Annotated in this window: 69 protein-coding genes and 1 tRNA gene (1 of these 70 cut by a window edge); 42 read left to right on the plus strand and 28 right to left on the minus strand. The window is 39.8% G+C overall.

Going from position 1 to position 56929, the window contains the following annotated elements; genetic code table 11:
* From IEV74_RS12125 to IEV74_RS12135, 3 genes are all read left to right on the plus strand, one after another.
* Positions 1 to 378 (plus strand): zinc ribbon domain-containing protein (locus IEV74_RS12125; RefSeq protein WP_188455644.1); only part of this gene is annotated, 378 nt, incomplete at its 5' end.
* A gap of 454 nt (positions 379 to 832) precedes the next feature.
* Positions 833 to 1309 (plus strand): GNAT family N-acetyltransferase, encoded by a 477-nt coding sequence (locus IEV74_RS12130; protein WP_188455645.1) that lies wholly within the window; start codon positions 833 to 835, stop codon positions 1307 to 1309.
* A gap of 27 nt (positions 1310 to 1336) precedes the next feature.
* The gene (locus IEV74_RS12135; protein WP_188455646.1) at positions 1337 to 1891 is read left to right on the plus strand and encodes a dihydrofolate reductase family protein; all 555 of its coding nucleotides are present in this window, start codon (positions 1337 to 1339) and stop codon (positions 1889 to 1891) included.
* Positions 1892 to 2045: 154 nt separating this feature from the next.
* On the opposite strand, the gene IEV74_RS12140 is transcribed toward IEV74_RS12135, so the two are convergent.
* On the minus strand, positions 2046 to 2273 hold the full coding sequence (locus IEV74_RS12140; RefSeq protein WP_188455647.1) for a C4-dicarboxylate ABC transporter: 228 nt from the start codon (positions 2271 to 2273) through the stop codon (positions 2046 to 2048).
* Positions 2274 to 2491: 218 nt separating this feature from the next.
* Between IEV74_RS12140 and IEV74_RS12145 the strand changes: the two genes are divergently transcribed.
* Positions 2492 to 3181 carry a hypothetical protein gene (locus IEV74_RS12145; protein WP_188455648.1) on the plus strand — a complete coding sequence of 230 codons (690 nt, stop codon included), beginning with the start codon at positions 2492 to 2494 and terminating at the stop codon, positions 3179 to 3181.
* 99 nt (positions 3182 to 3280) lie between these two features.
* Here IEV74_RS12145 and IEV74_RS20085 read toward each other — a convergent pair whose 3' ends face one another.
* The 4 genes from IEV74_RS20085 to IEV74_RS12160 all read right to left on the minus strand — a co-directional run bounded on the left by IEV74_RS20085 (position 3281) and on the right by IEV74_RS12160 (position 6255).
* Positions 3281 to 3460 (minus strand): hypothetical protein, encoded by a 180-nt coding sequence (locus IEV74_RS20085; RefSeq protein ID WP_506016886.1) that lies wholly within the window; start codon positions 3458 to 3460, stop codon positions 3281 to 3283.
* 853 nt (positions 3461 to 4313) lie between these two features.
* Positions 4314 to 5210, minus strand: coding sequence for a ClpXP adapter SpxH family protein (locus tag IEV74_RS12150; RefSeq protein ID WP_188455649.1), 897 nt, complete (start codon positions 5208 to 5210; stop codon positions 4314 to 4316).
* A 17-nt stretch (positions 5211 to 5227) separates the two neighbouring features.
* Positions 5228 to 5608 carry a globin domain-containing protein gene (locus tag IEV74_RS12155; protein WP_188455650.1) on the minus strand — a complete coding sequence of 127 codons (381 nt, stop codon included), beginning with the start codon at positions 5606 to 5608 and terminating at the stop codon, positions 5228 to 5230.
* A 71-nt stretch (positions 5609 to 5679) separates the two neighbouring features.
* Positions 5680 to 6255 (minus strand): CYTH domain-containing protein, encoded by a 576-nt coding sequence (locus IEV74_RS12160; protein ID WP_188455651.1) that lies wholly within the window; start codon positions 6253 to 6255, stop codon positions 5680 to 5682.
* Between the two features lie 144 nt (positions 6256 to 6399).
* Between IEV74_RS12160 and yjbM the strand changes: the two genes are divergently transcribed.
* From yjbM to IEV74_RS12175, 3 genes are read left to right on the plus strand one after another with little or no spacing between them, the layout of a single operon-like run.
* Positions 6400 to 7008 (plus strand): GTP diphosphokinase, encoded by a 609-nt coding sequence (yjbM, locus tag IEV74_RS12165; RefSeq protein ID WP_188455652.1) that lies wholly within the window; start codon positions 6400 to 6402, stop codon positions 7006 to 7008.
* A gap of 41 nt (positions 7009 to 7049) precedes the next feature.
* Positions 7050 to 7874, plus strand: a complete 825-nt coding sequence (locus tag IEV74_RS12170; protein WP_188455653.1) for an NAD kinase — start codon at positions 7050 to 7052, stop codon at positions 7872 to 7874.
* A 13-nt stretch (positions 7875 to 7887) separates the two neighbouring features.
* On the plus strand, positions 7888 to 8772 hold the full coding sequence (locus IEV74_RS12175) for an RluA family pseudouridine synthase (protein ID WP_229683162.1): 885 nt from the start codon (positions 7888 to 7890) through the stop codon (positions 8770 to 8772).
* A 6-nt stretch (positions 8773 to 8778) separates the two neighbouring features.
* Here the strand turns inward: IEV74_RS12175 and prpE are convergent, their stop codons facing one another.
* Both prpE and IEV74_RS12185 read right to left on the minus strand, forming a co-directional pair.
* Positions 8779 to 9519, minus strand: a complete 741-nt coding sequence (gene prpE, locus IEV74_RS12180) for a bis(5'-nucleosyl)-tetraphosphatase PrpE (protein ID WP_188455779.1) — start codon at positions 9517 to 9519, stop codon at positions 8779 to 8781.
* Between the two features lie 181 nt (positions 9520 to 9700).
* Positions 9701 to 10876, minus strand: coding sequence for an FtsW/RodA/SpoVE family cell cycle protein (locus tag IEV74_RS12185; RefSeq protein ID WP_188455654.1), 1176 nt, complete (start codon positions 10874 to 10876; stop codon positions 9701 to 9703).
* Positions 10877 to 11090: 214 nt separating this feature from the next.
* On the opposite strand from IEV74_RS12185, the gene mgtE reads away from it, so the two are divergent.
* From mgtE to IEV74_RS12200, 3 genes are all read left to right on the plus strand, one after another.
* A complete protein-coding gene (gene mgtE / locus IEV74_RS12190) occupies positions 11091 to 12449 on the plus strand; it encodes a magnesium transporter (RefSeq protein WP_188455655.1) in 1359 nt (452 codons plus the stop codon).
* 364 nt (positions 12450 to 12813) lie between these two features.
* On the plus strand, positions 12814 to 13698 hold the full coding sequence (locus tag IEV74_RS12195; RefSeq protein WP_229683163.1) for a hypothetical protein: 885 nt from the start codon (positions 12814 to 12816) through the stop codon (positions 13696 to 13698).
* A 3-nt stretch (positions 13699 to 13701) separates the two neighbouring features.
* Positions 13702 to 14133: a CotO family spore coat protein gene (locus IEV74_RS12200; RefSeq protein ID WP_188455657.1), complete on the plus strand. Its 432-nt coding sequence runs from the start codon at positions 13702 to 13704 to the stop codon at positions 14131 to 14133.
* Positions 14134 to 14196: 63 nt separating this feature from the next.
* Here IEV74_RS12200 and IEV74_RS12205 read toward each other — a convergent pair whose 3' ends face one another.
* On the minus strand, positions 14197 to 14736 hold the full coding sequence (locus IEV74_RS12205; protein WP_188455658.1) for a CotY/CotZ family spore coat protein: 540 nt from the start codon (positions 14734 to 14736) through the stop codon (positions 14197 to 14199).
* Between the two features lie 198 nt (positions 14737 to 14934).
* On the opposite strand from IEV74_RS12205, the gene IEV74_RS12210 reads away from it, so the two are divergent.
* The 4 genes from IEV74_RS12210 (at position 14935) to IEV74_RS12225 (ending at position 16752) form a co-directional block, all read left to right on the plus strand.
* Positions 14935 to 15198, plus strand: a complete 264-nt coding sequence (locus IEV74_RS12210; protein WP_188455659.1) for a hypothetical protein — start codon at positions 14935 to 14937, stop codon at positions 15196 to 15198.
* Positions 15199 to 15262: 64 nt separating this feature from the next.
* Entirely contained in the window at positions 15263 to 15469 is a 207-nt protein-coding gene (locus IEV74_RS12215; protein WP_188455660.1) for a hypothetical protein, read from the plus strand.
* Between the two features lie 97 nt (positions 15470 to 15566).
* Entirely contained in the window at positions 15567 to 15836 is a 270-nt protein-coding gene (locus IEV74_RS12220; protein ID WP_188455661.1) for a hypothetical protein, read from the plus strand.
* Between the two features lie 25 nt (positions 15837 to 15861).
* The gene (locus IEV74_RS12225; protein ID WP_188455662.1) at positions 15862 to 16752 is read left to right on the plus strand and encodes an MBL fold metallo-hydrolase; all 891 of its coding nucleotides are present in this window, start codon (positions 15862 to 15864) and stop codon (positions 16750 to 16752) included.
* A gap of 58 nt (positions 16753 to 16810) precedes the next feature.
* Here IEV74_RS12225 and IEV74_RS12230 read toward each other — a convergent pair whose 3' ends face one another.
* From IEV74_RS12230 to IEV74_RS12255, 6 genes are all read right to left on the minus strand, one after another.
* On the minus strand, positions 16811 to 17497 hold the full coding sequence (locus IEV74_RS12230; RefSeq protein WP_188455663.1) for a DUF421 domain-containing protein: 687 nt from the start codon (positions 17495 to 17497) through the stop codon (positions 16811 to 16813).
* A gap of 229 nt (positions 17498 to 17726) precedes the next feature.
* Positions 17727 to 18152: a GNAT family N-acetyltransferase gene (locus IEV74_RS12235; RefSeq protein ID WP_188455664.1), complete on the minus strand. Its 426-nt coding sequence runs from the start codon at positions 18150 to 18152 to the stop codon at positions 17727 to 17729.
* A complete protein-coding gene (locus tag IEV74_RS12240; RefSeq protein WP_188455665.1) occupies positions 18149 to 18667 on the minus strand; it encodes a YjcG family protein in 519 nt (172 codons plus the stop codon). Before IEV74_RS12240 ends, IEV74_RS12235 begins: the two co-directional genes overlap by 4 nt.
* Positions 18668 to 18867: 200 nt before the next feature.
* Positions 18868 to 19590: an alpha/beta hydrolase gene (locus tag IEV74_RS12245; protein ID WP_188455666.1), complete on the minus strand. Its 723-nt coding sequence runs from the start codon at positions 19588 to 19590 to the stop codon at positions 18868 to 18870.
* A 90-nt stretch (positions 19591 to 19680) separates the two neighbouring features.
* Positions 19681 to 21501 (minus strand): ABC transporter ATP-binding protein, encoded by a 1821-nt coding sequence (locus tag IEV74_RS12250; protein WP_188455667.1) that lies wholly within the window; start codon positions 21499 to 21501, stop codon positions 19681 to 19683.
* Complete coding sequence (locus IEV74_RS12255) at positions 21491 to 23221, minus strand: ABC transporter ATP-binding protein (protein ID WP_188455668.1); 1731 nt, start codon at positions 23219 to 23221, stop codon at positions 21491 to 21493. The genes IEV74_RS12250 and IEV74_RS12255 overlap by 11 nt, the downstream gene beginning before the upstream one ends.
* Before the next feature lie 224 nt (positions 23222 to 23445).
* On the opposite strand from IEV74_RS12255, the gene IEV74_RS12260 reads away from it, so the two are divergent.
* A tRNA-Val gene (locus IEV74_RS12260) sits at positions 23446 to 23518 on the plus strand.
* 203 nt (positions 23519 to 23721) lie between these two features.
* On the opposite strand, the gene IEV74_RS19745 is transcribed toward IEV74_RS12260, so the two are convergent.
* From IEV74_RS19745 to IEV74_RS12270, 3 genes are read right to left on the minus strand one after another with little or no spacing between them, the layout of a single operon-like run.
* Entirely contained in the window at positions 23722 to 23928 is a 207-nt protein-coding gene (locus IEV74_RS19745; RefSeq protein ID WP_229683164.1) for a hypothetical protein, read from the minus strand.
* A 12-nt stretch (positions 23929 to 23940) separates the two neighbouring features.
* Positions 23941 to 24297 carry a zeta toxin family protein gene (locus IEV74_RS19750; RefSeq protein WP_229683165.1) on the minus strand — a complete coding sequence of 119 codons (357 nt, stop codon included), beginning with the start codon at positions 24295 to 24297 and terminating at the stop codon, positions 23941 to 23943.
* On the minus strand, positions 24297 to 24491 hold the full coding sequence (locus tag IEV74_RS12270; protein ID WP_188455669.1) for a hypothetical protein: 195 nt from the start codon (positions 24489 to 24491) through the stop codon (positions 24297 to 24299). The genes IEV74_RS19750 and IEV74_RS12270 overlap by 1 nt, the downstream gene beginning before the upstream one ends.
* A 300-nt stretch (positions 24492 to 24791) precedes the next feature.
* On the opposite strand from IEV74_RS12270, the gene IEV74_RS12275 reads away from it, so the two are divergent.
* Positions 24792 to 25721 carry a coiled-coil domain-containing protein gene (locus tag IEV74_RS12275; RefSeq protein WP_188455670.1) on the plus strand — a complete coding sequence of 310 codons (930 nt, stop codon included), beginning with the start codon at positions 24792 to 24794 and terminating at the stop codon, positions 25719 to 25721.
* A 103-nt stretch (positions 25722 to 25824) separates the two neighbouring features.
* Here the strand turns inward: IEV74_RS12275 and IEV74_RS12280 are convergent, their stop codons facing one another.
* On the minus strand, positions 25825 to 27234 hold the full coding sequence (locus IEV74_RS12280) for a peptide MFS transporter (RefSeq protein WP_188455671.1): 1410 nt from the start codon (positions 27232 to 27234) through the stop codon (positions 25825 to 25827).
* Positions 27235 to 27364: 130 nt separating this feature from the next.
* Between IEV74_RS12280 and IEV74_RS12285 the strand changes: the two genes are divergently transcribed.
* From IEV74_RS12285 to arsC, 7 genes are all read left to right on the plus strand, one after another.
* Positions 27365 to 28801, plus strand: a complete 1437-nt coding sequence (locus IEV74_RS12285; protein WP_188455672.1) for an RNA-guided endonuclease InsQ/TnpB family protein — start codon at positions 27365 to 27367, stop codon at positions 28799 to 28801.
* Positions 28802 to 29183: 382 nt separating this feature from the next.
* Positions 29184 to 29876 (plus strand): MBL fold metallo-hydrolase, encoded by a 693-nt coding sequence (locus tag IEV74_RS12290; protein WP_188455673.1) that lies wholly within the window; start codon positions 29184 to 29186, stop codon positions 29874 to 29876.
* Between the two features lie 75 nt (positions 29877 to 29951).
* Positions 29952 to 30134, plus strand: coding sequence for a hypothetical protein (locus IEV74_RS12295; RefSeq protein ID WP_188455674.1), 183 nt, complete (start codon positions 29952 to 29954; stop codon positions 30132 to 30134).
* Positions 30135 to 30154: 20 nt separating this feature from the next.
* On the plus strand, positions 30155 to 30280 hold the full coding sequence (locus tag IEV74_RS19755; RefSeq protein ID WP_229683166.1) for a DUF6254 family protein: 126 nt from the start codon (positions 30155 to 30157) through the stop codon (positions 30278 to 30280).
* Between the two features lie 288 nt (positions 30281 to 30568).
* Positions 30569 to 30901: an ArsR/SmtB family transcription factor gene (locus IEV74_RS12300; RefSeq protein WP_268233837.1), complete on the plus strand. Its 333-nt coding sequence runs from the start codon at positions 30569 to 30571 to the stop codon at positions 30899 to 30901.
* Positions 30902 to 30913: 12 nt separating this feature from the next.
* Positions 30914 to 32215, plus strand: coding sequence for an arsenic transporter (locus IEV74_RS12305; RefSeq protein ID WP_188455675.1), 1302 nt, complete (start codon positions 30914 to 30916; stop codon positions 32213 to 32215).
* A 27-nt stretch (positions 32216 to 32242) separates the two neighbouring features.
* Positions 32243 to 32662 (plus strand): arsenate reductase (thioredoxin), encoded by a 420-nt coding sequence (gene arsC / locus IEV74_RS12310; protein WP_188455676.1) that lies wholly within the window; start codon positions 32243 to 32245, stop codon positions 32660 to 32662.
* Between the two features lie 102 nt (positions 32663 to 32764).
* Here the strand turns inward: arsC and IEV74_RS12315 are convergent, their stop codons facing one another.
* Positions 32765 to 33979: an SEC-C metal-binding domain-containing protein gene (locus IEV74_RS12315; protein WP_229683167.1), complete on the minus strand. Its 1215-nt coding sequence runs from the start codon at positions 33977 to 33979 to the stop codon at positions 32765 to 32767.
* A 347-nt stretch (positions 33980 to 34326) separates the two neighbouring features.
* Here IEV74_RS12315 and IEV74_RS12320 point away from each other — a divergent pair, with 347 nt between their 5' ends.
* Positions 34327 to 34800: a hypothetical protein gene (locus tag IEV74_RS12320; protein ID WP_188455677.1), complete on the plus strand. Its 474-nt coding sequence runs from the start codon at positions 34327 to 34329 to the stop codon at positions 34798 to 34800.
* Positions 34801 to 35031: 231 nt separating this feature from the next.
* Here the strand turns inward: IEV74_RS12320 and IEV74_RS12325 are convergent, their stop codons facing one another.
* Positions 35032 to 35805 carry a DUF2935 domain-containing protein gene (locus IEV74_RS12325; RefSeq protein WP_188455678.1) on the minus strand — a complete coding sequence of 258 codons (774 nt, stop codon included), beginning with the start codon at positions 35803 to 35805 and terminating at the stop codon, positions 35032 to 35034.
* A gap of 522 nt (positions 35806 to 36327) precedes the next feature.
* Here IEV74_RS12325 and IEV74_RS12330 point away from each other — a divergent pair.
* From IEV74_RS12330 to IEV74_RS12340, 3 genes are all read left to right on the plus strand, one after another.
* A complete protein-coding gene (locus IEV74_RS12330) occupies positions 36328 to 36972 on the plus strand; it encodes a hypothetical protein (RefSeq protein ID WP_188455679.1) in 645 nt (214 codons plus the stop codon).
* Positions 36973 to 37148: 176 nt separating this feature from the next.
* A complete protein-coding gene (locus IEV74_RS12335; RefSeq protein ID WP_188455680.1) occupies positions 37149 to 37544 on the plus strand; it encodes a (deoxy)nucleoside triphosphate pyrophosphohydrolase in 396 nt (131 codons plus the stop codon).
* A 19-nt stretch (positions 37545 to 37563) separates the two neighbouring features.
* The gene (locus IEV74_RS12340; protein WP_188455681.1) at positions 37564 to 40461 is read left to right on the plus strand and encodes a DEAD/DEAH box helicase; all 2898 of its coding nucleotides are present in this window, start codon (positions 37564 to 37566) and stop codon (positions 40459 to 40461) included.
* 14 nt (positions 40462 to 40475) lie between these two features.
* On the opposite strand, the gene IEV74_RS12345 is transcribed toward IEV74_RS12340, so the two are convergent.
* Together IEV74_RS12345 and IEV74_RS12350 are read right to left on the minus strand one after the other, a co-directional pair.
* Positions 40476 to 41447, minus strand: coding sequence for a hypothetical protein (locus IEV74_RS12345; protein ID WP_188455682.1), 972 nt, complete (start codon positions 41445 to 41447; stop codon positions 40476 to 40478).
* On the minus strand, positions 41441 to 41638 hold the full coding sequence (locus IEV74_RS12350) for a P-loop NTPase family protein (protein WP_188455683.1): 198 nt from the start codon (positions 41636 to 41638) through the stop codon (positions 41441 to 41443). Before IEV74_RS12350 ends, IEV74_RS12345 begins: the two co-directional genes overlap by 7 nt.
* A gap of 303 nt (positions 41639 to 41941) precedes the next feature.
* Here IEV74_RS12350 and IEV74_RS19760 point away from each other — a divergent pair, with 303 nt between their 5' ends.
* Positions 41942 to 42133, plus strand: a complete 192-nt coding sequence (locus IEV74_RS19760; RefSeq protein WP_229683177.1) for a helix-turn-helix domain-containing protein — start codon at positions 41942 to 41944, stop codon at positions 42131 to 42133.
* Here IEV74_RS19760 and IEV74_RS12360 read toward each other — a convergent pair.
* From IEV74_RS12360 to IEV74_RS12370, 3 genes are read right to left on the minus strand one after another with little or no spacing between them, the layout of a single operon-like run.
* Entirely contained in the window at positions 42045 to 42509 is a 465-nt protein-coding gene (locus IEV74_RS12360) for a DEAD/DEAH box helicase family protein (RefSeq protein WP_188455684.1), read from the minus strand. The two genes, IEV74_RS19760 and IEV74_RS12360, sit on opposite strands and share 89 nt — an antisense overlap.
* A complete protein-coding gene (locus IEV74_RS12365; protein WP_188455782.1) occupies positions 42448 to 42768 on the minus strand; it encodes a phospholipase D-like domain-containing protein in 321 nt (106 codons plus the stop codon). Before IEV74_RS12365 ends, IEV74_RS12360 begins: the two co-directional genes overlap by 62 nt.
* 45 nt (positions 42769 to 42813) lie before the next feature.
* On the minus strand, positions 42814 to 42945 hold the full coding sequence (locus IEV74_RS12370; RefSeq protein ID WP_188455685.1) for a helix-turn-helix domain-containing protein: 132 nt from the start codon (positions 42943 to 42945) through the stop codon (positions 42814 to 42816).
* 364 nt (positions 42946 to 43309) lie between these two features.
* Here IEV74_RS12370 and IEV74_RS12375 point away from each other — a divergent pair, with 364 nt between their 5' ends.
* From IEV74_RS12375 to IEV74_RS12415, 9 genes are all read left to right on the plus strand, one after another.
* Positions 43310 to 43879, plus strand: a complete 570-nt coding sequence (locus IEV74_RS12375; RefSeq protein WP_188455686.1) for a sigma-70 family RNA polymerase sigma factor — start codon at positions 43310 to 43312, stop codon at positions 43877 to 43879.
* A gap of 66 nt (positions 43880 to 43945) precedes the next feature.
* Positions 43946 to 44968 carry a DnaD domain-containing protein gene (locus tag IEV74_RS12380; protein ID WP_188455687.1) on the plus strand — a complete coding sequence of 341 codons (1023 nt, stop codon included), beginning with the start codon at positions 43946 to 43948 and terminating at the stop codon, positions 44966 to 44968.
* A gap of 77 nt (positions 44969 to 45045) precedes the next feature.
* A complete protein-coding gene (locus IEV74_RS12385; RefSeq protein ID WP_188455688.1) occupies positions 45046 to 45510 on the plus strand; it encodes a DinB family protein in 465 nt (154 codons plus the stop codon).
* 81 nt (positions 45511 to 45591) lie between these two features.
* A complete protein-coding gene (locus tag IEV74_RS12390) occupies positions 45592 to 46389 on the plus strand; it encodes a DUF899 domain-containing protein (RefSeq protein ID WP_188455689.1) in 798 nt (265 codons plus the stop codon).
* A gap of 269 nt (positions 46390 to 46658) precedes the next feature.
* Positions 46659 to 47198, plus strand: a complete 540-nt coding sequence (locus IEV74_RS12395) for a DinB family protein (protein ID WP_229683168.1) — start codon at positions 46659 to 46661, stop codon at positions 47196 to 47198.
* A gap of 128 nt (positions 47199 to 47326) precedes the next feature.
* Positions 47327 to 47848 carry a GNAT family N-acetyltransferase gene (locus IEV74_RS12400; protein WP_229683169.1) on the plus strand — a complete coding sequence of 174 codons (522 nt, stop codon included), beginning with the start codon at positions 47327 to 47329 and terminating at the stop codon, positions 47846 to 47848.
* Positions 47849 to 48197: 349 nt separating this feature from the next.
* A complete protein-coding gene (locus IEV74_RS12405; RefSeq protein WP_188455690.1) occupies positions 48198 to 48665 on the plus strand; it encodes a DinB family protein in 468 nt (155 codons plus the stop codon).
* 199 nt (positions 48666 to 48864) lie between these two features.
* Positions 48865 to 49653, plus strand: coding sequence for a hypothetical protein (locus tag IEV74_RS12410; RefSeq protein WP_188455691.1), 789 nt, complete (start codon positions 48865 to 48867; stop codon positions 49651 to 49653).
* Position 49654: 1 nt separating this feature from the next.
* The gene (locus IEV74_RS12415) at positions 49655 to 50113 is read left to right on the plus strand and encodes a hypothetical protein (protein ID WP_188455692.1); all 459 of its coding nucleotides are present in this window, start codon (positions 49655 to 49657) and stop codon (positions 50111 to 50113) included.
* Positions 50114 to 50250: 137 nt separating this feature from the next.
* Here the strand turns inward: IEV74_RS12415 and IEV74_RS12420 are convergent, their stop codons facing one another.
* The gene (locus tag IEV74_RS12420) at positions 50251 to 50832 is read right to left on the minus strand and encodes a CBO0543 family protein (protein ID WP_188455693.1); all 582 of its coding nucleotides are present in this window, start codon (positions 50830 to 50832) and stop codon (positions 50251 to 50253) included.
* 291 nt (positions 50833 to 51123) lie between these two features.
* Here IEV74_RS12420 and IEV74_RS12425 point away from each other — a divergent pair, with 291 nt between their 5' ends.
* From IEV74_RS12425 to IEV74_RS12435, 3 genes are all read left to right on the plus strand, one after another.
* Positions 51124 to 51618, plus strand: a complete 495-nt coding sequence (locus tag IEV74_RS12425; RefSeq protein ID WP_188455694.1) for an SRPBCC domain-containing protein — start codon at positions 51124 to 51126, stop codon at positions 51616 to 51618.
* A gap of 111 nt (positions 51619 to 51729) precedes the next feature.
* Complete coding sequence (locus IEV74_RS12430) at positions 51730 to 51945, plus strand: hypothetical protein (protein ID WP_188455792.1); 216 nt, start codon at positions 51730 to 51732, stop codon at positions 51943 to 51945.
* A 167-nt stretch (positions 51946 to 52112) separates the two neighbouring features.
* Positions 52113 to 52679 carry a hypothetical protein gene (locus tag IEV74_RS12435; protein WP_188455695.1) on the plus strand — a complete coding sequence of 189 codons (567 nt, stop codon included), beginning with the start codon at positions 52113 to 52115 and terminating at the stop codon, positions 52677 to 52679.
* A gap of 339 nt (positions 52680 to 53018) precedes the next feature.
* Here the strand turns inward: IEV74_RS12435 and IEV74_RS12440 are convergent, their stop codons facing one another.
* Together IEV74_RS12440 and IEV74_RS12445 are read right to left on the minus strand one after the other, a co-directional pair.
* The gene (locus tag IEV74_RS12440; RefSeq protein ID WP_188455696.1) at positions 53019 to 54014 is read right to left on the minus strand and encodes a DUF3231 family protein; all 996 of its coding nucleotides are present in this window, start codon (positions 54012 to 54014) and stop codon (positions 53019 to 53021) included.
* A 340-nt stretch (positions 54015 to 54354) separates the two neighbouring features.
* Positions 54355 to 55920, minus strand: coding sequence for a PucR family transcriptional regulator (locus tag IEV74_RS12445; RefSeq protein WP_188455697.1), 1566 nt, complete (start codon positions 55918 to 55920; stop codon positions 54355 to 54357).
* A gap of 199 nt (positions 55921 to 56119) precedes the next feature.
* On the opposite strand from IEV74_RS12445, the gene IEV74_RS12450 reads away from it, so the two are divergent.
* Together IEV74_RS12450 and IEV74_RS12455 are read left to right on the plus strand one after the other, a co-directional pair.
* Positions 56120 to 56863, plus strand: coding sequence for a nucleoside phosphorylase (locus IEV74_RS12450; RefSeq protein WP_188455698.1), 744 nt, complete (start codon positions 56120 to 56122; stop codon positions 56861 to 56863).
* Positions 56864 to 56896: 33 nt separating this feature from the next.
* Positions 56897 to 56929, plus strand: the 5' portion of a protein-coding gene (locus tag IEV74_RS12455) for an MFS transporter (RefSeq protein WP_188455699.1). The gene runs 1224 nt beyond the window's last position; the window shows 33 of its 1257 coding nt (coding positions 1-33); its start codon is at positions 56897 to 56899; its stop codon lies off the right edge, out of view.

Consider the following 56929-nt stretch of genomic DNA (forward strand, 5'->3'; position numbering starts at 1 on the left):
GGTTGGAAAGACCATTCAAATATGGGAAAAAGAAATAATCAAACGTTTACAACCATACCCCATCGACTTTTAGTTCAGATGATCACCTATAAGGTCGAACGTCATGGTATAAAAGTGATTATGACGGAAGAATCCTACACGTCACAAGCAAGTTTTCTGGATTATGATGACATTCCCGTTTATGGGGAGGAGAATAATAAATCATTTTCAGGGAAGCGTGTGAAGCGAGGATTATACCGTTCAAAGAATGGCACACACATGAATGCCGATGTAAATGGTGCTGCAAATATCATGAAAAAAGTATTCCGGGACGCATTTAAGGAATCTTTTGCCTGCACAGAAACCTTATTACATCCAATATCGGTCACACTAAAATAAACGTAATCCCAAAAGGCAAGACCAATGGGATAGCGGGGTTGGGTGTTTTTAGCACACCAATGTGTCAACTCCACTGGTGGTTAATCGTCATCTTGAGAGTCGATACCCCAGAAACCCCCACTTCAAATTTTGTAGAAATTAAGTGGCGGGAGTATTCATGAGAAAAAAGGTAACTATTAAATGAAATAAAAAGGAATCCGACTGAAAAAACGAGCACGGTGCTTTCATAAAGGCATCGTCTTTTTTTACTTTTATCCCAGATTTAGAGGTTGAAAATTGTAATTGAGCTATTAGACATGAAGATTGAAACGATGAACATCAATTTTTTAAAAAAGGTTCTGAATGTTATGTTATTATTAAATCGAAAGTATGAAAGTTAACGTAACAGCTGTTTAGAGAATAAGAATGGTGCAGGTAAAACAATTATTAAATTAGCTTATCGGAGGTGTGAAGAATGAATATTAAAATTAGGGAAGCGGAAATAAAAGACTTTCAGCAAATGCTTGAATTATATAATGAATTAGATAAAATCCATAGTCGGGAACATCCTGAATTATTCAAAGAACCTGAAGGCGATTCAAGACCGTTGGAGTATGTGCAAACTCTGATTGAGGATGAAAACGGATATTTAGCTGTTGCAGAATTAGATAACAAAATAATTGGTTTTGCAGAGTGCTTTATAATTGAATCAGGTGTATTTCCAATTGAAAGGGAAAGGCGCTGGATTCATTTAGATAATATTGCAGTAATGAAGGAATATCAGAATAAAGGAGTTGGCAAAACCCTGCTTAATTCGGTTATTCTTTGGGCGAAGGAAAGTAATGTCAGCAGAATCGAATTGAAAGTATATGATTTTAATCTGAGTGCGATAGAGTTTTATAAAGGGGCAGGTTTTAAAAATATCAGTTCAAGTATGTACCTGGAATGTTAGATAGTATTGGTGTAACGGAGGGATACGATGGGAAAAGTATATTTCGGTATGACTATATCACTAGATGGATTCGTTAATGACCGAAACGGAAACTTTGAAAAGCTCTTCGCAAGTTTTGAAACAAATGAGGAATTAGCATCAATGTTGCGAAATACCGGGGCCATAGTGATGGGGCGCAATAGCTTTGAAGCGGGTGGCGATGTTGATTCGTATGCTGACTCATACGAATTCCAGGTGCCATTGTTTGTGCTAACTAATAAACCACCAGTCAAGCATCCCAAGGAAAACGACAAATTAACCATTAGCTTTGTGACCGATGGAATTGAAAGTGCTATAAGGCGGGCAAGAGCTTCTGCCAAGGAAAAAGATATCGCAGTAATGGGTGCTAATGTCGGCCAGCAGCTGCTTAAATCTGGTCTTGTGGATGAACTGCAAATTACGATCGCGCCTATTTTGCTTGGCAGCGGTCTGCGGCTCTTTGACCACCTGAACGATCTTGAGATTGATCTGGAAAAAATACGAACGATTGAGACCAAACAGCAAGTAGAAATCTGGTATAAAGTAATCTATAATCAAAGCTAGACGTTTTTTATGCAAGAAGCAGATTACTTAATATGCATGAATTTGGAACGAAAAATTTTTAGACAGACATAGCAATAGGGTTCTTAGTGGGGACCTGAATTTAAAAATCAGCAAAAAAATGAACGTGTAAAAACACGCTCATTATAAAGTAAAGTTACAATAATGTCCCCGTTACGAACCAATGTACAAGTATACCAGCGACCCCAATTACAATTGAAAACCAACCCAATGTCTTTGCCTTGCTAAACGCAGTAACGATCCCAAGAATTATGGCAACAACACCTAACATTGGTGCAAAAAAGGAGATAACCCCTGCTACAATACCAATCCAACCCATCCATAAGGCAGAGGTATCATTATTTCTTTCGATTGCTTCAGCCATTTTTCCACCTCCCTTACTTATTTAGTATTTCCTTAAATATAAAAACTATTTTTATTGAATACGATTTTGGCTGCACTTGCTAAATTCAGCCTTTCTCAGTAAGAGGTTTTAGAACTTTAAAAAATAAATTTCTAGACGAATGAACCAAATTTGTGGAATTCGTACCCAAATAAAAACGGGGTGAATAAAATGGGCATTATGTGAAGGAGAGGATGAAAATGAATTATTTTAACAATAATCAATTGTTTGGGGAAGACCGTCAACAAGGCCCATGGTTTTGCTTTCCCATGGAAGAACAAGATGGAGCACAAGGGCAAGGCGGATTAGAAGGGCAAATCAATATGTCGGACGGCTCCCAGCAATCTGTAGTTTGCTATCCCGCACCGCAACAAGGCAGTGGTCAAAATCAAGGAGAACAATCTGGCAGTGAGGGACAACAGGGAGAGGGAGAAGGCCAAGGAGGAAATCAGGGACAGCAGGGAGGAGAACAAGGACAAGGTGGAATGCCATCGCTGCAGGACATACTCGGTCAAGGAGGAAATCAGGGACAACAAGGTGGAGAACAAGGACAGGGTGGAATGCCATCGCTGCAGGACATACTTGGTCAAGGGGGAAATCAGGGACAGCAGGGAGGAGAACAAGGACAGGGTGGAATGCCTTCGTTACAAGACATACTTGGTCAGGGAGGAAATCAAGGACAACAGCAAGGAGGTCAAGAGCAAGGTGGCGTGCCAATGTTTCCGGGCCCGTTCGGTGGTCAAGGGCAGCAGGGAGGAGGTCAACGCCAGGAAGTAATGCCAATGTATTATGGTACGTTTGTTCCAAGTGATAGCTCAGCACAGCGTGGCTACGTCTATCCTCAAGCATTCATGCCTTGTACGTGGGTGGTTGGATATAAATATTACTAGTGGCATAAAAAACTTAGGAAATAACTAGCTAAAAAAAGACCTCATGAAAGTTTTAAATTGATTTCATGAGGTTAATTTAATCTGGTTTTGTCCCGTCATTTATTGCCTCATTCCTCGGAAAACGCGCTTATGTGTAAACGTATAAATGGTTAAATAGAGAGAAATAAACAGCAATGGTAAGCTTATGAATAACGGAATTAATTGCATTAACCCAAGTATATTAAGAAAAAAAGCAACAATTGTCATTACCAGAAATAAAAATGGCAGAAGATCCTGCATAAAACCACTCCAATCATAAAGAAGTACTTAAGATCATTAAATTATATGAAAGCAAGGTACAAAATAGAAGTATTAGTGGATAAGTGTGACATTTTTGTGAAACTATGAGCAAACTTATTGAATAGTTACCATGGACTTGATATAGTAAGGATGTGGATGAGTTACCAAACAAAAACCCCTTTGTTTGACCATGAAACTTTCTCCCATCCCCCTTTGTTTAGAGCAAGGACATATAAGAGAAGGATATACGCTGCCCCGTATATCCTTCTTTACGTTTACAGGGTATTTACAATCGGCACTTTATTACATTTTCTTGAATGGGGGAGGATGATTGGGCGAGCAGCACTCGAGGTCGAGCGAGAAGCATTTGAGGTCGAGCGAGCAGCACGCAAGGTCGAGCGAGCAGCACGCAAGGTCGAGCGAGAAGCACCCAAGTCGAGCGAGAAGCACCCGGAGTCGAGCGAGCAGCACCCGGAGTCGAGCGAGAAGCACGCAAGGTCGAGCGAGAAGCACTCAAGGTCGAGCGAGCAGCAAGCAAGGTCGAGCGAGAAGCACCCGGAGTCGAGCGAGAAGCACGCAAGGTCGAGCGAGAAGCACCCAAGTCGAGCGAGAAGCACGCAAGGTCGAGCGAGCAGCACCCGGAGTCGAGCGAGAAGCACGCAAGGTCGAGCGAGCAGCACGCAAGGTCGAGCGAGAAGCACCCGGAGTCGAGCGAGCAGCACGCAAGGTCGAGCGAGCAGCACGCAAGGTCGAGCGAGAAGCACTCGAGGTCGAGCGAGCAACTTTCCAAGCCGAACGAACCCAGCACCCGCCAACCCAACTCAACAAAAAATACCCTCCATTCCAGAGGGCATCATCGTCCAATATATTTCCAAAACACGCCATACTTAACAGGAATCTTTTCTACGGTCTGTTTTAACTGTAATTTTTTCATTTCCTTTTCTGCTTTTGCAGTGGTCCAGTCATAGACAACTGCTATTTCTTTATTTCCAACGACTCCGTATCGTGCAATAAATTCTTCAAGTGGAGGTTTTTCTTCTGGTGTGGGATCCTTTTGAAGCATTTGCTGTAAAACGCGTACATATATCTCATAAGGATAGAGTCCGGAAATTTTAATGCCATGCTGTTCAATTTCCTGGTTGAAGAACACGATCGTTGGAATGTAGTCGACTTCCATTTCGTGCGTGAGTTTCACATCACATTGAAACGCCTTTTTAGCGGATGGCGAATATAAATCATCTGTGAATTCGCGTATATCCAGGTTTGCTTCCCTGGCGCATCGGATGAGAACATCTTCATCGGTTATGTTCTGCTTCATCAGGAAGAGGTTTTCCTGCAATTTGCGCAAAAAGACTTTGCCTGCTTTTTTACCCTGGAGTTCGGCAGCTTTTATAGCGAGTGATGCAATCCATGGGTGTGAGATCGGGTTTTCAATCCATAGATCCCCATCACAGCTCATGCCAGTACGGCTAGCTGTTTTTTCCCAAATATCTTTAAGCTTTTTCGGTTTGTCAAATATGTCTTTATTTAATGTATTTAAATGACCGCTGATAATCGGTCTGATTGTAAAATAATTTCCGTACTCAATCGAAAGCTTTCGTAAATATGGTTCTAATGACCAGCATTCAGGACATAGTGGATCAATGAAAACGTAAATCTCAATCGGTTTTTGCACATAATCATTAAAGCTATATTCCGCCGATGTGTTTGATTTGCTAGAGCTTGCTAGCCCAGTTTGATTCCAACTCACATCGATTCTCCTTTCTATTATTCCGGTGTATTCATCATATGGTGTGCAGTCATGGTTAATTTTTCAAATATAGCCGTCCGGTAAGGTTCCTCGATTTCAGCCTCTTCCAAGGCAGCTGCCATGCATTCCAGCCAAGCATCTTTCCGTGTTGGTGTAATTTCGAATGGTAAATGCCTGCGTCGCATCATCGGGTTTCCGCGCTCTTCGGAATATAACCTTGGTCCCCCGAAAAATTGGGTAAGGAACATTCGTTGTTTTCTGGCTGTCTCTGTTAAATCTTCCGGGAAAATAGGGATTAAATCGGGATGTTTCCCAACTCGTTTATAAAAAGCTGTTACTAATCGATCTATTGAATCAAAGCCACCAATAGCTTCAAACATTGTGCCAGGTACTGTCATATTCTTATTCTCTCCTACTACATTTGTATATATTGTAGCAACGTAATATTCATTTCGGCAATTAATCTGTTTTACCTAGACGCAAGTGATGCAAAAAATCGCTCAATTTTAGTAGGTGTATCCCTTTTATTTATATTATTTTTTGCCAAAAAGTTGTTCATAAAATTTTTGCCGATATCCTCAGTTGGTGCTTCTATTTCCAATTCGTAATCTGCCGCTTCATTGTACATACTATAATCAAGAACGAGCAGGACATTTTCATAATTTATTTCCCGGCGTACGGTTATTAGCTTACCGCAATAGACTATCTCAGTCATCGCAATATTCTTGTTCTGAAGCTGATTATTTATAGTATCCCGTTTAACGATTTTTCCATTTATCATTTCGTGTGCTTCCTCTTTGGATAGTGGTTCATGGGTCTCTAAAAGCCCGTTCGGATGCGGTTCTTTCAAGGTCAGTACAAACTTTCCATTTTTTTCACGGATCCGGAGTGCACATCCATGTTCTTTAAGGGAAAAATCGCTCGTTTCAAAGTAATAATTGGTTTGTTTAACCCCGCTCTCGGGAAATGGGTAGCGGTGCAAACATGCTTCAAATTCGTCTTTAGTTAGGATATTTTTATACTCAATTTCAATTTCCTGTGTCATTAATTGGAAACCTCCGTTTACTTCAAAAAGGATTCCTATTGATTATGGACAAATCTGGCCAAATATGCAAAAGTTATCTATTCTGATTGGATATGTTAAAATAGATAAGGCTATAGTCATAGATGAAATATAGGTGGTGGAAAGATGAATTGGGAAGCATTGCTTGCACCGTATTCACAAGTTGTTGAAGAATTAAAGGTAAAATTAAAAGGAATGCGTTCACAATTTGAATACGAATCAAGGCATTCACCAATCGAATTTATTACTGGAAGAGTTAAGCCGGTTACAAGTATTATCGAAAAAGCAAAACGAAAGCATACGCCATTGGACAAGATTGAGGAAACCATACAGGACATTGCCGGGGTACGTGTTGTTTGCCAGTTTGTTGATGATATTTACACAATCGTGAAAATGATCCGTTCACGAAATGATTTAACAATTATTGAGGAAAAAGATTACATTACCCATAAAAAAGACAGTGGCTATCGTTCGTATCATATGATTGTTCACTATCCCGTTGAAACGATCCATGGTGAGAAGATTGTCATGGCGGAGATTCAGATCCGTACACTGGCAATGAATTTTTGGGCAACGAATGAGCATTCACTAAATTATAAATACGAAGGCAGAATACCATCTGAGATAAAAGCGAGACTACAGCGTGCTGCAGAGGCGGCGTTCAAGCTGGATGAAGAAATGTCGAAAATAAAAAATGAAGTACAGGAAGCACAACGAATTTTTCATCGGAAGTAATTATACATAATTAATCCACGGCAACGAGGGGGATGGCTAACGTGAAATTTGCAATTGTATCTAAAGGTGATGAACGGTCAAATAAAATTAAAGCAACGATGAAGCAGTATTTAATTGATTTTAACCTGGAGTATTGTGAAAATGAACCAGATCTCGTCATATCAGTAGGCGGTGATGGAACATTTTTAGAGGCGTTTCATCGCTATGTACATCGGTTGAAACATACAGCATTTGTCGGGGTGCATACGGGTCATTTAGGCTTTTATGCCGATTGGATACCGGATGAAGTGGAGAAATTGATTATAGAAATTGCCAAAACACCGTATCAGGTTGTCGAATATCCATTGCTTGAAGTGACGATTCGGTCTAAAACAGGCGGCAAGGAAGACCGTTATCTGGCTCTGAATGAAGCGACCATAAAAACAGCGGATGGTTCGGTTGTATTTGACGTTGAAATTAAAGGGGAGCACTTTGAGACTTTCCGTGGTGATGGTCTTTGCTTATCGACACCGTCTGGCAGTACCGCCTATAATAAAGCACTCGGCGGAGGGATTATTCACCCATCGCTTGAGGCTGTCCAGCTGACCGAAATGGCCTCCATCAACAATCGTGTATTCCGGACAATTGGTTCACCGTTGATATTGCCCAAACACCATACCTGTTTGCTGAAGCCTATTGTGGATCGGAGCTTTTTGATTGCTGTGGACCATTTTACGGAAACCTATACGAATGTAAAATCGATTCAATGCCGTGTTGCTAAAGAGCGGGTCCGCTTTGCCAGGTTTAAACCATTCCCATTCTGGAACAGGGTCCGTGATTCCTTCGTTGCTGAGGAAAACAACACACGCAAAAAGGATTCCATATAGTAGGTGACGTGACGTGCAATGGACAATTAAGCAGGAACATGAGGGCATGCTGATACGTGACTATTTGCAGCAGGTACATGGTTTTTCCAGAAGGATTTTAAAGGCGGTGAAATTGGACGGGGGTGAAATTGCCGTTAACGGTGTACCACAGACAGTACGCTTTGTGTTAGCAGCTGATGATGTTCTCACGATTCAATTTCCGCCCGAAGATAAAGGAACGTTTATGGAACCAGAATCCATTCCGCTCTCCATCGTATACGAGGATGATGCTGTCATCGTCATTGATAAGCAAGCTGGTGCTGCGACGATCCCGTCCCGGCACCATGCAACTGGCACGATTGCGAACGGGCTGCTTGCTTATTATGCCAAACACAGTATTCCTTATACGATTCACATTGTGACCAGACTTGATCGCGACACGTCTGGTCTGTTATTGGTGGCAAAACACAGGTACAGCCACTCCATACTTGCTGCCTCCCAAAAGGCTGGGAAGGTGAAGCGTAAATACCGGGCAATCGTGGAAGGGCACCCCTTACAAAGAAATGGAACAATTGATGCTCCAATCGATCGGAAAGAAGGTTCGATCATTGAGCGTGCTGTGGTATCTTCTGGGAAGCGGGCGGTTACGCATTATGAGGTGGTGGATGAATCTCCAAGTCACACAATGGTAAACGTTCAATTAGAAACAGGAAGGACCCACCAAATTCGTGTACATTTCGCACATCTCGGTCATCCGCTCGCAGGAGACGATTTATATGGTGGGAGTGTTACAAGGATAAGCAGGCAGGCTCTGCATTGCTGTGAACTCACCTTTATGCATCCTATTACAAAGGAAATCGTGCATTTTCAGTCAGCGGTTCCGGATGATATGCGGTTTCTGTCACATTGGCAGCCATAATACACTTTAGGCAAAATGGGTAAATTTTTCCCTGATAAAAGGCAGCTTCGATGGCACGGAAACGGTTTGTTCTTCAGGTAGGCGGAATGCGGTCAATGCCTTGCCAAAGACACAGCCTGTATCAATGTTAACGGTCTTGTTCACGATGCGCGGTTCAAGGACGGGTGTATGCCCGTAAACAATCCAGCGAGATCCGTGGTAATGTTTCGCCCAATCACCGCGGATAGGACGGCCATCTTTATCGAATTTGCCTGAAACATCCCCATAAAGTACGAATGACTTTACTTTTTTATCCAATCGGCCAATCAGCGATTCTTTGATACCGGCATGTGCGACAATCGCATTTACTTCAGGAATCTCTAAATAGAGCGGGGCAGCTTCATACAGTTTCATGAATTGGTGTCTAATCAATTCCTGCTCGGATGCGCCCAATGCCTTATATTCAGCAACCGTTGTCTCCAGTCCGTGTTTGTGCTGGACTTTGTTTCCTAAAAAATAACGATACAGCTTGTTGCAATGGTTTCCTGGAACATACCGTGCCTTGCCTTGTTCGAGAACCATTTCTGAAACAAGCTTGATGACGCCAACCGACTGTGGACCTCTATCCGTAATATCCCCAAGGAAAACAGGAAGTCTGCCATCTGGATGGATAAAGCTATTCTTTTCTTTTTGATAGCCTAGTTTGTAAAAGAGTTCGTGCAATTCCTCAAGACAACCGTGTATATCGCCGATCACGTCTATTTTCATCGTAGGGTTCACACCTTGTTTTTGGATTATTTTTCCCTTGCCTAGTAAAATTATGATAGATGTAAGAAGAACTCCGTGACTGCAGAATGCGCACACGGAGTTTTTTTAAAATAAGTAAAGGAAGTATAAAATAACGGGCGCTTCTCGCTTTTGTTCAATGGGAGCCTGCCCCTAAAACTTTCTATTCAAACATATATTTTTTCGTCCGGGAATGAACATTTAACACAATTCCAATTGCAAGCAAATAGGTTAGTGTCGAGCTTCCCCCATAGCTTAAAAATGGAAGCGGAAGTCCGGTGATTGGCAATAGCTGAATGGACATCCCGATGTTTTGGAAAATTTGATACGCGAACATCCCAATTAACCCCGTAACAAGATAACTGCCATATTTATCATTACTTAATAATGCGATATGGATTAAACGATAGATTAATAAGAAAAACAATGTTACAACGAAACTTGCTCCGATGAAACCAAATTGCTCTGATATTGCTGTGAAAATCATGTCGGTGTGACGTTCTGGTATATAAACTTGCATGTCACCGATACCTTTTCCGAACAATTGCCCCGATCCAATTGCAAGCATCGCACGTATCAGCTGGAAGCCGGCGTCAGAATTCTGTTCGGGATTTAACCAGCCATAGAAACGACTGGATACGTGTTGAAAGACGGACTCCTCAAGAAAGTCTGCAATCGGTCCGGGAAACAGATACCACAATGCAATTAATCCTCCAACAAAGAGAAGACCAATGAGCAATCCGGAAAAAATAATGCGCCATTTAATCCCTGAAACAAGAATTAAGCTTCCCGTAATTGCTGCAATAACTAAAAACCCACCTAAATCTGGCTGTACAGCAATTAATCCCATTGGAGGCAAAGAAACGGCTGCTATTTTTAGCAATAGCATTAAATCACTTTTGATTGTACGCATGTTATATTTTTCATTATGCATGACCAAAATATGGGCAATTGTCAAAACAAGTATAACCTTCATGAATTCTGCTGGTTGAATTGTTCCAAGACCGGGAAATTTAAACCAGCTGACTGCACCGTTTGATTCATGGACAATTGCTGCCGGAAAACGAAAATAAAGCATGAGCAGTGACGTAATTCCTATTCCATATAAAATCCAGGTGATCTGACGGAATCGATCGTAATCAATCAGCATGGTCACTAAAATGATAATGGCCCCGCCAATGTACCATAATGTTTGTTTTAATAAAAAATGTGAACCATCATATTTTGGAGGTAGAGTGGGTTCAATTGTATGCAGTGCAAATAAACTAACGCACCCCAACAGGAGTACGATAGAAATTAATGTATAATCTAAATTCCATTTATTTGTTTGATTGCTCATAAAATTTCCTTGCTTTCTGTATAATCTAGTTTGCTAAAAGAAAAAAACTCTAATCTCAAGTTTACACGAAATACGATATTTTTTTAAGTGTTCATTGCGTTATTTTTAAATTTTGTTTTCAGCAGGGTTTCAACGCTTTTGAAAAAAGGAAAATAGAAGCTGTTAGTGCACATAGGATTTTATGATAAACTGTTGTACGAGAGGAAGTGTGCATATGGAAAATACGAATGAACAAATTGAACATTTAGTTGTAATCAAAACAGCCTTGCTAAACGAAAACATCGATGAATTTCGCACCGAATTTTTGAGTTTGCATCCATATGATCAAGCACAGTTCTTTATGGAACAATCACAGGAATTACGCTTACAGATATATGCATTTCTATCACCTGAAGAAACTGCGGAAATTATGGAAAACATTGAATTGGAAGATACAGAACCTTTTTTCTCGGAAATGGATCCACGGTTCGCTGCGATGGTTTTTGCGGAGATGGCAACGGATGATGCGGTAGATATTTTAAATGAGTTAGAGAAGGATAAGGTCGCAAGCTTTTTGACCATTATGAACAACGAAGCGGCTGATGAGATCAAGCAATTATTGCATTATGAGGAGAAAACTGCCGGAAGTATCATGACCACTGAGTTTGTCGCATTGTACAAAACATTTACAGTTAAACAAGCGATGCAGCATTTGAAAACAGAGGCACCAGACGCGGAGACAATTTATTATTTGTATGTAATCGACGAAGATAAGCGACTTGTAGGGGTGCTTTCGTTGCGGGATTTAATTATTGCCGCTGAACATACACTGATCGAAGAAGTGATGGGTGAGAAAATTGTTTCCGTATCGGTGGCACTGGACCAGGAAGAGGTTGCCCAAATGATGCGAGACTACGATTTCTTAGCAGTGCCGGTTGTTGATTTCCAGGATCATTTGCTGGGGATTATTACAGTCGATGATATTTTAGATGTTATGGAAGAAGAAGCGGATGACGATTACTCCAAATTCGCGGCGGTGTCTGATGTTGGCAGACCTGATGAAAATGCCTTTATTTCGGCAAAAAAACGGCTGCCATGGTTAATTATTTTATTATTTTTAGGCATGTTAACGGCAAGTCTGATAGGCAGATTTGAAAAAACACTTGATCAGGTTGCGGTATTGGCAATATTTATTCCATTGATTGCCGGGATGGCTGGCAATACAGGAACACAGGCTTTAGCGGTTGCTGTTCGCGGTCTGGCAACAGGGGATTACGGAAAACAAGGGAAGGCAAAACTCATTTTGCGTGAAGCGGGTACAGGACTCATAACCGGGACCGTGTGCGGGATTGTCATTACAGTCGTGATTTATTTATGGAAAGGCGAGATTTTCTTAGGGTTATTAGTCGGGCTCTCGATTATGGCTACACTAATCGTTGCAACCCTGGCAGGATCACTCGTGCCTATCATCATGGACCGGTTAAAAATTGATCCAGCTGTCGCATCCGGACCATTTATTACGACAATTAACGATATTATTTCTATTTTAATTTATTTTGGCATGGCAACAGCGTTTATGAATTTGCTGATATGAATTGGAGAGCAGCTCTTTGTGGAGGTGCTCTTTTTTGTTGATATGGGGGATTGGCTGGCAGGGGGAATCAACCCGAAGTGAAGTAGCATCAACACCAGCCGTAGAACATCAACCGGGGCGGAGGGAGCATCAACCGGTGTCGTGGAACATCAACCCGAAAGCCGGAACATCAACCTGAAGCTGCGGGACATCAACCCGAAAACCGGAACATCAACCCCAGAGCCGGAACATCAACCCCAGAGCCGGAACATCAACCCCAGAGCCAGCACATCAACCCGAAAGCCGGCACATCAACCCGAAAGCCAGCACATCAACCCAAAGCTGCGGGACATCAACCCCAGAGCTAGGACATCAACCCGAAGCCGTGGAACATCAACCCGAAGTCGTGGAACATCAACCCGAAAGCCAGCACATCAACCCGAAGCCGCGGGACATCAACCCCAGAGCTAAGACATCAACCCGAAGTCGCGGAACATCAACCCGAAAGCCAGCACATCAACCCGAAGTCGCGGAACATCAACCCGAAAGCCAGCACATCAACCCGAAGTCGCGGAACATCAACCCCAGAGCCAGCACATCAACCCGAAGTCGTGGAACATCAAACCAAGAGCCAGCACATCAACCCGAAAGCCGGAACATCAACCCGAAGTCGTGGAACATCAACCCCAGAGCCAGCACATCAACCCGAAGTTGTGGAACATCAACCCGAATCCGCGGAACATCAACCCCAGAGCAAGCAAATCAACCCGAAGCCGCGGGACATCAACCCCAGAGCCAGCACATCAACCCGAAGCCGCGGGACATCAACCCGAAAGCCGGAACATCAACCCGAAAGCCGGAACATCAACCCGAAGCCGCGGAACATCAACCCGAAAGCCAGCACATCAACCCGAAGTCGCGGGACATCAACCCGAAAGCCGGAACATCAACCCGAAAGCCGGAACATCAACCCGAAAGCCAGCACATCAACCCGAAGCCGCGGAACATCAACCCGAAGCCGCGGGACATCAACCCGAAAGCCGGAACATCAACCCGAAGCCGCGGAACATCAACCCGAAAGCCAGCACATCAACCCGAAGCCGCGGGACATCAACCCCAGAGCCAGCACATCAACCCGTGCACCGGAAATATTCGCCTAAAGTTAGTTAGCACAACAAACCAGCTCTACACAACCCATCAAACCAAAACACATTTCCCAATCTGGGTTCATATAATGGTTTTGATGAAATGTTTAAAAAGGAGAGGTTAAGCGATGGCTGAAAAGAAATTGGCTAGATCCCCATTGTTGTATATTCACCAACCAACTGTTGATATACCAGAGGCAAACATGCAGTATGACTACATGACACCGAGGTCTGCTTCAGCGGATACGGATACGGAAGTTAATGAAATTCAGATAGAAAATGAACTGCTGGATGAGGCAGAAGACAGTGACGATGAGGAAGATAAGAAAGCGTCAAAACGCGCTAGATTCAAGGAAATGACGATTGCTGAGAAAATTGATTATTTTATCAACATGCCGAGCAGTTTGCCGAAAATGAAATGTGAAGTGAAAACGGATGAAAGGTCTTATCGCGGCATTATTATTGAGAAAAAAGAGGAAGACATTTTCATGCTGTCAGGCAGGCGCCGTGTGAAAATTGCTGTTGAGGAAATCGAGGCGATTCGCTTATTGGGATTCTAACAACAAAATAAAAAAACATTGAAAAAGAGGACATTTGCCCTCTTTTTTTCAATGTTCTGGGTGTTATTGTGCTTGGATTGCTGGTAAGCATGTTACGTGACAGAAGCAGTCTAGATCAACACTGATGCAGATTCCAGTAGTACGTAATTGGCAAGTTTTTTGTTTAGTTGGATCTTCTGGATTCTTATCCTTGTCATCGCCATCCCTTAGAAGTTCAAGTACTGCGCAGCAATCGTTGTCTACGCGTTTTACACGGAAGAAGAAGCTTCCTACAACTGCACCAAAGTCGCAGCGTTCGCGGTCACGATCGCCGCCCCTGTCGCCACCTCTGTCTCCTCCGTGGCCCTGACCATGACCATGTTGGTTTCTTGGATCTTCAAAGGCTCCGAATCCTTCAAAAGGTTTGCATCCATCTTTACAGTATAATAGAACTGGCACCGTGTCTAATCGATTGCCGTTGTCTCTGTCACCAAGTAAATCATTAATGGATCTCTCACAACTTGTGTCACAGCAATTTTCAACAACATCACTTTGTACGTCTGCTATTTCTTTAAGAATATCGCATACACAGTTACCCGTATCGAAGTTTTTTCCACAACCCATGAATTATTACTCCTTCCCAAAAATTATTGACCTATTGTCTCTAATAGAATATGTGTCTTTGTCTAGTTGGTGTGGGCATTTATCAGAAATAAGTTGAGTTATTAAAAATACACTGGATAGGGGCATCCGTCTATACCCATGGGGAGGAGTCTACATAGACTAATAGCGACCAAGTTCTAAAGAGGGAGTGAAACAGGGATGTCCGAGGATAGGAGAAAGGTAATTCATGTAAGGGATTTAGTCATAAAAGCTGACAATGTTTTCATACAGCCAAGACGTTCGCATCGTGACCCGTTTTTCGGTGGCAGACGGGATGAACGAGAAGAGCACGATGAACGAGGTGAACAGGAACATCACGATCATATGGAAGATGATTATGAATCACCAGACCGGGACCATCATCACGACCGAGACCACGATGATGACGACAGGGGTGAAAGAAGGCCATTTTCGTGGATCTAATTTTACATGATAATCAGGCAGCTAATTACTAGCTGCCTTTTCTAATAAAAGGAGTTTTTACAAAATGAAAAGGAAACCAGACATACCATGGTTAAAGCATTTAAGGGATATTGAAAAGCATTTGGAGATAAATGAGAAATGGTTTCAATATCCGGAGAAAAAAATGCACAAAGTCGAGAATGACATGACGAAATGGAACACGGACTTTCTTAAGGGGATCGACCAAATTGAAAAGGCAATCAAGGAATTGGAAAAAAAGATGGAAGAATAAGCATATCCATAGAGAAAAGAGGGTATTGCTAACGAAAAGGACACAAACCTTTTAACCTTTACGAATAAATATAGTATATAAAAGGAGGCGGTTATTCATGGGATATGTTTTGCCAATTCAGCCTTACCAATACAATGATTATCAGAATCGGGTAATGAAGGATAAACAGGACCCATTTTACATTGAAAAACCGTATAAAATTATTTTTGATGCCAAACATCGAGATATTCTCCAAAGCAATAGTGAACAGGAAATTGCCCAACCTAGTGATAAGCCTCAACAGGTATTTCAACCCAAAAAATCCCAAGTCGATAAAATTTATGCCACGATAACTGGCAAGGGAAGGCATTTTAGTGAAAGTATTTAGAAATGGACTAAGGGAGTAGAATGATATGAAGTTAGCGTTGCTGAACGATACATGTTATTACTTTGATGCAGCTGTGAATATTGGGTATGTTCATCACGGGAATCATGGCATGTTAATTGATGCAGGAATTGATGATTCTGTCATGAGGAAAGTCCTGAAGCAGCTTGAAGCCGGGAATTTACCGATTACCCATTTATTTATCACCCATGCACATGCCGACCATTATGGTGGGGCTAATTTTTTGCAAAAAAGACATGACGTATATACCATTGCCCCAGTCGGTGAAGAAGCGATTTTACGTAATCCCATTATTGAGCCGATCTATCTCTTTGGCGGAAACGACCCACTTCCTGAATTGCACAATAAATTCCTTAAAGGCAAGCCAATCCGTGTTGATCAAGTGATTGACGACGGGGAATACAGGATTGGCAACTTTACATTCACAGCACATTACCTGCCTGGCCACAGTTTTCATCAATTAGGTATCCAAATTGATAACATTTTGTTTGCAGGTGACAGTTACTTTAGCGATGAGCAATTACATAAGCATAAAATTCCCTATATAACGGATGCCGATGCAACGATTGAGAGCCTAAACAGACTATTGAAAATAGAATGTGCTGGTGCTGTTCCCGGGCATGGAGTGTTTGAAGCAGATTTTAGGGAAACGGTGCTGAAGAATATTGCATATCATGAGGAATTGCTGACATGGGTCATGGACAAGGTGAAAACGAATGCTGCTGGTATTTCGCATGAAACCATTGTTGCAGACATGTGTGAACAATATCAGGTGACAAATCCATCCTTATCCCAATGGCTGCTGTACCGAACAGCAGTGACGGCGTATCTGGTCGGATTGCTGAAGCGTGAGAAAATTTCAAGTGGGATAGAAGCGGGGAAGTGGATGTTCAGGTAGAGGGTGTGTGGAGCTTACTTGTAAAATACGAGCGGTGCTTAAGGCATCACTCGTATTTTTACTTTTTATCAAACGGGAGGACAAATAGACTTTGACCTTTAGACCATTCTGCATAAAACACGTCACTAACGGTGCCGATGTTTTGGGCCCTTAACTGGTTCCGCAGCCAGGTTTCATCCAGTTTTGCTTCCTTCAGATTGTCCCATAAAACCTCACCATCGTTAATAATGGTGATGGCGAGTGACTCGGTTCCGAAAGAGATGTTCATATCTGACTTTGTTGGTGGCTGATATGCCGGCTTTTTTAGAACAGATACAGTTCCATCCGTTTCTAAAATGGCATATGCAACTTCCTGAATAGAAAATGCGTCCTTTGCACGTAACAAATGCTGGAGCTGATTGATATCGAGCTTATTCTTTTTCATTTCTTCGCGTATTAATTTACCGTCATGAATAATAATCGATGGCCTGCCCTCCAGGAAAGCGCGTGACCCTTTGAATTTCTGTGTAATCAATTCTGTGAAATAAAGAATGACACCACCAACCAAAACGGCAAAGGCAATATCAAGTAGATCTGCCTTCGCATCGAATATCGCATTCCCAACGAGCTCCCCCAAAATTAAGGCAGCAATGAAATCGAATGCCGTCAATTGCGTTATTTGCGTCTTTCCCAATACTTTTGTCAATACGAATAAAGCCGCAAAGCCAAATAAAATCTCTATAAAAATCGTAGGCAAATCTCCCATAAACCAAAACCCCTTCTAGCGGGACATGGGGTCAGTCCCTCTGTCCCGGGACGAGGGGTCAGTCCCCGTGTCCCGTTCGTTGTCCCATTTAGCATATGCGTTAATTTGGAAAGAATACATGTTGATGCGGGACGAGGGGTCAGTGAACTGTGCGGGACGAGGGGTCAGACCCCATGTCCCGCTCACTACGCAAAAACGGCAGTCCGCTGACTAGCAACGAACTGCCGTTTTATGTTAGTTTTTTGATCATGGTTACGTGCGGGATTCCTGCGTCAAGGAACTCGCCGGAAACTGTTTCGTACCCTAGCCGTTTATAAAAGTTCTCGGCATGTGTTTGGGCGTTTAATTTTGCTTTTGTATAGCCGTTATGAAGTATCTCCGCTTCCATTGCCTGAATAAGCTGTGCACCGTGGGACTTGCCGCGTTCTTCCTTTAGAACACAGATGCGTTCCAATTTCCCATATTCATCAACGAAACGCAACCGGCTCGCAGCAATTGGTGTTTCGCCCTGATAGCAGATAAAATGAATGGCCGTTTCATCGTGATGATCGAGCTCCTCTTCTGGCGGGACCTTTTGTTCTTCAACGAAAACAACGGTCCTTACGTGAAAGGCAAGCTCTTTTTCTTGGGGTGTTTCTGCTAATTTTATATTCACACGTATTCCTTCCCAAATACAAATGTTTCATATACGGTCCACGAACCATTTTCAAGCTGGTACAGCAATTGGAAACGATCGACGGTATCCTCGTACTGTGTATCCTTCATTTTCAGGCTGCCAAAAACATCGGAGTATTCATCATGTGAAAGCTTTTGCGCAAGTGTAATATGCGGAACAAAGGAGAATTCCTGATTGTTCGAAAATTTACCCTGCTGCATCTTTTCATGCAAATCAATCAGCTGCTGAATTGCCTCCACTTTTAAATAAATCGTGTTGGTAACCGGGGCAAACGTACTGACTTTGTTCACATTGATTTTAAACGGTTCAAATTCGTTTGCAATAAGCTTCAGCTCTGTAACCATTTCCTGAATTTGATCGTTGTCTGCTTCAAACGCATCTTTTAATGTGATGTGTGGTGGAATGAGTGCATAGTGTGGATCGTAACGCTTTCTATATGAGTTTACTTCGTCTTGGACAGGCTTTGATGGGAAAATAACAATACCATATTTCATCGTAAAACCTCCTATTCATATTTTTAACCATAACTACGATGATGTAAAAAAAATTTTTGCGTTTAATCGTGTATGCAGACGTAGAAAATTTTCTCTACCTATTATTATAACAAAAATATACAAAATAACGAAAAAAATTTTTACTATTTTTGCACTTTGGGCAGAATGATTTAGATATTACTTAAGACTATTAGCTTAATCTAATCAAACATCGTCGTCAATGCACGCTGCAAATCCTTTTGCCACGGTTTCCATGTATGCGGACCGTCTAGTTCATGATAAACGTAACTCATTCCTTTACCAGCAAGCACCTTATTCAATTCCCTGTTTGGGGTGAGAAAGTCCTGCTTTGACCCGTCGGTTGTGTCGACTTCTGTTTCCTCTGTTCCGATTGTGTGATAAATGTCAATCGCGTGTATGCCAGTTGCTTCCTTCACCGCGTTCATTACCGTTTCATCGACATATGGCGACTGCATGATCACATTACTGAACGTGTTCGGATAGTGCAATGCAGTCATCAGTGCAAGTGTTCCAGCCAGCGAATCGCCCATTAATGTACGGGATTGTCCCATATGAAAGGTTGGAAGCAAGTCATCTAAAAATGGTACAGCCTCGTGGACTAAAAATTTAGTATACGCCAGATTCTGCTCACCGCTTGGATGATATTTTTTTCGGCGGTCAAATTTATCCTTATAGTGAATGCCGACAAAAATGGTGTTGGTAATCTCGCCGCTTTCATGCAGGCGGTCACTTAGCGTCGCAACCCTTCCCAATTGAAAATAATCGTTCCCATCCTGCATGATGCAGATATGATATTTATAAAGTGGTGAAAAAGATTCCGGCTGGTACAATTTCAATGTCATGGTCTCTTGTAAGTAGCTGCTTTCGATTTCTTTTTCAATCATTGTTCCTTTTCTTGGCAATGCGGACACCTCGATTTAGTATTAATTCCCCTTGTGGTTAGATTCCAAACTTAGTCTATCACGTTAGAAGGGAAAATTCTATCGGCCAACTTAATGTGTGGCATCATTCAGCTGACCTTTGTACAGGTTAAAATAGCTTCCCCTGTTTTCAATCAGTGCCGCGTGACTGCCTTGTTCCATGATCTCGCCATTCTTCAGCATGATAATCTTATCTGCCTCCTGAATCGTATTTAACCGATGGGCAATGACAAAACTCGTTCGGCCCGCCATCAGCCGCTTCAGTGCGTCCTGAATTTTCACCTCGGTAATGGTATCAATATTGCTCGTCGCTTCATCCAAAATCAATATCGCAGGATCTGCCAAAATCGCCCGGGCGATCGTTAACAGCTGCTTTTGGCCTTGACTGATTCCGCTGCCATCCTGGTCAAGGATCGTATCATATCCATCTGGCAGCCGGTTGATAAAATCGTGGGCATTCGCATCTTTAGCGGCGGTAACCACATCCTGATCGGTGGCATTCAAGCGGCCATAGCGAATGTTTTCTCGAATTGTTCCTTGAAACAGAAATGAATCCTGCAAAACAAATGCCATATGATTGCGCAGGCTGGACCGTTTAATATCCTTAATATCGATGTCATCTAATGTGATTTCCCCTTCATCGTAATTGTAGAAGCGGGAAATCAGATTGATGATCGTTGTCTTCCCAGCACCTGTATGCCCGACAAATGCCACGGTTTGCCCAGGATGTGCCTCAAAGTTAATGTGTTTTAAAATCGGTGTGTCTTCATAGGCGAATGAAACGTTGTGAAACGCTACATGCCCATCTGTTTTGGCTAATTTCCTGGCAGCCTGTTCATCTGTTTCCTCCTGTTCCTCATCAATAACAGTAAAAACCCGTTCCGCACCAGCGACCGCTGACAGAAGGATATTGAATTGATTCGACAGCTCGTTTAATGGACGGGTGAATTGCCGTGCATATTCGGTAAAAATGACAATCACACCTACTGTAATAATGTCTTCAATCGCTAGCAGCCCGCCAACCAGTGCTATCAAACCAAAGCTCAGGAAATTAAGCATGTTCATTACCTTTGGGATAAATCCGGATATTGTCTGCGCCCAAAAGCCGGAATGTTTTAATGCGGCATTTTTCTCCTCAAATTCGCCGATAACCCGCTCCTCCTGGGAAAACGTTTTGACAACATGCTGTCCGGAGACGATTTCCTCAACATAGCCATTCAGCTCACCAAGATCATTTTGCTGCAATTTATAAAGTGGACCAGTACGCTTCGTAATCCATTTCATTCCAAGAAACATAATTGGAATAATAGTCATTGTCACAAGGGTCAGCAGCGGACTGAGCACGAGCATTACGACAACTGTGCCTACAAGGGTCAAGATACTTGCGAAAATTTGGATGACTGATTGATTCAGCGTGTTGTTCACATTATCAATGTCATTCGTAATCCGGCTCATCAATTCCCCATGCTGACGTTTGTCAAAATATGAAATCGGCAGCCGGTGAAATTGACGGAACAAATCCTCACGCAAGGAATAAACGGTGTTCTGTGCAATGCCGACCATCCAGTAATTTTGCAAAAATATGGTCAGGGAATGGGCGAAGTAAATGACGATCAGCCAGATTAACAAAAGCCCAAGCCCGCTTGCTCTTTTCGTGATAATAAAATCGTCAATCGCCATCCCAACTAAGAATGGACCAGCGAGACTTAATCCAGAGCTGAGGACAACCATAAGGATGACAAGGCTGAGCTTTGCTTTTTCCCGTGCTAAATAGGACCAGATCCGTTTGACCGTCGCGGACGTATGCTTCGCTTTCTTCCGTTCTTTTTTCCTAGTGGTACTGAGCGGGATTTTCTCATATTGGAAAGGGTGCTTCAGCTGGTTAATTGGCATGTGGATACTCCTTTCCAAACTGTGATTCAACAATATCCTTGTAAAGCTTTGAGTGGGACAGTAATTCATCATGCGTGCCGATTGCCAGTACGCTTCCATTGTCAATTACTAAAATTCGATCAGCGTCCATAGCAGTCGAAATCTTTTGGGTGATCATCAATGTTGTGCAGTGGTCCTGCTTAATCGCTTCCAGCAGCCTGGATTCCGTTGCTAAATCAAGTGCACTCGTACTGTCATCCAGCATTAATATTTTCGGACGGCGGATTAATGCCCGTGCGATCGAAATGCGCTGTTTCTGACCGCCGGATAAATTAACGCCTTTTTGCCCAACGCGTGTTTCGTACTGGTCAGGCAGCTCCATGATCGTCTCGTGAATTTGTGCATCCTTTGCAGCCTGCTCAACGTCACGATAGGAAGCATGCTCTTTTCCCCAGGCAATATTATCGAAAATCGTTCCACTGAACAGAAGCGGATTTTGCGGAACGTAGCCAATACCGCGTCGCAAATGCTCTAATGTATAGGAAGTAATCGGTTTATTGTCAATCGCAATGCTGCCATCCGTCACATCATACAACCGCGGGACAAGCTGGAAAAGGGATGTCTTCCCAGATCCGGTTGCACCAATGATGGCGAGCCGTTCCCCGGCATTGACGGTAAACGAGATTTCATGCAGTACACTTTCTTTTAGTGATGGGTAGGAAAAAGCTACATGGTCGAATTCGATTTTTCCGTTTGAAATAGCAGCGGTTTCGACTGCATCCGTATGATCTGCTAAATCAACATCCACCTGAAGCACATCGCCAATCCGTCCCGCAGAAGCCTTTGCCCGGGAAAAGGCTAATGTGATGAAGGTGAACATAGAAATCGCCATCGATACCCTTAAGGCATAATTGACAATCGCAACAATATCCCCAACAGACGATTGGCCGGCAAGTACTTGGCTATTGCCGAACCAAAGAATGAAAATCAAGCTCAGATTCATGACGAACAACAGAATCGGCATCGATGCTTCGACAAAACGGAAGGTTGTTCTCGTTTGGTTCGCTAAGTCCCTGTTTTCCTTTGTGAAGCGGTTTTCTTCATGATTCCGTCGTAGAAATGCTTTGATCAAACGCATTCCAGCCAGGTTTTCCTGCATAACACGGTTAACACTGTCAACACGCTTTTGTACACGCTCGAACATCCCGCTCGCTTTTTTGAGAACCCAAAGTAAAAAGGTGATGAGAAGCGGTACTGTAACTAAGAAAATGAGTGCAAGCTCCACATTCACCACAAATGCCATAATCACACCGCCAAGTACGATCAGCGGTGCCTTGGTCATAATGCGCAGCCCCATGAATAACGTATTCTGAAGCTGGCGCACATCGTTAGTAAATCTGGTGACAAGTGCAGATGTCGGGTATTGATTGAGATTGGCAAATGAAAAGCTCTGAATCTTTTCGAACAGTTTTTTCCGAATGTCATAGGAAAAACTTAAACTTGTATGGGAAGCGAAAAAAGAATTAATTATCCCGGCAAGGAAAGCTGTAAAAGCTAGACCAATCATAATGCTGCCCCACATAATAATGGAGTCCATGTCTTTATGTACAACTCCCTGATTAATCATTTTCCCAAGAAAGAAGGGGAGGAGCAGTTCTGTTGCCAGTTCAATCAATGTTAAGCTATAGGCGATCCCAATTGGGAGTTTGTATGGTTTAAGGTGTGAGAAGACAGTTTTCAATTTGTGACCTCCGCGGATTTTAAGCAATTTTCTTTCTATTATATAGGGAAATGGCGTTTTTATCGAGGGGAGGGGATTGGGTGGGATTAGGATATAGGTCATATAAAATGTAAAATGCTGCCGGATGGTTATTCAGGAAGTCGCTGAAGTTGTTTTGTGAATAAAATTGCTATTGACAGAGATTAGTAGATTCTATATAGTTAGATTACTATAATTTTATAATTGATTCCGTAGCTCAGCTGGGAGAGCGCCACCTTGACAGGGTGGAGGTCGTTGGTTCGAGCCCAATCGGAATCATCATAATGAAAAAGGCTGAACTCCTTGGTGCTAAAGGGGTTCAGCCTTTTAATATGTCTTCCCAATTTTGAGTGTTTTTAAGTCCGAATTACTGATGTTCACATTTTGTTACCCTTTAGTGTACTAAAGCGTTCTTTGAGTATATAATGTGAATAAATTTGTAGGTATTTTTGTGAAAATGTAGATATTAGAGCTATTTAGCGTTAGTCTTTTTTATATTGTTCCACGACAGGCCGCGCCCATTTTGGGAGGATATTTGATTCCAAGGTAATAGAACCATTATTTATCTCTAAAACAATATCCTCATCATCTTCGCTATTATCAATCAATAATATGTGCATAATCGTAAAGGTGTTTGAAAGAAGTAGTATTTCTTCTGATGATATCTTCAGTCGGAATGTTATGTCCACCATTTTTGACTCTCATTGCAACTCTTTCAATGTTTTGCTCACATTACGGAGTGCAACATAAAACAAAGTCACTTCATAACCCATTTCTTTTGCTTTTTGCATTTGCCTAATGGCGTTTTTACCAGCAAGTGTTGTCTCAATCGAGAAATCTTTACCTTCATTAATGTACCTATTAACTGATCTAATAACTTCTTTTCCAGCAGCAACCCTTTTACTTTCAGGGTTTTCTGAATCAATTCTTCGAGCAATTGCATCTGGATCAATATTTATTTCAATTCCAATTTTATCGATTAGTAAATTTCGTAAGGTGCTTTTTCCGCTGCCATTATTACCGGCAAATACAAAAAATATAGGTTGGTGAGTATGCATTAAGATTCACCATTTTTGTTAAATGGAATAATGTCCCCATTTGGAAATTCCTTAACAAGTTTTCCGTCTTTTTCATAAATAATATATGTGTTGTTTACCTTTGCGTCTATTCTAGCTCGTTCACCAGTCATTTTGGCCCATTTATCGACCCAGCCATATTTTCGTTTGGTTTCATTATTTTGTTCTTCTAACATATAGAACACCACCTTTATTGTTATTATATCAGATTTAGGCCTAATTCTATAACCACTTTCAATACCTAGTGAACAAAATGAAAATAGAAAAAATAAGAACAAACGGGGTACAGGTTGTAAAATCCTCATTACTCGTCCTTAAATAAGGCTGTTTTGAACAGCTTATTTTTATTTTATTCAATATGCTATAATTTACCTGAAATAGTAGGGAGGCTATTTTTATACATATATAAGGGTTCATGGGGTTAGTCTCGGATTTTTGTTCATAAAGTTTTTGATTGATTTACAAAGGGGGATATTATGTACACAGAAATAAACAAACAACTTGTTCAAATTAAGGCGACACTGCGGAAGAAGAACAAATGGGAGAGGCAATTGACAGATTATCGGGAAGAACTATCGGAAATAGCGGATCTAGTAAATACTCTGGAAAACCAGCTTACCGATGAAATGAAGGATGTTAAGAAGCTGGAAGGTGTAAGTTTAACCAGCTTATTTCAAACATTTTTTGGATCAAAGGAAGAAAAGCTTAGAAAAGAAAAACAGGAAGCAGCGGCTGTTCAAGTGAAGCTGAAAGAAACGAAAAATGAAATCAATGATTCTATTGCAGCGCTTCAAACTAATTTACAAGATGTGGTTACTGCTGAAAACGAGTATCAGCATGTATTAGCTGTAAAGGAAGAAATGATAGACAAAAGCAATTCTGCCGCTGCGGATGAATTATACAACATAAGTGAACAAGAGGGTGACGTTCAGGCATATATTATCGAGCTGAACGAAGCGGTTGACGCAGGGAATCGTGTTACATACGAACTTGAAAATGCTGTAAGTTCGCTTGAGAGTGCTGCTGGATGGGGGACATTCGATATGTTCGGTGGCGGTGCAATCTCCGGAATGGTCAAGCACAGTCATATTGATGAAGCTACAGCATCTATTCATCAGGCACAATCTAAAATGAGAAGCTTCCAAAAAGAATTGCTTGATCTAGGTGAAACAGCCAATTTGCAAATAGAGATTTCCGGAATGCTAAAATTTGCCGACTTTTTCTTCGACGGGATCATATCGGATTGGATGGTTCAAGGTAAAATTCAAGATTCGTTGGAACAAGCTCGAAATCAACTGTCTACCGTGAATGACATCATAAGAAATTTGAAAGCAGAAGCAGAGCAAAAAGATCGTGAATTAGCTGAAATTGAACAAGAAAGAAAAAATTTAATTGAGTCTTATTAGCGGATATGGTGGGACACGGGGTCAGACCCCGTGTCCCATAGCTTGACGATGTGACCGTGGCAAAAAAGGATGGGACAAAGGGACTGACCCCTTGTCCCACATCTTATCTGTTGTCAACTTCATCGAGTTCGTCCAGGTACATGAGTTTTTGGATTGGTTTGGTCAGTGCCAGTAAAAGCAGACCAAGTGCTATCGCTGCGATGCCGAGGTAGGCGAATATTTCGAGATAGCCAAAGGTAGTTGTTAATGAGGCCACATGTCCAGCCAGATAGTTAGCCGCTGCATTGCTCAGGAACCAAACACCCATCAGCAGGGAGGCAAACTTCAGTGGCGACATTTTCGTCACCATTGATAATCCGATTGGTGACAGGCACAATTCCCCAAGTGTATGCATCAAGTAGGTGAAAATCATGAATAACATGTTTGCCTTAACCGTAATGTTGCCCTCATCACTTCCGGTCATTAATACCGCCGGAACCATAATCATAAAGCCAAGTCCAAGCAGCATTAAGCCAAATGACATTTTTGTCGGTATGGAAAAGTCCCCTCGGTCTGTCCGTGACAGCTTGACCCAAATTGCTGATATGATTGGCGCCAGAAGCAATATGAACAATGGATTCAGCGATTGGAACCACGAAACTGGCACTTCCCACCCGAAAAGGGTTCGATCAATGAAATCCCTTGTATAAAGTGTAAAGGAAGCACCAGCTTGTTCAAAGCCAACCCAGAACATAATAACAAATGCAGCTAAGATAAAGATGACGGCTGTTCGATGCCTTTCATTACGTGTTAATGGTTTTGCATTTTCAGAATTGGATGGGGTAGCTTTTTCCCGTGATGGCTTTTTGCCGACATCACCAAGATATTTATTAGATAGAGTCGTAAACAAGATTTGGCCGATAATCATCCCAATTGAGGATGCCAGGAAAGCATAATGATAACCAAAATGTTCAACACCGTTCTGGTTTGAATAGAACCATTCCCCATAAATAAGTCCTGCGATTAGCGGCGAGAAGAAGGCACCAAGGTTAATTCCCATATAAAATATGGTAAACGCAGAATCTTTCCGTTCGTCATTCTTGTCGTAAAGTTCCCCGACTAAGGTTGAAATATTAGGCTTGAAAAAACCGTTACCTATAATCAGAAGAAATAAACCAAGATAAAGTCCCCATTGATGCTGCACAGCAAATAAAGTAAAATCGCCTAATGCCATTGTTATCCCGCCAATGGTGATAGCGGTTCTTAAGCCCATTAGCCGGTCGGTCAGCCAGCCGCCAATCATGGGAGTCAAATAAACCAGACCTGTATATAAACCATACAATTGCAAAGCAGTAGCATTGTCCATTCCAAGACCGCCGCTAATAAACTGTTCAGTCAAATAAAGTACGAGGATACCTCTCATCCCGTAATAACTGTAGCGCTCCCACATTTCCGTGATAAACAGCAGAAATAAGCCTTTCGGATGTTTTCGTTTGCCCTGCTTATCCACATTGCCTTCTATCACACTAGCCAAGAGGACTCCTTCCTCAAAAATTGGAAGTAATTTTAGGTGGGAGGAGAATTGGCGGTTTTATTAATTGATTTAGCACCCTTTTATTGGTAATATAAATTATACAGAAACATACGTTTGGGGGGGTGGGCGAATGGCAGGCTATAAAACGATGCAAATTTGGGTAAAAAAAGGACATCGAATGTATGGATACTTTGAGGAAATGTGTCAAAACGCGAAGAATATGCATCATACGACAAACTTTTATATACGACAAGTATATACTGCTCTCACGCAAGAAAAAGCATTGCAACCTCTTCAAAAAGAAGTGCTGGATAATATTCGAATTCACTTACCTGAAATCAATGCGAATCAACTCGCTGCTTATCGAAAGAAAGTGGTAAAAGAAGAAGCAATACCTAGTGATAAGAGAAAAGAAGTTACATGCTTTTTATTTGAAGAGCCAACAAAAGAAAAACCATATATCAATTATAACGTTATAGATGCTCTTTTTAAATCAATGTCTCAAAACGATTATCGTTCTTTACCAGTTCAATCAAGCCAATGGGTTATGAAAGTAGTTTTCCAAAACTGGAAATCATTTTATGCAAGTTTACGGGAATATAGAAACACGCCTTCTAAGTTCAAGGCTAGACCAAAAATCCCGGGATACAGCCGTTCGAAAGAAAAAGAAGTAACATTTTCCAACCAAGATTGCGTGATAAGGGATCATAAGTTTTTGAAGTTTCCCAAAACAAAGGAACGATTAAATATCGGTAAATTGGGTTGGATAGAGGGGAAGCTAAAACAAGTTCGAGTTATCCCAAAGTATGGTCAGTATGTAGTTGGAATTATCTTCGCAGTTCCTCCAGCACAAGAATCAAGAGAGTCCAAGAATCGTTACCTGTCGATTGACTTAGGAATTGATAATCTTGCAACCATCGTTACGAATACTGGCGAAAGACCTGTATTAGTAAAGGGCAAAACTATCAAATCGATTAATCAACGCTTTAACCAATTGAAATCTCATTATACGGGTATTCTTCGTCAGGGAAAGAACACCAGCCAAGGTTCATTTACATCCAAACGATTAGAAAAAATCAACAACAAGCGCTTTAATCAACTAAAAGACCTATTCCATAAAGCGAGTTATCAAATTGAAAAACTGGCTTTGGAAAATGATATTGATACGTTTATTATCGGTCATAACAAAGGTTGGAAAGACCATTCAAATATGGGAAAAAGAAATAATCAAACGTTTATAACCATACCCCATCGACTTTTAGTTCAGATGATCACCTATAAGGTCGAACGTCATGGTATAAAAGTGATTATGACGGAAGAATCCTACACGTCACAAGCAAGTTTTCTGGATTATGATGACATTCCCGTTTATGGGGAGGAGATGAATAACTCATTTTCAGGGAAGCGTGTGAAGCGAGGATTATACCGTTCAAAGAATGGCACACACATGAATGCCGATGTAAATGGTGCTGCAAATATCATGAAAAAAGTATTCCGGGACGCATTTAAGGAACCTTTTGCCTGCACAGAAACCTTATTGTATCCAATATCGGTCACACTAAAATAAACGTAATCCCAAAAGGCAAGACCAATGGGATAGCGGGGTTGGGTGTTTTTAGCACACCAATGTGTCAACTCCACTGGTGGTTAATCGTCATCTTGAAAGTCGATACCCCAGAAACCCCCACTTCAAATTTTGTAGAAATTAAGTGGCGGGAGTATTCATTGTGTCCAACTAAACCCCTCCAAATATTGAACTATGTGTTTTTGGGATAGTTTTAGTATTGTGTAAAAGTTTGTGATGTATGTGCTGAATGAATTGTCCAACGTAATAAAATAAATTTACAGACTGTTTTGTGAAGTCTATAAATAGCATTTTAAAATATGGTATTATGATAACGTGTCTGCATGAAATACATATAACGAACAAACGAAATGGAGGAAGGAATATGAAAATAGTGGAATTGCCAATTGAATATGAATTAAATGGACAGAAGGAACGGATTAATCCAAGCTTAATTAGTGTGAACAATGAACTGACGCTGGTCGATACCGGGAATCCAAATTTTTTACCCTTAATCGAAAGTGAAATATTGAAAAATGGGTATGAAATGAAAAATTTAAGGAATATCATCATTACCCACTATGATATTGACCATATCGGTTCCGTATATGATTTCAAGGAAAAGTACCCTTGGATTACGATCCTATCCAGTGAGATTGAAGCAAAATATATTAGCGGAAAAACGAAATCGGAGAGATTGGTTCAAGCCGAAGAATTATTACAGCATTTGCCAGAGGAAGAAATGGACTTTGGCAAATGGTTCATCCAGCAGCTGAATAATTTGAAACATGTTCCAATAGATAAAACGGTACATGATGGTGATATGATTTTGGATAACACATGCAGGGTGATTGCAACACCAGGGCATACATCAGGGCATATTTCCTTATATTTTCCAAGCTTAAAAAGCGTTATTACAGCTGACGCGGCTGGTAAAGAAAATCATGCATTAGTCATTGTTAATCCACACTTTTGCTTGGATAGTGAGAATGCAGAAAAATCTTTGGCAAAATTAAAAGAGCTTCATGCCGAACATTACTATTGCTATCATGGTGGAAAACTTAGTGTAAACAGCTAAGTGCAATTGTACGTGAATAGCATCGAATATTTCCTTTTCCTTTACCTATACTAAGGCAAAAAAGGAGGGATATTTTTGGCGAAACGAACAAAGAAAAATGATCCGCAGCAGAAGAATAAAAAAGGGTTTGATTCCAGTAAAACGGATTCCGAGTTCTCTAAGGAATTTGGCAGTGCCAATGCTAATCGGGCACATAAAGCAAAAGCTAAGAAGGAAAAAGCATCTAAAAACAAGGGTGAATGGAAAGGGATGCACTAACTTCGAAGGGGGCATAAGTAATGTCTAAACCCAAACGACAGCAAGAACGAGAATGGCGAGGCAGAAAAGCTGCACAAAATCCGCATGGGAAAGTCCGTTCTTTTGATCAGATAGCGGATGAAGCGGGGAAAGATGGGGATAAGTAAGTTACCTATCTGTCGATAAAATGTTGTGATGTACGTTTAACAAAAAATTGCAGGTAAAATGAATGAAAAACAGCCGTGAATCCAGCCTTGTTGCTGACTTTTTGGCTGTTTTTTTGTTGGGATTGTGGGAGAAAGAAAATTCAATAGCTGGTATGAGTGGTTGCTGTGCTTGCTGGAATATATACGTTAGGTAAAGCGGGTCAAGAGACACACCTCTGCCAGATTTAATTTGTTTATATAAGCAAATAGTTATATGCTAATATATGAAAGGGAGCAGGGGGTGACAATTTGTTAGATATTGAAAAAGTTGCTTTAACGCTAAAGTTGTTAGGCGATAAAACACGACTAACGATGGTTGGGCTTTTAAAGGATAATGAATGCTGTGTTTGTGAGTTTGTGGAAGTTTTTCAAATGAGCCAGCCTTCGATCAGTCAGCATCTGCGCAAGTTAAGGGATGCTGGTATTGTGAAGGAAAAACGTAAAGGACAATGGATCTTTTATTCGTTAAATAGGGAAAATGAAAGCTATCCTTTGGTAATGACTATTTTGGATCATCTGCCAAATCAAAAAGAAAAGCTCGTTTGCTTGGAAAAGGCGGGTAAGCGAATTGTTTGTGATTAAGGAGGAATTAAGTTGGATGTATCAGTTTACTTAGCCGTTGGGATTTTTATCGCCACCTTGGTACTCGTTATTTGGCAGCCTAAAGGCCTAGGGATTGGCTGGAGTGCCTGCGGTGGAGCAATCCTAGCCCTTGTTGCAGGTGTAGTGACGTGGGGGGATGTCCTAACGGTTACAGGTATTGTTTGGAATGCCACACTAACCTTTGTAGCAGTTATTCTAATTTCACTTATTCTTGATGAAATCGGATTTTTTGAATGGGCTGCATTACATATGGCCAGAATAGCCAAAGGTAATGGCATAAGAATGTTTGTTTATATAATTTTATTAGGAGCCATCGTTGCAGCATTTTTCGCTAATGATGGTGCTGCACTCATTTTGACACCAATTGTATTAGCGATGGTACGTAACTTGAACTTTAAGGAAAAAATGATTTTACCGTTTATCATGGCGAGTGGATTCATTGCGGATACCGCATCACTGCCTTTAATTGTAAGTAACCTGGTGAACATTGTTTCCGCAGACTATTTTGGGATTGGGTTTGTGGAATATGTTTCCCGCATGATTATCCCGAACGTATTCTCAATAATGGCCAGTATTCTTGTCTTATATCTATTTTTCCGTAAACGTATTCCGAAACAATATGATGTAACCCAGTTAAAAGAACCAAATCAAGCGATACGAGATCCTTTCATGTTCAGGATTTCCTGGATTGTTTTAGCGGCATTGCTGGCGGGCTATTTTGGAAGTGAAGCAGTTGGCATTCCCGTTTCGATTGTAGCTGGTGTCATAGCTATTTTATTCCTGATTATGGCTAGACGCAGCCCGGCAGTACAAACGTCAACCGTTGTTAAAGGCGCTCCATGGGCAATTGTATTTTTCTCCATTGGAATGTATGTTGTGGTGTATGGTCTGCAAAATGCTGGATTGACAAGTGTTTTAGCCGATTTAATACAATGGACTGCCGATCAAGGCTTATATGTTGCAACAATTGGGATGGGTTTTATTGCGGCGATTTTGTCATCGATTATGAACAATATGCCAACCGTTATGATTGATGCGCTAGCGATCTCAGATGTTCAAACAACCGGAGAAATTAACGAAGCCCTTATTTATGCCAATGTCATTGGATCCGATTTGGGACCTAAAATAACACCAATTGGTTCTCTTGCAACATTATTATGGCTTCATGTACTATCGCTAAAAGGTGTAAAAATTTCCTGGGGCTACTATTTTAAAGTAGGAATTACGCTTACAATCCCAACATTATTGATCACACTTACCGGGTTAGCATTATGGCTCTGGGTAATTTTATAGATGGAAGAAAAGGGGTGGCAGACGATAATGTCCAAAAAAGCAATTTACTTTTTATGCACGGGTAATTCCTGCAGAAGTCAAATGGCAGAAGGTTATGCGAAAAAATATTTGGGAAGTGATTGGGAAGTCCGGAGCGCCGGAATCGAAGCACATGGGTTAAACCCGAACGCGGTCAAAGCTATGAATGAGGTGGGCATTGATATTTCTGATCAAGAGTCAGAGATGATTGATCCGGAATTTTTGAATCATGCAACGATCGCGGTAACACTTTGCGGGGATGCAAAAGATAAATGTCCTGTGACACCGCCACATGTAAAACGGGAACATTGGGGGTTTGATGATCCAGCAAAAGCGGAAGGAACGGTTGAAGAGAAGTGGGAAGTGTTCCAGCGTGTTCGGGATGAGATTGGTAATCGTATTAAACGGTTTGCGGAGACTGGTGAATAGGCTAAAAGATGCCATTATTGCGTAAATGTTATTAGCCTTAATGAAGCCATTTACAAGTTGAAGCGGGACAAGGGATCTGACCGGGCTGACCCCTTGTCCCGATTATCTCCCGCAGCATTTCTTATACTTCTTTCCGCTGCCGCATGGGCATGGATCATTTCGTCCGACTTTCTTTTTCGTTTTGAAATCAATGACGTTATTTGTGTTGTTTGGCAATGGCTGCATATGTTTCTTATCTATTTCTAATAATTCTGTTGAGGTATATCCTTTAAGGAACCATTCCCTCGTGTTATTCATCAGGTTAACAAGTGGTTCCATGAATGCTTGTACTTTTTCTAAACTGTCTATTTCAAAACTTTGTTGCAGAAACTGAAGAACATCCTGTGGGCCATCCCCGATTCTGGTAGCATAAACACATTCCTCAGCAAATCCATCTGCTTCTTTCTTACTAACTTCATAATTTTGTGTAAGGAAGGTGACGAATTGCCTGTAGCTGCTGTTTCGCTCTACATAATTTGGGACTCCGGCATCTAGGAGCTGTTCCTTGGTAAATGGATAGTATGGAACGTCTTTTCTGCTGCGGTGCTCTTTCACGACACGCCCCGAGTCGAAAACCCTACCTTGTGAAAAACCGTTCCCGTCAACCCTGATTTCGTTGTAGCAATCCACCGCATCGTGCATAATGTCAAAGAAATTCTTCACATCCATATTGTAATCAGAATACTTTTCCACCATTCTAATTAATGTGGTCCCTGAAAGTGTTCCATAGTAGTATAGAAGGCCCTGTGCCAGCTTAATCCATTCTGTGTTTCTTTTTGTAATGGTTTTTAATTTTGTATGATTGATGGTTTGGAATCGCTCGACCAGTTCACTTGGCATGACGGCAACTTTTTCCCCATTATTTGTTCCGGTAAAAATGAGGCCGTACTGCTCAAGGTTTTTAAGCAGGTCCAAAGAAAATTTAGCAGCATCAACTGAACCACCTTGATGGGCCAATTTATCAATAATGCTGTAACGTTCCACATCGAAATGAAGGCAAATCGTTTCAAACTTTTCCGGTATTTTTGTCTCTAGCAGCTTGATGAGCTCAACTTTTTTCAAGGAGCTGGCGTTTGGAATGGTAAGCGTTTTCCGAATATTCGTCAATTCATCTTTTGTAAATCTGCTTAATACATCGTAAAGGGTGGAAGGTACGTTGATCTCACGCCAGGTTCGTTTTTCTGCTTTTTCTTCTAAATCATGCCGTATTTCCTTCAGTCCATCAAGAACTTTCATTAGTCCTTTTTCCAGTTCCTTGTCTTTGGTTCTGTTACTCAACGCAATCACCTCTTAAATCTATTTAAAGCCTGTCGTTTACATCCGTGGTTACTTTAATAGTAATGGATTTCGTACATAAATTTCAACGTATTCGTATACAACCGTCATTTATGAGTATAAAAAACGTGTACTCCAATTGATAAGGTTAAGGTCAGTTAATTTAGCCGATCATTTTATGGGGGGGTTGCTCCAGTTTGTAGATGTTATCATTGCACATCAAGGGTTACAGGGGAATAATGGTACTAATCCAGTAATTCCCACACAGCCCATTTTGTAAGTTATATACCCAAAATTAAAACGGATGAATAAAATACAGGTAATACCGGAAACATGGGAGGAGAGTTGATATGTTTAATGAGAATGATATCGGAAAAATGAATCAAAGCGAAGGGAACGGTAATCAAATAGCACCGGCAACTTTTGTTAATCAACCAATGAATGCGGTAGGCCCAAATTTTAGTATTTCTAAACAACCTGAGGGGGGGAAATATATGAAAAACCATCAAGGTCCTGCCCTATTCGGACAAAATCAGCTAAAGAATGGTTTCGGTCCGGTTTATGCGGTTCCGTCAATACCATGGGAAGGGCCGCCCCCCGTTGTGACGGCAACGACTCTAGAGAAGGAACTCGCACAGTCACAACCTAATTCAAAACCCCCAACATCATCTGAACGGATACAGGCAAAGGAAGAGCCCGACCTGGGACACCATGCTACCCGGCATGACGACAATCAATATATATGGCAAAATCAATGGAAACCTTGTAACTGTTATGCCAGGGCCGCAATGCCTTATTACGTATACACTCCATATGGATACTAACCCTATATAGATATTAAGAACCCATTCTCAAGCAAGATTGGGTTCTTATTAAAGCTTTTTTAGGGTATTTATTATTTTGTACTAGCGACTTTCGCAGAGTAAAAATGTAGTTTAATTCAGACACGGTATAAGTAAATGGCTGATGTATTATGCTGCCTAACGTGCAGTCATTTTAATTCCTTCAGCTGGGCATAGATGAAAGTTCTGTTTTAGGAATCACGTGGGTACCCGTCATGATATAACCTCATCTTCCAAATTCCTCCACAGATGATGGGCCTCCCTGGCTATATGTTCTAGCAAATCCGGCGGGGATGTTGTAGCAGCAGCACATTTTTTGATTAAATCATCTAACTCCAATTTAAATTTCTCGAGATCTTGAACTTCGGGGATAAGCATTTTTCGGAACTGGTCCAACACTGGCAGCATTTTATTTCGAGGGGGACGAATCATGGTTTGTAGCGCCTGTGCCTGTAAAAGCAGCCGTTGGAATTTTTCCGTCATCTGTGTGATTTGGTGATGTAAATCATAGTTAGATAAATCAACATAATGGTGTATATAACCCAAATGGTCTGCCATTTGCCTTAACCAAAAGACACTCTCATGTATAATAGCATCTGAAGGTGTATAGGTTTCACCACTGTCAATTAATTTAAATATCCGTTGTGATTCCTCCGCCTCCCGTACCATGTGATCGATAAGTGATAATGGCGTTGAAATAATAACCTCGCAATGCAATGACTTATCCATTGTATAGGCAAGGAGACTGTGGAATTCGTTGGTAGCATGCTGGGCATCATCAATTAACCTGCCAATATCGCCCTGCTTTTTTGCAGCCCTTTCCCATATTTTCCCTAAACGTTGAACGTTGTTTAAGTTTGCACGGGCCAATTCAGTCTCGTAATGGCTTATTTCCCTATCAAAGAATCGACCATGGTCATAATCATTACGTAGGAAAAATGCAATAATACCGTAAGGATCCCTTTCATAGTTATCCGTATATCCCATAAATATGGCTCCCTTCACATCTTAATAGTCGTATTAATTGTATGAGTATATACAATTGTCCTATGTTAAAATTTTACGACAATACCAGCAAATTGCCGCAAATGATTGTTTGTCGTAGAACGGCGGAACAAGATCAAACTATAAGCTTATAAATTACATTCATGCCAAAGCCGAACAATTATCCTGTTCATCGTTCGGGTGTTAGTTCACATCGCTTATAACCTATTAGCACGAAACCCACGTTTAATTGTAATTCAACTAAACCGTTTAAGGCATAAAATACTGGAGTTTGATAACAATTCTTTGGGGTCTCGACCTATTAGAACTTTTGACTATCCAGTAACCAGATTTAAATAAAAGTAACTAATAAATCGTAAAAACAATTAGTAACTGAGTATATATCATTGCGTTTAAGGTGTACAAAAAATTGTTCACCCTTGTTGATATGATTTAGAGTGAGGCAGCTGGTATTTATAGAAAAATCACTGCACAGAAATTATTCATACAGGGGGAGATTTTATTATGTTAAAGAAATTCGTATTTTTATTTGCAGTAATGGTCATTGCTGGCATGGTCTTAACAGCATGTGGCGAGGATACGAGTGACAATTCGGAGGGAAAAGCAAAGGCGGAGTCAAATCAATCCATGGCTAGTGATGACTTAGCAGAAAATGACAAGACGGATGAAGCAAACGACGATGAAATGGTTCAGGAATCGGAAATTGGCACTTTGCGTATCGCTTATAAAAATAAGGACTTGGATGAAAATGCGGAAAGTGGTCCAGTGAAACTGAATGTGAGCGGGATTCAGATTGGCGATCTTGAAGTAAATGAAGATTACCTGGATATGTTTGACGGTAAAAAAAAGGTAACGGTGATTACGTTAAAAATGAAAGCAGAGAATACCTCTGATGATACAATTGGCTTCTATCCGGATCAAGCGACAATTACAACAGATACCGGTGATCAGGCGGATGCAGCTATGTTCTTTTCTGACAATGTTGGCGGTGATTTTATTGGAAAGGTGCATAAGGAAGGTGACGTAATGTTTCTTGTTGATTCACCAGCAAAGGATATTGGGAAAGTTAATTTGATTGTTGATGGTGCACATGATGAGGGTTTTGAGAGTGTTGGGGAGAAGGTTGAGATGGGGTTTGTTTTGGAGTGAGGGCAGGTAAGATTGCCTATACAGTGTGATTTATAAAAATCTCATTTTAATAAACTATCTATTTTTCCCCATCTTTAAATGATGGGGAACTTATTTCTTTATTTAATACTTTTATTCTTCCAAATTAATTATGTATAATAAAATATTAAGATAACAAATAACAGGTGGGGAAGTAAATGGATAAGAAAAATATACACGTGGTCGGAGCAGTAATAATCAATAACAATAAAATTCTTTGTGCGCAAAGGGGTCAAACAAAAACATTATCACAAAAATGGGAATTTCCTGGGGGAAAAATTGAGCTAGGTGAGACATCAAAGGAAGCGTTAGAGCGAGAGATAAAAGAGGAAATGCGCTGCAATATTGAAGTTGGTAAACAAGTTGATCATACAGTACATGAGTACGATTTTGGAATTGTTCATTTAACTACTTTTTATTGTACTCTTGTTGATGGTGAGCCAGTGTTAACAGAGCACCAATCAATTAAGTGGTTACCTAAAGAAGAACTTCAAATTCTTGATTGGGCGCCAGCAGATATTCCTGCGGTAGAAAAGATAGTAAAAGGTCAATAATAATATTGGGGGTGAATTGGTGGAAAATTTTTTGAGAAATTTAGAGGATTCTTTACATAAAGGTTTTATTGATCGGAACTACGGTAAAATAGATACATATAAACCTAGACTATTAGTAAACAATACGAGTACAAATGTAGATGTGTTAACATCGTTGGTTGAGGATCTCGATAACTGTAAATCATTTATTTTCTCAGTGGCATTTATTACTGAAAGCGGTCTTGCTACATTAAAATCTCATTTACTTGATTTGAAGCGAAAAGGAATACGGGGTCAAATCCTTACTTCAACTTTTTTAAATTTCAATCAACCAAAGGTCTTCAAAGAATTAATGAAGATCACTAATGTGGAGGTTCGATTAACTGAATTGAAAGGGTTCCATTCAAAAGGTTATATATTTGAACATGATAAATATTTTTCTTTAATAGTGGGAAGTTCAAATCTTACTGCCCAGGCATTGAAAGTGAATTATGAATGGAATGTGAAGTTAACCTCTTATGAAGATGGAGAAGTGATCACCCATTTTAAAAATCAATTTGAAGAAGTTTGGAAGGAAGCTAGTCCATTAACCGATGCATGGATAAAATCATATGAAGAGATACATAAACCATTCGATTACCAAGCAGCAACAAAATTGATAGAGTTTCCAAAGAATTATGAAGTTAATTCTGTTCAAACTGCAGTTAATATTAAACCGAATAAAATGCAAAAGGCAGCATTGGAGCAAATACAGTCTGTTAGGAATGAAGGGCACGATAAAGGTCTTGTCATATCCGCAACTGGAACAGGAAAAACATATCTATCAGCATTTGACGTGCGTCGTGTTGCACCAAAGCGTATGCTGTTTGTTGTACATCGAGAACAGATATTACATAAGGCTAAAACTGATTTTCAACGTATTATGGGTGGACTTGAAAAAGATTTTGGTATTTTATCTGGTTCCATTAAACAGAAAGATGCTAGATATTTATTTACAACAATACAATCCATTTCAAAGCAAGACACTCTGAAGCAATTTAGCAGTGTAGAATTTGATTATATTTTGATTGATGAGGTGCATAAAGCCGGGGCTGCATCTTATTTAAGAGTAATCGACTATTTTAAACCAAAATTTTTACTAGGTATGACAGCAACCCCTGAGCGTACGGATGATTTTAATATATATGAGTTGTTTGACTACAATATCGCTTATGAGATTCGATTGCAAGAGGCATTGGATGAAGATATGTTGTGTCCATTTCATTATTTTGGGGTTACTGATTTCGAATATAATGGGGAATTCATTGACGAAACTGCAATCTTATCAAAACTTGTTACAAATGAACGTGTAGAACATATTATAGATAAAATTGATTATTATGGTCATTCTGGTGAAAGTGTAAAAGGTTTAATATTTTGTAGTCGAAAAGAGGAGGCTGTTAAGTTATCTGAGGCATTAAATCAAAAAGGGTTCCGAACGATTTCTTTAACTGGCGATAATTCTCAAGAAGAAAGAATGCACCAGGTGGATAGATTGGAGAACGGTTCTCTCGATTATATAATTACAGTTGATATATTTAATGAAGGGATCGATATTCCTAGCATTAATCAAGTTGTAATGTTGAGACAAACCCAATCTAGCATTATTTTTATTCAACAGTTAGGGCGGGGTCTCCGGAAACATAAAACAAAGGAATATGTTACAATTATCGATTTTATAGGTAACTATAAGAATAATTTTTTAATCCCAATGGCTCTTTCTGGGGATAAGTCGCTGAATAAAGACAACGTTCGTAGACATACAAATGAAACAAGTTATATTAAGGGAATATCCACTGTCAATTTTGAAGAGGTTGCTAAGAAACAAATATTTAAATCGATTAATGCTAGTAATTTGACAGCACTGAAAATATTTAAGGATGCATTCGTTGAATTGAAAAATCGACTAGGAAGAACTCCATATTTATATGACTTTATTAAAAATCACTCGATTGATCCTGTTGTAATTACAGGAAAGTATAAGAACTATTATACTTTTTTATCAAAAATGAAAGAAGAAGTCCCAATGTTACGTGCTTATGAAAATTGTGTATTGACAATGCTTTCATCAGAAGTTCTTGATGGAAAACGGAAACACGAGCTCATTTTATTGGAAAAATTATTAGAACATACTACCATTTCAACTGAAGGCTTTAAACATGCCCTTTCTGAATCTGAATGTATTGCTAATGTTGACACTATTACATCTGTACACCGTATATTTGACCTATCCTTTTTCACTCAATCGGACAAAAAGAAATATGGTAATAAACCAATAATCATACTAAATTCAGGTCAAACATATTCATTTTCGGAACCAATTCAGGAGAGTTTGCAATCTAATCCTTACTTTAAAAAGTTAATAATTGATGTTGTTAAAAGTGGGCTTGAGCGAAGTAAAAAATATCATCCTAAAAAACAGCTTACTAGGTATGAAAAATATACTAGAAAGGACGCATGTAAACTATTAAACTGGAAAAACGATGAAAGTTCCACTATGTATGGATATAAACCGAAGTATCGGACTTGTCCAATATTTGTTACATATCATAAAAATGATGAGGTAGAAGCAAGTGTTGACTACGGAGATGAATTCATAAGTCCAAAGGTATTTAAATGGTATACCCGAAGTAAACGAACTCTGGCTTCGGAAGAGGTTAAAAAGATTATTCATGCAGATGATATGAATATGGATCTTCATTTATTCATTAAAAAAGATGACGATGAAGGTAGTGGTTTTTATTATTTGGGGAAAACACTTCCTAATAAAGAAACAGTTGAACAGGCTATGATGCTTGATAAGAACGGTAAAGATATTCCGGTTGTACATATGAATATGGTATTGGACAAGCCTGTAGAACATAAGCTATATCATTATATTGTGCATGGAATAAATTAATTGAAAAAATGGGGTTAGCTATTAAGCTGTCCCCCACTTTTTCTTTCAAAATACCATTGCATTTTATAATTACAAATCTGCAGAGTCATTGCATGTAGAATATGTTGATCTATCTCTAGAACAGAAAAATTCATTCCAAATTTTCCATTCTCAAAATATACAAGCTCATCCCTATCTACCCATTTAGACATCGGCATCTTGGCAATTAGTTTAACTACTTTTGCCTGGTCATATTCCCATAATTCTTTTGTGTTCTTACTCGAGAAGTCAATTCGTTTTCGGTAATTTTTAGCCATATAAAATTGGTGGAAATAAGGGGCGACCTCCTCTGGTGTTGGTTTTAACCATTCTTCCGTTCCTTTATTCAATAAAAATTGTAATATAACCTTTTTATATGATTTTGTCATAGTTTCCTTTTCTACTTTATTTAACCATCGATAATGCTGTTCATAAACTATAGATTCTTGTTCAGATAACTCTTGGAATTCGTAAAGGAATGAGAAATAGCCCCCAAAGGCTTGTTTATATTCTTTTGAATTAATGCTTCCATTAAGATGAATTTCTTTATAAGTGGGACTTCTACCTAGATTATTTTTTACTTTTAAATAGTCATGAAAAATTCGTTCTTTACGTGGACTGCGTTTTTTCTTTAATGCTTCCAAAAGATTGATAACTTCAGTCTCTAAATGTATTTCGCACTCTGCTGGAACAATAGGTGTAAAATCCTTACCTAAGGAATTCTTTGACTTTTGTGTATCAAAAAGGGTAAGTTTAATATCTGCATTACGATAGTTACCAATAAAATCAATAATAACGCAAGTATTTTTTTCTACGAATTTCCTTAGACCACGCCCGATTTGTTGAGTGAAAACAACCAATGATTCAGTTGGACGTGCAAAAAGTAATGTATCCTCAGATGGGATATCGATCCCTTCATTAAAGAGATCCACTGTAAAGATGATATCTAGTTCCCCTGATTCTAGCATCCGTATACTTTCTTTTCGACTATAATTTGCGAGGTAAGTGCAAGTGCATTTGCCCCTTGATCATTGAAATAGTTTGCTAGGAATTCAGCCTGTTGAATGGAAGAACAAAATCCAAGTGAACGGGTTTGTTTAAGTTCATTCCATTTGGTGTAAATTTGTTTTGCTTTGTCTAATTGCAATTGTTGCATCATTAGTTCATTCTGGTCATATTTGTTACCTAGCCAGTGAATGGCAGAATAATCAATGTTGTCTTTTAAACCATAATACTTGAATGGTGTTGTGACTGATAAACTAAAGTATACAGTTTCCGCTAAATAAAAGTGAACACTTTCCTATACGTGAGTGCAGTTTTTATATGGCTGCCCTCGGGCAGCCATATAAAAACTGTCCGACGTGAAAGTAGCATAAAATAAATGCCCCATCACTGTTATAATAATAGATTGATAGACTACAACAGTGATGGAGGCAAAAAGGTGGATAAGTGGAATATGTATATGGAAATTAAGCAATTACTAAAACAAGGCTTCAGTAAAGTGAAGGTGGCTGAAAAACTTGGTATCTCCAGGGTTACGGTATATCGTTATCTTTATCTTTTTCTTATCCATAAAAGAGTCCACCTGGTTGATTCAATATCAGTTCAAAACTCTTCTTGGCTTGTATTAAAATTTCTTCACGGTGCGCAATAAACAGAATCTTTTTATATTGTTGTGCAAAAAAAGCTGCAAGGTATGTTTTCCCCAAACCTGTTGCCATAACAACCATAGCTTTTTTATACTCTTCGGCTATGGTGGATTGAAGTGCTGCTAAAGCCTCGGTCTGTGCTTGTCGTGGTTCAAAATCGGCAGGATAAACTACGGGTGGATCGTATGTCTCTTCCGGTAAATCGTTTTCTTCAGAAGGTAATGTTAATTCTATTTCCTCCTTTTTTGTCCAGGTTGTGAGGAGATCAGCGTGTTCGGTATGGAAGTAATCATATTCTTTTTGATAAGTCTTTAAAGATTCAAGGCATCGTTTCCGTGTTATCTGCGTAGAACAATTCAATGAATGCTTCAATTGATTCATCGAAGGATTCGTTGGATGCTCGCCGATGTATTTGCAAATTCCATTCAACACCAGTTGTATATGCCGATCGTGACATATTGGAGGACCCAACAATGAGTGAACCCTTTTCTTTATTTTTAAATATGTATGTTTTTGGGTGGAAGGCGTTCCCATTACTTTTCCATAAACGTACCTCCAAATTTTCTCCTTGTAACTCTAGTACTTTTTGTATTGCTTTTGGTTGGGTGACATAAAGGTAGTCCCCAGTTAAAATTTTTATATCAGCTCCATTAGTTAGTGCGTTCTGTAAAGATTAAACAGTAATTCAATCCCTGATCTCATGATAAAATGTTGTGGGTAATTTTTCACCACGCTCAATTCTACCAATATTTTTATCATTAAGCCCCGATATGTTTGCTAGTTTCTCAATTGATAAACCTTTTTCTATTCTTTTCAATCATATTTGCTTCCCTAATAACAGTTTGAATAGATTTCTATTTCCCAATGGTTATCTTCCTTTTTAAAACTATTATCTAGTTGTAAATTGGTAGATCCCACGCCCTGAAGGTCACTTTTTGGTAATAAAACTTTTTGGACTAGCAATAATGACTTCACTACAATCCCAGCGAATTCCATCTAACTTTTTTAACTGGCTTGAAAATTGAATTTTTCTAATTGGTTTTTCAAAATTTAACGGATTATTAAGATGAAATTTGAATTTTTACGTTTAATTTAGAAAGTTAGCCAAGATGCACAATTTTTCTTCATGCAATATGGTAACTCTAGCAGCATTCATCATTACCATTTGGAGGAGAAAACAAATGAACAACAAAAAGACATTCACGTTCGAGGAAATTTTCAATCAAAACGAAAGAAGAATTCACTACCAGATTCATCGCTTGAACATTAACGATCCGCACAAAGATTTTTACCAGGAAGGTCTGTGTGCGATGTGGAATGCTTATGAGAAATATGAGGCGGATAAGGGTCCGATGGCAACGTATTTCAATTATACGATTCGCAATCGGCTGATTGATAAAATTCGGAAAGAAAAACATGACACCAAACACGCAGCCGATTCGATAGTAATTAGTGAGGCAGAAATTGATGATGGCAATCATTTGAAGATGAATGGGAATACCTATCCGATTGTTGGCTATTCAGGTCTGAACGGGAAGGATCCATACCTGTGGGAACGTCTGAAATCAGAGCTAACGGAGAATCAATGGAAGTGGGTGAATTTATATATTATGCATGATATGTCTGTGAAAGCTATTGCAGATCAGGAAGAAACGACTGTGGACGCGGTGAAAAGCTGGGGGAAGCAGGTTAGAAGGAAGCTGAAGGATTCGGAGTTTCGCAAACGGATTTCGTGGAATTTGGAATTATAGAATCGTTGCGCTGTCCTTACGTAAAGGGTAGCGCAATACTAATGAATACTTAAAGGGGAGCTTAAGATGAACTACTTAAAAGAAATGAAAGCATTTTATAATCGTATTATATTTAATCCACTTTCAGGTTCGGCGGTTGCACTGTGGCATACGCTGATGCATTTTAACAATTTGAGCGGCTGGCAGGAACGATTTACCGTTACAAATATCATGCTGATGGAAACCTCTGGTGTTAAAGGAGGTTCCTTTTCACGGGCAAGAGAAGATCTAATAGAGAACGGGTTTATTATGGTGGAGCCACAGTCAGGAAGTCAATCACCAATCTATCAAATGATTTCGCAAGTATACGTGTTTGATCAGACGGGTGCAGCTGTTAAACCGGTAGATGATAAGGTTAGCAAGGCAGATGACAGCGTGGACAATAATGTGGACCGCAATGCGGGGGACAGTTTGGCAGACAATGTGGTTAACAATCCGGCAGACAACGCGGTGCCATTATATAAAGTAAATAATAAACAAGAAAAGAAACAGAAAGATAAACAAACGAAAACAATACATAAACAACAAAAAGCTTTTTCTTCTTCCGCCATTTCATTTTTTGAAAATAACTTTGGCAAGGCAAATTCGTTTACTGCAAAGGAGATCACTGGCTGGGTGAATGATGCTGGCGAAGGGCTTGTTTTGCATGCGATGAAACGGGCGTTGGAGCTGGATAGGAAGAGCTGGGGCTATGTGAAATGGATTTTAAACGATTGGCTGAAAAACGGGCTTCATACGGTTGAAGCTGTTAATGCCGAGGATTTGGACAATCGAAGCCAATTGCGGAATCGGGGGTATCAGCATAAAAGGGAGGTTGTGCCGGATTGGTTTACGGAAAGGAAGCAAGCAATGTCGAAGCTGGAGAAAGGGCAGAGTAACCCAATGGACCCGGAAGCAACCGCCGCTGAGGAAAAAGAAATTGCCGAGCTGCTTGCAGAATTTAAGAAAGGCAGTCAAAGCGGGACAAGGGGTCTGACCCCCTGTCCCGCACATCCTGGTTTGTTCAACGCAGGTAAAATTTATACATATGAAAGTAGCAGGATTTTTTAGAAGAGTACAGAATAGTTAAGGAGGTACTTATTTATGCAGCATTTTGAATTCCAAATTATACAAAGGGGGAGTTACCTTTGAAACTGACTTTCTTTGAAAACGGATTACATGGGGAAAATGCACATGTTGACCCATTGGAGGTGTTTGATGGTTTACGGTGGGAGAAGTCCGGAGAGCTACCCGCAAACTGTCCCTATTCAGTATGGCAGATTCTAAACCATATGATTTTCTGGCAAGACTTCTACCTTGCCTATCTTAAAGGTGTGGTGCCTGAACATCCGGAGCAGGACGAGGACTCATGGCCCGATGAAACAGGCCCGTCAAGTGAAAACGAGTGGAATGACGCTTTTTTTCAATTCAGCAGTGGGCTAAAGGAAGCTGAAAACGAAGCAAAGAAAGATTTACAAGAACAAAGGGACGCTGGGCTGGAAAGGACTCGTGGTGATCTTTTAGCCACACTTATGGCACACAACAGTTATCATACTGGACAGGTAGCATTGATTCGTCGATTAATTGGAGAATGGCCACCGCCTTCCTGGTGATACCTGGCAGTCAACCTGTTACTCTAGCAATTCAATTTTTGTACGGAAAAGTTAAATTAGCCAGCGAAAGGGGAATGAATCATGTCACAAAAAAACGCTGCGTATCCGAAAGTCGTGTCCCGGGAAGAGTGGTTAACAGCGCGAAAGAATTTCTTGGACAAGGAAAAAGAGTTTACCCGGAGCAGGGATAAATTAAATGCCGAGCGCCGCCGACTTCCAATGGTAGAGATTGATAAGGACTATGTATTAGATGGCCCGAATGGAAATACCCGTCTGCTTGATCTGTTTGAAGGCCGTCCGCAGCTTATCGTGCATCATTTCATGTTCGATCCCGATTGGGAAGCAGGTTGTCCGGCTTGCTCGCTTGCTGTGGACAACATTGGCCATCTCGCCCACCTGCAAGCTCGCAACACGTCACTGGCTCTGATATCTCGTGCACCACTTTCTAAACTCCTAAGCTATAAAGAGCGCATGGGCTGGAACATTCCTTGGTACTCGTCCTTCGATAGTGACTTTAACTATGACTTTCACGTTACACTGGATGAATCCGTTGCTCCGATTGAATATAACTACTTGACCAAGGACGAGCTAGTTCAGAACGGTGTACCCCTTGATTCCCAACAATCAATGGAGGTGCCTGGCGTGAGTACCTTTCTTCGTGATGGTGAACGGATTTTTCATACGTATACGACTTACGCCCGTGGAACGGATCTACTGCTTGGTATCTTTAATTACCTTGATTTAACAGCACTTGGCAGGCAGGAGGAATGGGAACAGCCACCTGGTCGCAGTGATGGCAGGGGAAGTTCATGGCTCCGACGTCATGACGAATATGAACACGCTTTTGAAACGGATTCTTGTTGCCATTCAAAAGAGTGATTTGAAATAAGGTCGTCTTTTAAAAAGACGACCTTATTCTGGGAAATGAAAGAAGGGCTCGGCTGTGCCCCAAGCTCTTTTGTGTGACTGCAGCATGCATTCATTTGGATTGATTTACAAATGATTGTGTAAAATGGGGTTACGTTTTGCACCTATTAATGGGGTTGTATCTAAATAGTATTGGAAATTTTTTTGAGAAACCGATAGGCGCTGTGATCATCTGCATTCAATAGCTGAATAGGATTAACTTGAGTGAAGGGAGAAAGCAAATGAACCTGGGATTGACGGATATTTTTCGCATGGAATATGACTTTTGCTGGGATAAGGAGACATGGTTTGTACCGTTAGAATCTGCACTACGGGGTTTAAATTCCGCAGATGCAAGCTGGCAGCCCCCTGGAGGTGGTAACACCATTTGGCAGACTGTAAATCATCTCAATTACTACAACACCGTGCTTCTTAGACAAATCAATGACGATCCATCGCCTGGAAAAAGGGCATCCAATCATATGGTTGCATTTGGAGATATTGGGGAACCAGTTTCCGAAAAGTGGAAGACAATCTTAGCTGAGGATACATTTGGAGATGGCGGCGACCAAGCGAATTCCGATAAATGGGAGGAAGTTGTTGCAGAAGCACGCATGATTTGTGAGGAATTGCGTAAATCACTGGCACAGGTTCATGACAGTCAATTGGATGAGGAACTTGCAGGGGGGCTGGCCCGTCAGATTTTGCACAACGTATACCATATAGGGCAAATTGTATTAATCCGCAAACAACAAGGATCATGGCCAAAGGAGCGGGCGTAATTTCCGCTATGGAAATCGTTTAAACTGTGCAGGAGTTAAAAAAGTTATGAAAGAAATTAGTAGTTATTCTTATGGTTGTATTGTTTTTAACAAGGCCGGGCTTATAAAGCAATTGGGAGGAAAGCACGATGAAACAAATGAATGCACCACAAGTACGGATTGTACCTTGGGACGAAGGAGACCTTGATTTGCTTCGTCTTCTAAATTCGCCGGAAATGACTATACACTTTGGTGGTCCGGAGGCTGAGGATAAGCTACTTGCTCGCCATAAAACGTATTGTGAGATTGCTGGGCAGGGAACCGGACGTATGTTTAAGATTATTTTGCTTCCGTACAATGAAGTCGTTGGCAGTGTAGGCTATTGGGATAAAGTGTGGCAAGGGAAGGATGTTTTTGAGATTGGATGGAGTGTTTTGCCTGAATTTCAAGGTAGAGGGATAGCGACAGCAGCAACAGCGAAAGCCATCGCTTCTGCCGCTTCAGAAAAGAAGCATCGATTCATTCATGCTTATCCAAAAATCATCAACCCCGCTTCGAATAGTATTTGCAAAAAGCTCGGTTTCTTGTTTATGGGTGAGTGTGATTTTGAATACCCCATCGGAAATCCCATACGATGCAATGACTGGAGATTGGAAATAGGCAATAATTGACCCAGAGATTATAAAAACAGGGAAATTAATATTCAGGTATAAATGAGTTGTTAACCGGAATAAACAATATTCATAGAAGCGTAATCCCTATAGGATTTACGCTTTTATTTTTGTAGATAAAACAATGAAATATCATGTGGAGAAAAAGAAAATAAACTATGCCTTATGCCGATTCTGTATTGTGACGATTGGTCAATAATGGGAAAATAAAACTGGACGCTCCAGTGGTATATTATTTACCCAAGTTTAAACTTGACCTAAATTTATTCAGATAATTGAAAAAGAAGGGTTTTAGGGATAAAGTAAAGTTGTATGAGGTAAGTCGAATAAAAATATGGGAGGTTTTTATATGAGTAAAATTGAAGAAATTCATGAAGGGTGGCTTCGTCATAGATTGGTACTTCAAGAGTTACTGGAGACTATTGATAATAACCATATCAACTTCAAACCCTGGGAAGGTGCATATTCTATGGGTTCATTGGCAGTACACATAGCTACTTCTACCGACATGTTCGTTAAAAGTGTAAAAAATGGTGTATTCACGCCCCCCGCAGCCAATCAGTTCGAAACAATGGAAGATGTGCGGGACATTGTTCAGAGATTAACAGAAGTAACAAAGGAAGAATTAGGGTCCCTTTCTCATTCACAACTGCTTGAAAAAATTGAAATTAACAGGTTTTATGTGCCCGGAAGTTTGTGGATATCAAATGCAGCAGACCATGAAATTCATCATAAAGGTCAATTGTTTACCTATGCTCGAATGGTTGGTGTTGAAAAGGTTCCATTTTTTATTAAACAACCTTCTAAAAAACAATAACGATATCGTATTACAGCAAATATAATTTATATGCATGTTTATGAAATTGGTGCGGCTATCTTATAGAATCGAATGGTGGCATATTAAAATCCCAATTTCTAATATTAAACTGGGATTTTTACACCTATAAATAGAATGTCTGTATAGTTTTCTATCAAATGCGGAACCTATAGAAAAAATGAGGATTGTGAGAATTTAAATGGATAACTATACAAACGATAACACCGCCAGACGTTATACTGCTAACGTTAGTGTTTTAGGTACCACGCAAATTCATTTAAGAAATCCTTATATTATTGCATGGTGGAGTATGGCTTTTCCGGGACTTGGCCATCTTCTTTTATCCAAGTATATTCGCGGATTCTTATTATTTATTTGGGAATTCGTTGTTAATTTAAATGCTCACATTAACTTGGCCATCATTTATTCCTGGCAGGGTGATATCGATGCCGCAATTAATGTATTGGATACAAGATGGCTGTTAGTTTATACACCCGTTTATTTTTTTAGTATATGGGATGCTTATCGGACAACAGTAGATATGAATAAAATCTACATACTGGCAGAAAGGGAAGAACATCGCTTTAACTCATTTAGTATAAGTACGTTGGAAATTAACTATTTGGACAAAAGAAATCCTTTGATGGCGATAGTGTGGTCTTTATTCGCACCGGGGCTGGGTCAGTTATATATACATAGGGTGTTTACTGCATTTGTAGGTGTTGGTGCAACGATTGGTGTCTTTTATTTTTCTAACTTTTTAGAGGCTGTAACGCTTTTTATTCAGGGAGATATTCAACAGGCAACACCAGTTTTAGATCCTGAATGGCTTCTGTTTTTGCCTTCTATTTATGGATTCTCGGTATACGACGCTTATATCAATACTGTTGAAAATAATAAACTATTTGAGAAGGAACAACGGCGATTTTTAAAGGGTAACTATCAGAATTCTAATTTCCGTATTCTAAAAGGAAAAAAGGTGAATTGATATGCAGTTATTTGCAACATTCGATAATAACCTATACCTGGAAATGGCCATCTCGACGTTGGAGAAAAATAATATTGAAAAAGACAATATCTATGCTATACCACTTGATAATCGGAAGGAGCCTCGAAAACTATTTGATACGCTGCATCAATCTGATGGTATATCCCTTATCGATATAGGTGTGGCACTTGGAACGGCTTTTTCGGTTATAGGTGTTAGCATTGGCTTTAAAATGGCTTGGGGGCCTATTTGGATTGGTCTCATTGGTTCCTTTATTGGGTTTTTTATAGGGCTCGGTATTCGGTTATTTATGAATGTTCTTTTTCAAAAAAGAAAAAGTATATTGAAGGGGAAGCAGGTGGAGGTTATTTTAATTATTGATTGCGCGGAAACACAAGGGGAATTAGTTGAAAATATTCTTTGGGAACACTTTTGTTTTGGTGTGGCCAAGATAAAATAAATAATAAATTGCTTCTAACATTTAAGGAAGTACCTAATATTTTTGGTGTTCTCCTTTTACCTTAGCCTTATCTGTATTCAGCGAAAGTGCACAGCTAAGGTCACATTATAGAAGAATAATTTTATCAAGGGATTACTTTATGGATAATGTCGATCCAATTTCTTCAATTTATTGATGAACCATTTGAGTACAACGGCTATGACAAAATAAGGAATAATGCTGTAAATATGTTTCCAGGTATATTGTTTATAGATGCCCAACCATTCTAATATGGGTTCAAAAACAAACCCGAAAACAAGTGCATTGACGGCGGCCGCAATAAAAAAGGATTTCCACCTAGGGAAGTATTGGTAGATAATCATATAATAGATAGGCATTTGCACGTTATGTATTTCAAGAAGGGGTGGTGTATTTAATACCGAAATGGGATAAATCCACCACAATAACGAAAGCCCAATGATATCGCCAAACATTCCAATAGTTGATACAATTGCCCCATATGTGACAATCTCAACGATTCTCTTTTTATCTACAATATTAATCCATACAATAAAAAGGCCGATCGTCGTAATGACAAGAACCCACCAGCCCAAGCTGAATAACCCCTCATTTAGCCAATATGCTATTTCAGTTTCCCGAAATTGCTTTGTTTTTTCCTCAAGATCCTGTAGAGTAGGATTCACATTATCGCGCCCCATTGCAATATTTTTGTGTATCATGATTTAGGTTTTGTTAAATCCTTAAAACATATTCTTCACTAATGACACGAATTTATGTGTACGTGTCTGAGGGAACTCCGGGTGCGTTTCAACTTAGGTAATCATCGGTGGGATTTCGGAATGTTTCATGATGTTTTCGAGGTGTTGAATTTCATGGGACAGTGGTCAGCCCCCTTGTCCCGCTATCGTGTCTTGCTTTTTATACAAAATTTTGAAATAATTAGGATGATTTTGTGAATGTGATGTACAGTTGTACGGATGATAAATGTAAAAATGAAGGAGGGTTTTATCATGGAGAATGGGACGGGTAACAGGAGAACAGATTCCGCCTCAAGAGTGATTATGGCAACACCGCAAACCATATATCAGGCTTTCGTAAACCCGGAAGCATTGATTGCGTGGCTGCCACCGAAAGGAATGTCGGGACATATTGACATGTTCGAACCCCAAGAAGGTGGAACGTATAAAGTGACACTTACATACGAAATGGAACACGCAGACCTTGGCAAGACTTCGGAAAACACAGACGTAGCTGAGGGAAAATTTTTAGAGCTGGTTCCATACAAGCGAATTGTGCAATCCGTTAACTTCAATTCCACGGACCCGGCTTTCTCAGGTGAGATGATACAGAAATGGCTCTTGGAAACCATTCCAGAAGGCACAAAGGTTACTATTGTATGCGAAAATGTACCTGAAGGAATACGAAAAGAGGATCACGACACAGGTTTAAGGTCCACACTTGAGAATCTTGCTGCTTTTACGGAAGGGTTAAACGGTAAAAGATAGATTACTGTTTTGATAGAGATTACAATTCAGCGCTCAATATAAAAAAGGAAGGCATTCGCTTATTGAAAACTGCCTAAAGACAATATAAACTCTTGGAACAAGAGGGATAGCTTGGTCAATTTTGTCAGCTACCAAAAGTGGCGATTACCCAAGAAGCCCCCGCTTCAAGCAACCCGCAGCTGTGGTAAGTGGTGGAGTAGTTCACTAAATAGTTTAATACCGTTTGGAATGATTTTTGGTGGTGCTACTGGTGTAGTTTTAGGAATGTTTTTCGAACCAATCTACCAGGTATTTTCAATTGCTTTAGGAGCCGGAATTGGCCTATAACTTGGGTCCATTGCCTATGGATTTTGTTATCGGAAAGAGTAGAATTGCAACAAACGGAAGCATTTAGTGAATAAAGATTGTTTGTCCATTTAACGAAATAATAGCTTTGCTAATGAAGTTTAGAAATAGAAGGTATCGATTTATAATTTTATTTGGGGGCGTTTATTATGGAAGGACATTTCTTAGCCGAAAACCAAATGATTCAAGGAACAGGGAAGAATGTTTTAGATTATTGGAAATGGGCTTACTCTACAGTATTAAATAATCGGGAGCGCGGTATCTTTTCTGAATTTTTAGTTGGAAGTGCATTGGATGTACTGAACAAGCCTAGGGTTGAATGGGATAATGCTGATTTACAATATCACAATTATAATCTGGAGGTAAAATCGTCAGCGTTTATTCAGTCTTGGGAACAATCAAAAATAAGCACCCCCGCATTTGACATTGCCCCAAAATACGCTTGGACTGGCATAGGTAATGAATATGAACAAGAAAAGCGTCGTTTTGCGGATTATTATATTTTTTGTTTACTCCATGAAAAAAACCGCGAGAAGATAAACCCATTAAGTATGGATCAATGGGAATTTTACATCCTGCCAACGGGAGTGTTGGATCAACTAAAAAAGACACAAAAGAAAATCTCCTTACGTCCCTTGCAACGCCTATGTAGTGCGGTAGCCTACCATGAAATAAAACCAAGTTTAGATCAATTAATTGAGTTTTTAGAAAGATGAGTAGGGGAGGAGTAAATGGAGAATCAAATTAACAAGTGATATGTCACAGAACGATGTATTGTCCGGAAAATCAATCTTCACCAAACAAGTGCAATTGTTTGGAAGTGTATTCAAGAATAGGGCCATTTACTGAAGGGAAAATCCCAAGGAATATGGAATACTTATGGTAATGCTAGTGTGGTATTTGTGAAAAATTGCACTTAAACTATAGAGGGAAAAAGGGCAACAATTAATTCAGTCAACTTGTTTTTCATTCAACTGGGTAAATGAAAAATAAGTTTTCCGATTTCACAACACTCTAATTTGCCCTCTCATTTCTCTGAAGCTTGAACCTAAGATTTATCTGTCAACGGTTTCTGGCTGTTTTTCGAGCCACCTATGCTTTACCAAAATATTGTAAGATAATGCTCCAGCCTCCATAGCATGCGTAAATACTTTAGAATAACTTAAGATTATATCTGAACGGAAGCTGGAACCTAATGAGGCACCATAATAGGAAAGAGCTGCATTTACTAAAAACGCCGCATGGGACACAATTAATTTATCAGAAAATGGACTTACAGTAGAGTTCGTTATCTCATTATCCCATTTCTCAGGTATTGGTAAATGGCCATGTTGTAATATAGAGTCAAAGCTTTCGGCATCTTTCCCTGCTAATTTAACGTTTTTTAGCATAAATTTACGAACATCTTCCCGTACCGCCACCTGACTGAAAGCCAAACTTAACGAACCGATAAATCCAGTTTTCATTGAATTAAAGAAAAGCGTACTAATTTCTGAACTGTTTAGTGGTCTTTTATCTCCAATTAAATTAGAAATGAATCCTGGTGATTCGATAAACTCTGCCTCATGAGGTGAAGGAACGGATGGGACACTTGTATATTTCGGTTGTTTTTTAGCCAATTCAACTATTTTTTGGAACAATTCCCTAGATGAGTTCGTACATTCAAAAAAATAATCTTGTAAGTCTTGCCGCTCTATATTAGTAATAGCTAAGCCATACGCAGATAATCCATGAATGGTCATAATATAGGAATAAAAAAGTAAAAACTGATCAGAAAACAAACGTGGAGCATTAACATTCACGTCTTTCTCTGTAAATCCTATTGGGACTTCGAAATTAGCACTTTTCAAGAATTCGGTGATTCTCACAATATGGGTCTCAGATAACTGTAATGAGAATCTTAATATCGTTTTGATCTCTTTGTCCTCTACAATGTTAAGAAAATATTTATACACACAAATTGCCATACTATCGCTCGTATACTGGAGCCAAAGAGCGGAAACTTCAGCAGCTGTTAAAGAGTTGTACTTTTTTATACCGAAAATACCCAAATACAATTCCTCCTATATTTTTAGTTGTTATTCTAAGGTTATATTTGGATATTGCGTATTGAATTATACACGTATGAAGAACTTTAGATTGCATAACCTCTATTAAAGTACATAAAACTAAAACTTACTATCTACAGTTACAGATTTCCGGGTATAAATAGCGTTTTCAAATTATCCTCATCGGGTAGACCTTGACGCTTAGTGCGATCAAGTTCACTGCGGCCGGATCCCAGTACAGACTCATTGCAAATCAACTGCACAAGCTTTATAGAGAAGATCGGACACAAGGTGATAGGAACGCAAGAAGTACTTTTAAGTGAATTTTCCTGTCAAAATTATATTATTCAATCGTTGCATTTAAGTAAATGAGCAATTTCAATGAAAAATGTATATCAAGCATCTCATCCGGGTTTTTCAGATCAATGCCAGTTATATCCTGTATTTGCACAATTCGATTTTTTACGGTTTTCCAGTGTACATCGAGCCTTTCCGCCGTATTTTTAAAATTGTTATTTTCATCCAAATACGTAAGCAATGTATCTTGGAGTACATCCTTTTTTCTGAGGGGGGATTCCATAAGTATTTTAATTTTGGGATTAAGATAGTTTTCCAAAGTGACCTTTTTCTGCAGGTTATAAAAAGTTCGGTTAATCCCTATATCTGAATAGAAAAATATGCGCGATTCTGATTTTGAAGAAATATTTCCCCCTAATTTTATAGCTTCTTGGGCCTGAATAAAGGCAGCATTGAAATCTAATGAGGAATTAACAATATCTGATACTCCAATATGAAATTCGGATAATGGATTTAAAAAGAACTCGATTATTTCATATAATATAGGCTTTATATTTACATTTTCTTTTTTTATTATATAGGCAATTCTTCCTGTTCCTAGCCACTGTTTTGCTATTTCTACTTGATTATAAAAAGAAAGGGTAATATGTTTATCCAATTGATTTAATAGCTTTGTATTAGTTCCTTCAGCAACCACATATATAACCTGATAGCTATCACCTTTTTCCAAACCTATTATCTTTAGGGCTTGATTTCGCTCTGATAAGGAAAGGGACGCATTATGAATAAGGTTATCAAAGGATTGTTTAAACCTTTCTTGTTCTTTATGCTTCGATTCATTTTTAACATCGTTCAGCTTTATAAAGGATGCCGCAATGTGTATTGCGATTTTTTCCATTGGATTAACAGGTTTATTTTCCGTTGCTGTTATTAGAAATAGCTTATTTTTTTCATTCATTTGAATAGTGATAATATACGCATTTTTTGTTTGATATACCGCCAGATAGTCATTTAGATCCATTGGTTGTACATCCAAATTTAATTCAGGAAGTGAAATTGATTCTGTTTGCACAATGGTTGTTCCTGAATCATTTAATAGAAAAACTGGATGAGAGATAACTTTTTGAAGTGAACGTATAATACTTTGCTGGTCCTCTCCACCAATAGATAATCTCATGAATTTTTCATACATTTTTCTGAAATAATTTAATTTTTTATTCTCTTCATTAAACAATAATTGCATTACGTCATGTGTCACTGTATTGTAATGGGTATTCTTGCTAATTTGAATGATAGGTAGCTGAAACTTTTTCCCTCCATCTATAATTCCTTTTGGTACCTTTTTAACATACGCCTCTGTTTTTACAATAAGCGCGGAAATACCTTCTTCATCTAAACGCTTCAAAAAATCCATTTGTTCATCGTAGGTAAAATTTTGCGTTGCATATAAACTTGTTAATAATACAGATTTTGGTTGAGCCCATCTTTCAAATTCAGGTGATTCCATGACAGATATTTTTTCTACTTCTTTTTCCACACCTCTAAATCCTGATAAAAGACGACTTTCCTTCATAGCCGATAAAGTTAGGATATCTTTAACTAATACAGACATTTCACCACCTCCAAATGCGCTAAATGGGAAAAAAATAGCGCGGGAATTTCCCTTTAAGTCAATTGAATGTCATATCTGAATAAGATTATACTATAACAAATATCACTATTACACTTATCGGATATACTTATTTATTCCTACTTTTTTGGTACAGAGGGTAAAGATCTGATTAATCTAAACATAAGAAAGGATATTGTCAATGGAAAACATACATTTGAAAACGATTACCCAAGATGATTTGGGAGAGGTAACACTTCTTGTGGGGGATCCTGGGCGCGTAGAATTAATATCAGCCAATTGGGATGAAAGTCGCCTTCTAGTTGAAAACCGCGAATTTATTTTAGTTTCAGGCAAATGGAAGGGCAATATAGTATCAATTTGCTCAACTGGTATCGGTGTAGGCTCTACTGAAATAGCTATTATCGAATTAATTCAAAGCGGTGCTAAAAAGCTTGTACGTTTGGGTGGTTGTGGTTCTTGGAAGGGAGATATTGCTGCTGGGGATCTGTTAATGAATCATGCGATGGTCAGGGACCCGGGTATGCTTAGTGCTTATGTCAGTGACAATTATCCAGCAGTTGCTGATGTGAATTTACTCCAAGAAATCAAATTTTCGGCGATACAGAGTGGGTTTAGTGTTCATACCGGAATCGGCATGACAACGCAGAGCTATTATCTTGGACAAGGTCGTGTTCATGATATACCAAATGGACCACAGCCAAATGATGATTTTATGACTTATTGGCAAAATAGGAATGTAATTAATGCTGAAATGGAAAGTGCAGTTCTATTCCTTTTAGCGTCAATATATGATATTCCCGCAGCAAATTGCCTCGTTGTGCATGTAAATCGTATCGATGACCAATGGGTTCCAGATGAAAAATACCATAGATACCACGAAAAAGCAGCTATAGCAGTCCTTAATGCTTGTATTAATAAGTAAACGCTATAATTTTTAGAAAAGAGGGGAAGTCCTATGGGTAGAAATCAACAAACCATTAATCGTGGT

Origin of the sequence: Virgibacillus oceani (assembly GCF_014638995.1) — a bacterium.
GTDB classification, from domain to species: domain Bacteria; phylum Bacillota; class Bacilli; order Bacillales; family Amphibacillaceae; genus Virgibacillus_E; species Virgibacillus_E oceani.

Coding starts and splice junctions, on each gene's coding strand:
- IEV74_RS12130 (WP_188455645.1), top strand. CDS start 833: ATGAATATTAAAATTAGGGAAGCGGAAATAAAAGACTTTCAGCAAATG.
- IEV74_RS12135 (WP_188455646.1), top strand. CDS start 1,337: ATGGGAAAAGTATATTTCGGTATGACTATATCACTAGATGGATTCGTT.
- IEV74_RS12140 (WP_188455647.1), bottom strand. CDS start 2,273: ATGGCTGAAGCAATCGAAAGAAATAATGATACCTCTGCCTTATGGATG.
- IEV74_RS12145 (WP_188455648.1), top strand. CDS start 2,492: ATGAATTATTTTAACAATAATCAATTGTTTGGGGAAGACCGTCAACAA.
- IEV74_RS20085 (WP_506016886.1), bottom strand. CDS start 3,460: ATGCAGGATCTTCTGCCATTTTTATTTCTGGTAATGACAATTGTTGCT.
- IEV74_RS12155 (WP_188455650.1), bottom strand. CDS start 5,608: ATGACAGTACCTGGCACAATGTTTGAAGCTATTGGTGGCTTTGATTCA.
- IEV74_RS12160 (WP_188455651.1), bottom strand. CDS start 6,255: ATGACACAGGAAATTGAAATTGAGTATAAAAATATCCTAACTAAAGAC.
- yjbM (WP_188455652.1), top strand. CDS start 6,400: ATGAATTGGGAAGCATTGCTTGCACCGTATTCACAAGTTGTTGAAGAA.
- prpE (WP_188455779.1), bottom strand. CDS start 9,519: ATGAAAATAGACGTGATCGGCGATATACACGGTTGTCTTGAGGAATTG.
- IEV74_RS12185 (WP_188455654.1), bottom strand. CDS start 10,876: ATGAGCAATCAAACAAATAAATGGAATTTAGATTATACATTAATTTCT.
- mgtE (WP_188455655.1), top strand. CDS start 11,091: ATGGAAAATACGAATGAACAAATTGAACATTTAGTTGTAATCAAAACA.
- IEV74_RS12200 (WP_188455657.1), top strand. CDS start 13,702: ATGGCTGAAAAGAAATTGGCTAGATCCCCATTGTTGTATATTCACCAA.
- IEV74_RS12205 (WP_188455658.1), bottom strand. CDS start 14,736: ATGGGTTGTGGAAAAAACTTCGATACGGGTAACTGTGTATGCGATATT.
- IEV74_RS12210 (WP_188455659.1), top strand. CDS start 14,935: ATGTCCGAGGATAGGAGAAAGGTAATTCATGTAAGGGATTTAGTCATA.
- IEV74_RS12215 (WP_188455660.1), top strand. CDS start 15,263: ATGAAAAGGAAACCAGACATACCATGGTTAAAGCATTTAAGGGATATT.
- IEV74_RS12220 (WP_188455661.1), top strand. CDS start 15,567: ATGGGATATGTTTTGCCAATTCAGCCTTACCAATACAATGATTATCAG.
- IEV74_RS12225 (WP_188455662.1), top strand. CDS start 15,862: ATGAAGTTAGCGTTGCTGAACGATACATGTTATTACTTTGATGCAGCT.
- IEV74_RS12230 (WP_188455663.1), bottom strand. CDS start 17,497: ATGGGAGATTTGCCTACGATTTTTATAGAGATTTTATTTGGCTTTGCG.
- IEV74_RS12240 (WP_188455665.1), bottom strand. CDS start 18,667: ATGAAATATGGTATTGTTATTTTCCCATCAAAGCCTGTCCAAGACGAA.
- IEV74_RS12250 (WP_188455667.1), bottom strand. CDS start 21,501: ATGCCAATTAACCAGCTGAAGCACCCTTTCCAATATGAGAAAATCCCG.
- IEV74_RS19750 (WP_229683165.1), bottom strand. CDS start 24,297: ATGCATACTCACCAACCTATATTTTTTGTATTTGCCGGTAATAATGGC.
- IEV74_RS12270 (WP_188455669.1), bottom strand. CDS start 24,491: ATGTTAGAAGAACAAAATAATGAAACCAAACGAAAATATGGCTGGGTC.
- IEV74_RS12275 (WP_188455670.1), top strand. CDS start 24,792: ATGTACACAGAAATAAACAAACAACTTGTTCAAATTAAGGCGACACTG.
- IEV74_RS12285 (WP_188455672.1), top strand. CDS start 27,365: ATGGCAGGCTATAAAACGATGCAAATTTGGGTAAAAAAAGGACATCGA.
- IEV74_RS12290 (WP_188455673.1), top strand. CDS start 29,184: ATGAAAATAGTGGAATTGCCAATTGAATATGAATTAAATGGACAGAAG.
- IEV74_RS19755 (WP_229683166.1), top strand. CDS start 30,155: ATGTCTAAACCCAAACGACAGCAAGAACGAGAATGGCGAGGCAGAAAA.
- arsC (WP_188455676.1), top strand. CDS start 32,243: ATGTCCAAAAAAGCAATTTACTTTTTATGCACGGGTAATTCCTGCAGA.
- IEV74_RS12320 (WP_188455677.1), top strand. CDS start 34,327: ATGTTTAATGAGAATGATATCGGAAAAATGAATCAAAGCGAAGGGAAC.
- IEV74_RS12325 (WP_188455678.1), bottom strand. CDS start 35,805: ATGGGATATACGGATAACTATGAAAGGGATCCTTACGGTATTATTGCA.
- IEV74_RS12330 (WP_188455679.1), top strand. CDS start 36,328: ATGTTAAAGAAATTCGTATTTTTATTTGCAGTAATGGTCATTGCTGGC.
- IEV74_RS12335 (WP_188455680.1), top strand. CDS start 37,149: ATGGATAAGAAAAATATACACGTGGTCGGAGCAGTAATAATCAATAAC.
- IEV74_RS12345 (WP_188455682.1), bottom strand. CDS start 41,447: ATGCTAGAATCAGGGGAACTAGATATCATCTTTACAGTGGATCTCTTT.
- IEV74_RS12350 (WP_188455683.1), bottom strand. CDS start 41,638: ATGATGCAACAATTGCAATTAGACAAAGCAAAACAAATTTACACCAAA.
- IEV74_RS19760 (WP_229683177.1), top strand. CDS start 41,942: ATGGAAATTAAGCAATTACTAAAACAAGGCTTCAGTAAAGTGAAGGTG.
- IEV74_RS12360 (WP_188455684.1), bottom strand. CDS start 42,509: ATGAATCAATTGAAGCATTCATTGAATTGTTCTACGCAGATAACACGG.
- IEV74_RS12375 (WP_188455686.1), top strand. CDS start 43,310: ATGAACAACAAAAAGACATTCACGTTCGAGGAAATTTTCAATCAAAAC.
- IEV74_RS12380 (WP_188455687.1), top strand. CDS start 43,946: ATGAACTACTTAAAAGAAATGAAAGCATTTTATAATCGTATTATATTT.
- IEV74_RS12390 (WP_188455689.1), top strand. CDS start 45,592: ATGTCACAAAAAAACGCTGCGTATCCGAAAGTCGTGTCCCGGGAAGAG.
- IEV74_RS12395 (WP_229683168.1), top strand. CDS start 46,659: ATGAACCTGGGATTGACGGATATTTTTCGCATGGAATATGACTTTTGC.
- IEV74_RS12400 (WP_229683169.1), top strand. CDS start 47,327: ATGAAACAAATGAATGCACCACAAGTACGGATTGTACCTTGGGACGAA.
- IEV74_RS12405 (WP_188455690.1), top strand. CDS start 48,198: ATGAGTAAAATTGAAGAAATTCATGAAGGGTGGCTTCGTCATAGATTG.
- IEV74_RS12410 (WP_188455691.1), top strand. CDS start 48,865: ATGGATAACTATACAAACGATAACACCGCCAGACGTTATACTGCTAAC.
- IEV74_RS12415 (WP_188455692.1), top strand. CDS start 49,655: ATGCAGTTATTTGCAACATTCGATAATAACCTATACCTGGAAATGGCC.
- IEV74_RS12420 (WP_188455693.1), bottom strand. CDS start 50,832: ATGATACACAAAAATATTGCAATGGGGCGCGATAATGTGAATCCTACT.
- IEV74_RS12425 (WP_188455694.1), top strand. CDS start 51,124: ATGGAGAATGGGACGGGTAACAGGAGAACAGATTCCGCCTCAAGAGTG.
- IEV74_RS12435 (WP_188455695.1), top strand. CDS start 52,113: ATGGAAGGACATTTCTTAGCCGAAAACCAAATGATTCAAGGAACAGGG.
- IEV74_RS12445 (WP_188455697.1), bottom strand. CDS start 55,920: ATGTCTGTATTAGTTAAAGATATCCTAACTTTATCGGCTATGAAGGAA.
- IEV74_RS12450 (WP_188455698.1), top strand. CDS start 56,120: ATGGAAAACATACATTTGAAAACGATTACCCAAGATGATTTGGGAGAG.